The following is a 57671-nucleotide window of genomic DNA, read 5'->3' as shown; positions in this document are numbered from 1 at the left end:
GCGTCTAAATCTGCATCTTTGAGGACAATGGAGTGATTTTTTGCTCCTGCAAGTGCTTGGACACGTTTGCCATGCTCTGTGCCTTTTTTATAGACGTATTCTGCGACTGGTTGAGAGCCGACAAATGAAATGGCTTTGACCTTTTTATGTTCAAGCAGACCATTGACAACATCGTGAGCCCCATTGACAATGTTGAGAACACCTTTTGGAAGACCTGCTTCTTCAAATAGTTCGGCTAAACGTGCGGCAAGAATCGGCGTGCGCTCTGAAGGTTTTAAAACAAACGTATTTCCGCAGGCAATGGCAAGCGGAAACATCCAGCAAGGGACCATCATCGGAAAGTTAAATGGTGTAATCCCCCCGATGACGCCTATTGGATAGCGGTACATGCCAGATTCGAGTCCAGATGCGATATCTGGTAATTGTTTTCCCATCATTAAGGTTGGTGCACCAGCGGCAAATTCGACGCATTCAATTCCTCGCTGCACTTCTCCTTTTGCTTCTGTTATGCTTTTTCCGTTTTCAAGCGTTACGAGTTCAGCCAGCTCATCCCATTTTTCAACGAGTAACTGCTGATATTTAAATAAAATGCGCGCGCGGCGGGGAACGGGTGTTTTTGACCAAGTGGTAAATGCTTCTTGTGCTGCCTGTACCGCACGTTCGACATCTTTTTTTGTTGAAAGCGGCACTTCTGCGATGACCTCGCCAGTAGCTGGGTTATATACTGCCTCTGTTTGACTAGTTTCTGCCTCAATCCATTGTCCGCCAATATAATTTTTCAACATTTGTACATCTGTTTTGGTCATGTTCCCTCTCTCCTTTTTATGAAAAAATGTCATGCTTATAGGATGTGTTTGGTTGTCATTGTCTCATCTAATGGGCGCCCATCTGTATACACTCTTTGTCAAATATTATTGTCGTTTTGGTTTACGTTGTGATAAAAGCTTGCTCTAACGTGTGAAAGGTTGACGCCTATCCCTTTGTTTGTGAGATATGATTCCCGAATGCGATTCATTCATGGTGATTTTTTGGTTAACTTTTGATCAACTTTAGAAAAATCATAATATTAAAAACGCTTTCAGTCAATCCTCTTTTTGCAGCATAAAAAAACCTGATGCGCGTTGCATCAGGTAGAGGCTGGTTTATTTCTGTTAGTTGGTTGATGCGGTATATTGATTCGGTTCTGAAAAATGCGGGAGCATCTCACCATGTGCTTCAATGAGTTCATCGCATAATTTGATGATGTCATCAATCGATAGTTCAGCGCTTGTGTGTGGATCAAGTAATGCCGCTTGATAAATGTGCTCTTTTTTGCCGCTGATTGCTGCTTCAATTGTCATGAGCTGTGAGCTGATATTGGTTCGGTTGAGCCCAGCCAGTTGTTCAGGGATCTCTCCGACATAGCATGGCATGATGCCGCTCCGATCTGCAACACACGGCACTTCGACACACGCTTTTTCAGGCAGGTTGTGAATGAGACCGCCTGTGTTCAGCACATTCCCGGCAAATTTAAAGGGAACGTTCGTTTCAATCGCTTCAATGATACGAGAACCATATTCTTTTGAGCGAGTATGTGTGATCTGTGTATTGCCCACAAGGTCATGCTTCATGGTATTCCAGTTGTTGATTTGCTCCTCGCAGCGTCTCGGGTATTCATCAAGTGGAATATTAAATTGACCGATCAATTCTGGATAGCGCGATTTGATAAAATAAGGGTGGTATTCGGCGTTGTGTTCTGAGGATTCAGTGACATAGTAGCCGAATTTATCCATCAGCTCAAAACGTACCATATCATGATGCCGTGATTTCTGCTTTTCTTTCGCTCTTCTTTTGATGTCTGGGTACAAATCTTTTCCGTCCCGTTTCACTTCTAATAACCACGCCATATGATTGATGCCAGCAATTTTTTCTTCAATGCCTTCATGATCCATTTCAAGTGATTCAAATAGATCCTTTGTACACACTTGCACGCTATGACAAAGACCTACCGTTTGAACCGGTGTATAGCGCAGCATCGCACCTGTCAGTGTGGCCATTGGATTTGTGTAATTTAACAATAAAGCATTTGGGCAAACCTCTTCCATCTCCTTTGCAAAATCAAGCATCACAGGAATTGTTCGGAGGAAGCGGAAGATGCCGCCGATGCCAACCGTATCTGCAATCGTTTGTCTTAACCCATATTTTTTTGGAATCTCAAAATCAATCACGGTGCTTGGCCGGTAGCCTCCAACCTGGATGGCATTGATTACATATTTTGCATCCATTAAGGCTTCCTTTCGGTTGTGATAGGACTTAATGGTCACATGTGCACCGTAGTTCTCTTTTAAATGGCGGAGCATCGTTTCTGATTCTTTCAGCCGCTTATGGTCGATATCATATAAAGCGAATTCAAAACCGCTTAGTGCAGGGACGAACAAACAATCTCCTAATATATTTTTAGCAAATACGGTACTCCCTGCACCGATAAATGTAATTTTAGACATAGACGACTCTCCTTTTAACATCAAATATGTGGAACTACCCTTTGACAGAGCCTTGTGAAAGCCCTGCGATAAAATATTTTTGCAACAGTAAAAACATCGTCACCATTGGCAGCATCGCAATGAGCGCAGCGGCACCAACGAGCTGGAGCTGATGTTGATTTTGACCAAAAAAATGGGATAGGGCGACTGTGAGTGTATGCATCTCTTTATCTTGCAAAAAGAAGATGGCAAATTGATAGTCGTTCCAAATATACACACAGGCAATGATTAAAACAGAAGCGGTAATAGGTTTCAGAAGCGGAAAAACGACGGTGAAAAAAACTCTAAATGTCCCCGCTCCATCAATACGGGCTGCTTCTTCAAGCTCCTTTGGAATGGTCGACCGGATAAAGCCTGCGTATAAGAAAATGGTTAGCGGTAAAAAAGCAGCGACATTATTTAAAATAGCGATTTGATAGGTGTTCATCATCCCGATCTGAACGACCATTTTATAGAGCGGGACAAGGGCTGTGAGTGGTGGAATGACCATAATGGCGATGAATAAAACATAAACTGCTTTATTCAGTTTTGTGTTTCTTCTTGCGAGCGGATAGGCTGCAAGAGAGCCAAGAAAGATAAGGCATACAGCAGAGCTGAACGTAATGATCACGGTATTCAAAAAGGATTGGCCAAGCTGAGCCTCTGTCCATGCCGTGCGAAAGTTTTCAAGATGGAGCACTTTTGGAAACAGCCATTTTGAACTGAAATCTCCTATCCCCTTTAATGATGTCGTCACCAAGATATAAAATGGAATGAGATGAAGCAATGTCACCAAAAGGGCGAGGAAGGAGTACCATCTCTTCTTACGTTTAAAAGCATTTTCCATCACACCTCGGTCTCCTTTCGTTTGAAATACATCAGCGCTGCGACACTAATGACAAGGATGATGACCGCCATGAAAACCCCTTGCGTTGCTGCATAGCCTGCATCCTGACGTTTGAAATACAGATCATACATAAAGGTCGACATTGATTGTGAGGAATCTCCCGGTCCGCCGCCAGTAAGCGCCACAATGACATCAAAGAGCTTGAGCCCGCCAATGACATTCAGCACAACATTAATGGTAATAGACGGTATAAGGAGCGGCAATGTGATTCGCCTGAATTGCTGGAGGCTGGATGCGCCGTCTAATTGTGCGGCTTCATAATAATCCTTAGGAATGCTTTGCAGTCCTGCTAAATAAATGATCATCGCAATCCCGACGAATTGATAGGTGTTGACGAGCACAATGATCCATGTGTTTAATTGCGGATTGCCGAGCGCATTCATTTGATCAAATCCAAAAAGCGCCACCACATCGTTTAAGGCACCGCCTTGGTAAGCAAACACAAAATACCAAATATAGCCCATCGCAATCGGACTAATCATGACAGGTAAATAGACAACTGTTCTTGTGATCGCTCTCATCTTTAAGCTTTGATTTAATAAAAGAGCATATCCTAGTCCAATGATATTTTGTAAGATGGTGCTCCCGATTCCGTATAGAAGCGTATTTTTAACAACAAGCCATGTCGCTGGATCCTGAAGCAGACGTTTATATTGATCAAGCCCAATCCATTCATAAGTTTGTGAAAACCCATTCCAATTCGTAAAGGATAGCTGAATGCCGTTCAAAAAAGGATAAATGATAAAGGTACTGACAACGAGAACAGCAGGCAAGTACATCCACCAAAGGGATGAATTTTGGCTTTTTTTCATTTTCTGCTTCGGTAAAGAGGTGAATGCGGCTGGCTGCTGAGTTTTTGTGATGTCATTCATTGGCTTCACTCCTGTTTCAGCATGCGCCTGCTATTGTTTTTTCAGACGCTTATATTCCTCTTCCATCTTCTTCGATAATTGTTCTGGTGTGATGGAGCCTGCTAATAATTCTTGACCCGATGTTGCCATGACTGCCCACATGCCGCTTGGTAAGTATTTTCGATCGAAATACGGTTCAATCTTCACCTCTTCGTATTGATCGTAAAACGTAGAATAATAGTTTTTTGCTTTTACTTGCTTTAAGGCTGCTTCAGATGAGGTGCCTTCTGCGATTTTTTTCGCATTTTTAGGCTTTGCGAGAAAATCAATGAATTGTTTTGCTTCTTTTAGATGTTTGGAGTCTTTCCATGCAGCGACCGTAAACCGTTCTCCTCCAATCCAGCTTTGTTTATCTCCTTCATGAATAGATGGAACTGGCATCGTGCCGACTTTGATCGATGGATTGAGTTCAGATGCTTCAGGTCCTAAAGAGCCTCCGACAAAGGTGAAGGCTATTTTGTTTTGTGCCATCAGTTCAGGTGCTTGAGATAGTTTTGCTGTGAGGACATCTTTGTTTAAAAGATCTTGATCTTTCAAGTCCTTTATGAACTGTGCAAGCGGTGTATAGAGAGACCAATCAAATGATCCGTTCTCAAGTTCTTTTCCGTAGCGATGGTTTGGACCGGTGATCAATAAAGGTGTGGCGAGTTCATCAAAGACTTGGGCGATATTTGAGTTGTCTCCTCCTGGTATCCAGAGCGGCACAACCTCTCCTTTGCTCTTTTTCTTCACTGTCAGCAAAGCCGATTGGAATTCATCAAGTGTTCTAGGTACCTCAATGTCATAGTCCTTTAATAGATAGGCATTAAAGCTAATCCCGTCTTTTGCTTGATTCAGCGGATATGCGTATACTTTGCCATCTTGATCCTTTAAAATTTGATCGAGTGAAGGATCAAGTTGTTTCACCCAATTCATCTCTTTTAGATCAGCGACATACTCGCTATAGCGAAGTTTGGCCCAGCCGTGTGTGTCAAACAGATCCGGCATATCGTTTGCCCCCATTTTGACACGAATCGTATCTTCATAGCTGTTGCCTGGGAAGTTGGCATCGATTCGAAGATGTGGATGCTCCTTTTCAAACTCACGAATCACTTCTTCAAACGCTTTTCTCTCCCCGCTGTTGCTCATCGTCGAAAAGAGAGTTAAGGTGACCTTTCCGTTTGCTTCAGACGTACCGCTATTGCTGCAAGCAGACAAAAAAATGGTCAAGACAAAGGCCGCAGTGAGCAGCATGATTTTTTTATTCATGGTTTCCTCCTTTTGATCACTGAAAATTCAGACGATAATCGGTAGAATTCATGCAGTTGCGGAAACAAAAGAAGTCCATTATACTGGAATTCTATTCTTTTCAAAGAGATAAGAGAGCATCCAGGTAGGCTGCCTTGTTCTTCGCATGATCTGGCCATCATGCGAAGCAGCTTGCTTTCTGCTTTTTTGTCTCTTTTTTGTTTGCTGAAATCTCGGGTTCACCCCCTTTCATGGATGAGGCATGTGCTGCCTCTTTCGATGAGTTTGGTTGGCACGACGACTTTTAGAGGAAGCTTTCTGCCGTTTATTCTCTCAAGCAAAAGCTTCAAACCGACTTCCCCCATTTCTTCTGTATATACTTTGACGGTTGTAAGTGGCGGGCTTGAAAATGAAGCTGCTTCAATGTCATTAAACCCAACAATGGATACATCTAAAGGAACACGCAGACCGGCTTCATTGAGCGCGCGCATTGCGCCAATCGCCATTGAATCACTTCCGATAAAAAAGGCTTGTGGCAGGTTTCCATTTGTTATGGCTTGCTTCATGAGCGAATAGCCTTCTTGCATGGAGTATTCCCCAATATGGATGTCATCCAGATGAAGACCACCTGCTTCTTGCATTCTCTTCATAAACGTCGTTTGTCTTTCGTCCTCAATCACAGCATTCCCTTCGAAATAATGCTCACGCTCCTTTCCGCCAATATAGCCTAGATGTGTATAGCCAAGTGATTGCAAATGGCGAATTGCTCGATCTGCCGCTCTGACAAAATCAACATGTACACAATCATACAAATCCTCATCCGCATAATGATTGATAAAAACAATGTGTTCCATTCGATTAGTCATTTTTTCAACCGTATCAGGACTGATTCGTCCAATGACGATCAAACCGTCAATATCTTTTAGCATCGCACCTTTATCCATGCTTCTCAGGCGAAAGGTATGAAGGGTAGACAGCCCTTGTTTGGCATATTCTTTTTCAATTCCTTTTCGAATCGATGAAAAAAAGGGATCATTTAATTCTTCGTCAATGGATTGAGCGACTACGATACCGATGACTGGGGATTCAGATGGGCTTTTTTCCTCTGCTTGATCGGCTTTTCTTGCTCTCACGGGGGTATAGTTTAACTTCTTTGCAATGTCGAGGATGTTTTGTCTTGTTGCGTAAGAAACGGCAAGGGTTTGATCGCCATTTAACACACGGGATACAGTAGAAACGGACACTTTTGCATCATGAGCAATATCTTTGAGTGTGGTCATAGGCAAACTCCTCTTGGTTTTTGACTAAATATTTACTAAAGATATTTGAAGAATACCACGTTGATGAAGCGCTTTCAAGTGTGGATTTGTGATTTTTTATTTTATTTTTGAGCATGTTTTGGTTGGATGCAAAAGTTTAGTAAAATTGCGTAAAAAAAGAGGGTTGTTTCATCCTCTTTTACTCACGTGATTCAATTGAGGCTGTTTCTTTTGAAAACAATTGCTTCATTGTCTCCCAAGCCGTGTCGAGTTGCTGGTGAAGGCCGAATAAACCTGAGTTTCCGATAATATAGATCTCGTTTCCTGCCTCAGCAAGCTGCCGGAACGTGTGCTCATTACAAGAGCCGTCTACTTCAATTGAAAATGAGTATCCTCTCTTCTCTTTTACCGCTTTCACCTGTTTAATTTTCTGAAGCATTTCTTTAATAAAAGGCTGACCTGCAAAGCCTGGATCAATCGTCATGATCGTCACTCGGTCTATTAAATGTAGATAGGAATCTAATGCTTCAATTGGTGTGGCCGGATTTAAGACAAATCCGACCTCACAGTCTCTTTGATGAATATGCCGAATGATCCTAAAAACGTCTCTTTGCACAACCTCTGGGTGTAAGCAGATCATGCTTGCCCCTGCATCAATGCAGGCATCGATTAAAAATTCTTGGGGGGATTCTGCCATAAGATGCACATCAATGGGTCGATCTGTTAGTTTTCGAAGCTGTTCTATGAAAAAGGGTGATAAGGTGATATTTTTCACGTAATGACCATCCATGACATCGACATGATATCGATCTGCCCTTGTGTTGAGAATATGAATATGTTCGCGGAAGTGCGTTAAATCCATACACATCAGTGAAGGTGAAAAAATGGCTGTCATTCTCAGAAGCCTCCTTTTTACAGTTGAAATAAAAGCTTGATCAATCCAATTAAGATTCCGATGATACCAAAGTCTGTATCTCCAAAAGTTGTCCCTTCAAAACCAAGGGTTCCTAACACAGGTAATAAACAAGCGGGTAAAAAGGAAAGAAGTAATCCATTCACAAAGGCCCCAGCGACAGCCCCTCTCACGCCTCCAGTTGCATTACCATACACTCCTGCTGTAGCGCCGCAAAAAAAGTGCGGGACAAGACCAGGAACGATGACAGTTAAACCAAACAAAGGTAAAAGAAAAATAGATACAATGCCTCCTGCAAAACTGCATAAAAAACCGATAATGACTGCATTTGGAGCAAATGGAAAAACGGTTGGTGCATCAAGTGCCGGTTTTGCCCCTTTCACAAACCGATCGGCAATTCCTTTGAAAGCAGGCACAATTTCACCGATTGCCATCCGTACCCCGGCTAAAATAATGTACACACCAGCAGCAAAGGTTATCGCCTGAATGAGAATGAAGACAGCGAAGTTCGTGCCCCCACTCATTTGTTCTATAAAGGGAATCCCAGCAAACGGTGCAATCGCAAAGAACAGCAAAGCCATCGTGATTGAAATGGCCACAGATGTATCTCGTAGAAAGCCGAGTGATTTAGGCACTTGAATGGTTTCTGTTGATCTCTCTGAACGACCGATCCATTTTCCAATCATTCCCGCTGTAAAATAACCGAAGGTACTGAAGTGTCCAAGCGCAAGATCATCGCTTCCAGTGACTTTCCTTGTGAATGGCTGAAGAATAGCGGGTGCAATGACCATAGCGGTTCCTAATATAATCGAACCGGTGGTGACAAGAAACGCTCCTTTCATTCCACCTGTCGAGAGAACGACTGCGAGCATTGCAGCCATATACAAGGTATGGTGTCCTGTTAAAAAAACGTATTTAAAGGGCGTGAATTTTGCCAATAACAAATTGACCAGCATGCCAAAAATCATAATGAGAGCTGTCTGTGTTCCGAATTCCTTTTGAGCAATGGCTGCCATGGCATCTGTATTTGGCACAACTCCTTGAATGTGAAATGCTGCTTCAAACATTTTTCGGAAAACTCCAAGTGAATCAGACACGACCGTTGCGCCTGCTCCTAATATGACAAAACCCATGGTTGTTTTTAAGGTGCCTGACACGGTATCTGCGGCTGATTTTTTCTGCAAAAGTAAACCGGCCAGTGCAAACAAACCGATGAGAATTGCCGGTGTACCCAATATATCGTTCATGATCAGTTCCATCATGATATGAATCCCCCCTTTTTCGTGGCTTATATGTGTTTGCGAAGGACGTCTTTAATAGCTTCCTGGTCTAACAAGTTATTTAATCCAGCGACCGTTCTTGTGCCGTCATCCAGCTGATCAATAATGTCTGTTGCTCCGATATATAGATCAGCTTGTTCATTTTTACTTGTGCTGAGATCAGTATGGTCCACTTCAGCTGCAAGCCCTAACTCTTCTAATGCTTTTTTGACATTCATTTCCACGATGAAGCTGCTTCCTAATCCGTTTCCGCATACAACAAGAATTTTTTTCATTCTCTTTTTCCTCCTTTATCGTTGTGAAAATTGATCAATTAGTTTTTGCACCGATGTTAATTCCTTTGCTTCAACCAGTTGTTTCCTTCGCTTTTCATCACTTAACAGCATAGTCAGCTGTTTGAGTGCTTTTAGGTGGGTCATACTGTCAATGGCTGCTAGCACGATGATGAGACGAACCGGTTTTTTTTCATCCTTAGAGAAAAAAACGGGCCGTTCGAATGACATGAGTGACATACTTAATTCGTTCACGCCGTCCTCTGGTCTGGCATGTGGAATGGCTACTTGTGGTGCAATCACAATATAAGGTCCATTTTGGTCAACGGACTGAATCATGGCATCCACATAACCTTTCTGAATGGCATTTTGTTCGAGTAAAGGCTGCGCTGCTTTTGTGATGGCCTCTTGCCATGTTTCTGCTGTTTGTTGGAGATGAATGGTTTTTTCTGTTAATAAATCGTTTAACACTGGTTTCCACCCTTTCTGATGGGATACATATGCGGGATGAAGCAGCTCTTTAAGATCACGAAGCAGTGCTTTTTCATTTTGTACGATGGTATGCTCTTGAATGATGTTGAATAAAGCGTTCACATTGTTCTTATCAAACATGGTTTCGGCACTTTCTCCATATTGAAGCAAGGTTTTTTTCTCATAGGCAGTAAGGATGGGATGAACGAGATGAACTGGCTTTCCTTTAAACGAAATAGGTGTTGTTGACACAACAAAGTCGACATCAATCGATGACAGTTGTTCATATGAGCGCTTTGATAATAGATCACGTACTTCGATATAACCGATTAATTCGATAAGCTGTGTTTTCAGCATGTGACTTGTGCCAATTCCTTCGCCGCAAACAATGTATACAGAACGCCGCACAATTGGCGAAATCCCTTCTCTTCTCATCCAACCACCAAAATGCATCGCCACGTAAGCAATTTCATGCTCACTTATCTTGGAGCAGGTCGCCTTTTCTAAATGACATACGACCTTTTGAGTGATATCAAACACCTCTGGCTGTGTTTTTTTAATAGATTCTGTTAATTCATTGTTGATATCAATGTGATAGATGAGTCTGTAATAGGCAGGGATGAGATGCATGGTTAAGTTTTGCTCCAAGGCTTCGTACTCTTGAAAGGAGATACATGCATACCGCTGAAAATCAAAAATCATTTGTCTGGCAATGGTGCGAATGAGATGCTCTTCTGGCTTTTGACTTGATGGAAGCTTTTGTTTCTTAGCGCTGAGCCATAGAGTGCTAAGAAAATAGATTTCATCATCATGCACTTGAAGACCCGTTTCTTTTTGAATTCGTGCCATGAAACGAATAGCCGCCAAGCATTCCTCAGTTTCCTGCAATGTACGCTTTTCTTCGTTTGAAAGGTGTATAGCACGTCCTAGCTTCATCCGCTTAAAGTAGAAAAAGAGATCCAAAGACAGCTGATCCAGCATGTCATCAGCAAACTCGAGCTGAAGCTCTTGTTCTGACTGCTCGAGGAGATATTTTAACCTGTTATATGAAATAGGCCCCTTTAACCAAAGAGATGGAAAAGCTTTTTCATTTTTTATCATGGTGCGAATGGAATGAATATAAGGTTTCAGAGCCAATCGAATCGCTCTTTCTTCTCCTGAAATCAAATAGCCGAAGGCTGGCTGATAGTGAAGCGTGAGCTGCTGCTTTGAAAGTGCTTCTTTTAGCTGTTTCATATCTTCAAGCAATGTATTCCGGCTCACTTTGGTGAGCTTCATAAAATCATCAATTTTTAGACATTTCTCACTGCATGCAATAGATAAGAGCAGAATAGCTCTTCTTTCCATTACACATGGTTCATAATCATCACCAACGAGAATGCTGTTCGCTTTTTGAATAATGACTTCTTTTTCATGTGGGTGTAAGTAGTAGCCAAGTTGATCTTTTCGCTGAACGCCACTAAGCTGATGTGTGTCCAGCCAGCTATTCATGCGTTTGATTTCAGAGTAGACGGTTCGAGTAGAGACATTCAATCGATTCTGTAAATCTTCAATTGATAAATAAGATGTCGTGTGAATCAGCATTGATAGTAAAGTCGTGCCTCTTTTGGTTAAGTGCAGTTGGAATTCCTCCCTTCTTCTCTTTGGTTATAAGTCTAATCAACTCACATGCGTCAAAGAAGCCCAAATGTTTTCAGCAAATGCTGTGCAGGTTTTTGGGTGCTCTTTTGTTATAAGAAAAAGCACACTCTTATGAGTGTGCTTTGAGACTTGTATACAAGGAGTCATTTGTCTTCTGAAACGTGATAGAAAACCTTTGTAATGAGGTCATAGATGTACTGGGGAATTTTGAATGACCTTATAAGATATAAGAATAAGAAATACCCAATATTGCCTTGCTATGTGATCAGCTTCCGAATTTTTGCATACCTATAGATCTCCGAAAGCCAGTTGCTGCTTCTCTAATACTATCTATATTCTCCCTAGTTGTTAGAAGGATATATACACTAGAATCTAGAATGTTATTTAAAGCATTATTCAAGTGATTACGATTATTTTGATTTTCTAAATAATCTTTATTTCTCAACCAGACTTTTATATTATTTATATGTGTTCTCATATTGTTCAGATGGGCCTCTCTTAACAACATACTGTCAGAAGAATTAATACTATTATCAATGTAATCTATGACTAGCTTAACCCTGTTAACTAATTCTGTTCCCTCCTCATCGAGTTCTGCAATAAATTCTTCATCATTTAACAAACTATCTACTTCTACCTTGAGTTCAGATAATTCATTAAATAAGCTATGATTATCAATTTGTTCCAATATAGTCATAAACATTTTCTCCCTCAATTATTTTAAGTAAAATTATACATCATCTACTACAAAATGGAGAGATTACTTTAGAATTCTCATTGATTCTTTTTCCTCAGCTGACAATCCTAGAATAACAGGATCAACCACAGGACCAACCGCACAATGACAGTTTACTCGCTCTTTCGGAGACAGTTTTGTATCTCTAGGAAACATGCACCGCTCTCCGCTTCCTAGTATCTCGAATTCCTCATCCAAAGGAATGATGGTTCCGTCCAGCTGCACATGACTTTCTCTGGACTGATTCTTTTTCCCGACTTCAGTTACAGCTGTCACAAGTGCTAGCGTCCGCAGGTTCTTCCTTCTGGACAAAATATTCACGTTGGTTTTGCCTGTCTCTATCATACGATGATCCACTTAGGAAAAAAGGTCCCCTTTTTGTCGGCCTTTTCTCGTTTTTTCTCGGCTTGAAGTCCATTAACACCAAAAACCTTGAAAGGTATTAAGCCATTCAAGGTTTTTTTGTATAATCTCATTAAAAATCAACTAATTTGAATTCATTTTTGAAAGGAAATCTTGAAGAACTAATTTTACTGGTGAATTCGCAGTAGTAGTCAACACATGATTTGCACGTTCTAAAATTTGAGGATGCTCCAATATCAATTTTTTGCCTTCCTCAATTGGAAAACTTCTCAATGTATCGATACAGATCTCAAATAGTTCTTTATCATTAATATTCAACAAATCCATTAAAATATTTAACTCATATTCATTGCACTCATTATCTAGACAGTACGCAATTTTCCGCTGCCACTCTATTGGCTTATTGCGTACCTGATTTGATAATTCTTCCCAATCGTTCAAGCTAAAATCCGAGAGAATCTCACTAGCAATCAAACACCCGTCGTCATACCACGAATCTACCGTTGTATCAGCAGATAAAAGATTATCTAATTCCTTAAACACATCAATACCTCCATTTAAATTAAAATCCTGATGGGCGTAAAGCATTTTCTGTACCTGTCGGATACCCGCTAGTTACATCTTTCCCCACTTTAATCACATCAATTTCTACACCATCAATACGTGCTCTATGCCAAGTTGCTCTATCTCTTAATCTTGATGAAATAGCTGCTGTATCTCCCACGTCGGTAATACTTTTGAGAATTTTCTCATCCTTCCAAGAATCAGGAAAGAGCGTGCTTTTTTTAATTTTAGAGATATTTCCATCAGAAAACTGTTTTGTAAATACAACATTTTTTGTACCATCCGCATTTGTTGATAATACTTCAACTGCAAATTTTTCATTATCATTATTAATTCTAGACGAATGGCCACCTATTAACTGATTTTTGGGAACCTTCCGTTGTCCTTCTAGAATCTTAGCTTCAATTTCTGGACTAATTACAGTTCTTCTAGCAGAATCTCTACCTGCACCCTGAATTCCCATCTTTCCATGAAACCCTTTCGCTCCAAACGGCAAAAGCATTCCAAGCGCCGCATTCATACTCGCCTCCTGCTGTTCTTTCGAGATCTTATTCCCGAACATATCTCTACCAGTAATTGCTTCGCTGAAGCCGTTGGTGGCGGTGAGGCCATATAAACCTTTTTGCGATGTTTTTAAGGCGTCAAAAGACTTTTGTGACGTCTTGTAAATGTCCACTGCCCTGACTGCAGCTGATGTAGCTTGGGTCGTTTTATAGACAGCTTTTCCGCCTTTGAAAATGCGTCCTGCCCAGCCGACGATTGGAATATATCCTGCGGCTGCCATGCCGCCTGCGGCGACGCGCTGTCCTGCCGTAAGTTCTTCGCCTGTGATCGGGTCAACGCCCGTTGCGGCGCGTTTTGCATCGTTCACGCCAGTTAGTTCATTCACAATATTCCCGCCATAATCAAGTGCTTTTTCGTACCAAGGACGGTTGGCGAGTGCTTCTTGTTCCTTTGCGATTTCGCGGGCTTCTTCTTGTTCTTTTTTGATTTTCAGATATTCAGAAGTTTGCTTTTCAATATCGCTTTTTGCTTTGTAGATTTCGCTATTTTGATACGCTTTCTTGTCAAAATTCATTGGAGAAATCGCTTTTCCATCATTTGTGGCATTCATCATTTCTGTGTACAATGCCATTGTAGCTTGCTGCTCCGTTTCTGACAAAGCATATTCATTTTTTATATTTTGATCAAGCTCTCTTAGGTCTTTCACTGTCTTTTTTCGCTCGTCTTCCGCATCTGCAATCTTTTCATCAAAGGTTTGGCTATCAAATACTTCTAGAGAAATGAGGTCGTCGATGTCTTGAAAAATCGTTTTAAGTGCCTTTTTTTGATCCTTTACAATGCTTTTGGCATTTTTGATGCCCATATGTACAGCGTTATCTAAAAAGTGTTCTTCTACAAAGGTGTCGCCGCCAAAGTTTGTATCATCTAGTGTCCCAGAAACACCTTCATGGAACGCTTTTTGCTTATCAATAAAGCTAATAAACATGTCCACATTTCCGGCGAGTTCTTTGTAGAAACTTTTAATGTTATCGGCACCTTTTCCCGTGAAATCATCACCGAGGTTTGCCACGCCCTGAAGTGTCTTTTTTAAATTGACCATTTGTTCACGGAGTTCCTGGTAGTGTTTTGCTCTTGCATCCATGGCACTTGTTAGTGCTTTTGCATCAAGTATCTTCCCCAGCGGAATTCACTCCTTCCTATTCATTGACAAGGTCAATTTTACCAACACAAAGTTTGTCATTAAATAGGAATATAGATACAAAAACAGTTCTTAATATGTAAATGATCCGTGTTTTATTAGAGCGCTTTAGCCTCGCCATCGTCAGTAATCATTAAGACACGATTTTTAAAACATCTTTTAATTAAAATCATTTGAGATGTTCCATTGTAAACAAGAGTTATAGAGCACTTCCATGGTAAGGATGAGGGCACTAATTGCGCCAATTATAATCCGCACTACCTTTTTTTAAACAACTAATAGAAAAACACACCCTTCACATTGTGCTCTCTTACGACTTAGACTTAAGCAATTGCAGCTCTTGGTCCATAATATCTGCTGCTTCGGTAATAAATTGAATAATTAAGTCTAATTCTTCTCGTTTGTATTCGTTTGTGAGCTGTTTGGTTGATGCTGATAAGGATTGGAAAAGTTCTTTTACCTGTGATTTCCCTGCCGTTAATGGAACGATGATAACTCTTCGTTTGTCTTTTGGGTCCTTTTCTCTTTTTGCGTAGCCCGCTTTTTCAAGGCGGTCAATCAGAGCTGTGACTGCACCTGAGCTAAGACCTGTTTTTTCACTTAATTCTCCTGCTGTGAGAGGACCGAGTTCGTTTAACAAATCGGCTGATTTCAGGTCTGTTGGGAAAAGGCCAAGCGATTGTGCGGCCGCTTGGTGGAATAAAACCGTTCGTGTGGCGAGACGCCTCATTGTATGGATGATCAGGTCTGCTCTGTCTTCTGCGTCGTTCTTTATTGACAACTTGTTCTCCTCCCTTTAAAATAAACTATCTTGATCATCAAGATAAATGTTCTCTTACTTTATATTTAAGTTGATCATAGCAAAAATAAGGAGAGAACGTAAGCAGGAGGTAAATGAAATGAATCATGTGGATAAAGGCAAGGCATCCACTCGCTTTGTTGTCATCGGTTTGCTGTTAGGAATTTTTATGGCGGCGATGGACAATACCATTGTTGCAACAGCAATGGGAAGCATCGTAGCAGATTTGGGCAGTTTTGATAAATTTGCTTGGGTGACGGCTTCTTACATGGTGGCAGTAATGGCTGGAATGCCGATTTACGGAAAGCTTTCTGATATGTATGGTCGAAAGCGTTTTTTTCTGTTTGGACTTATTTTCTTTTTAATTGGATCAGCGCTGTGCGGTATCGCACAAACGATGGATCAGCTCATTATTTACCGAGCCATTCAAGGGCTTGGAGGCGGCGCCCTTCTTCCAATCGCGTTTACAATCATCTTTGATATCTTCCCGCCTGAAAAGCGTGGAAAAATGTCGGGTATGTTTGGTGCAGTGTTTGGTTTATCGAGTGTACTAGGACCGCTCTTAGGGGCTATTATCACAGATTCAATCGGCTGGCACTGGGTTTTCTATATTAACGTGCCAATTGGTATTGTTAGTGTGTTCTTGATTGCGAGATACTACCAGGAATCACTAGAACATCGCAAGCAAAAAATTGACTGGTCAGGTGCTATCACACTTGTCGTGGCGGTTGTGAGCTTGATGTTCGCACTTGAGCTTGGCGGTAAATCTTATGCGTGGGATTCAGTGCAAATCCTCACCCTTTTTGCCGTGTTTCTTGTGTTCGGTACCATCTTCTTTATTGTTGAGCGAAAAGCAGAGGAACCGATTATTTCATTTTGGATGTTTAAAAATCGTTTATTTGCGACATCTCAAATTTTGGCGTTTTTATATGGCGGAACATTTATTATTCTTGCTGTCTTCATTCCTATTTTCGTTCAGGCAGTGTACGGTGAATCAGCGACAAGTGCAGGGTTCATTTTAACACCGATGATGATAGGGTCTGTCATTGGCAGTATGATTGGCGGAACGATGCAGACGAAAGTGCCTTTCAGACGTCTTATGACGATCTCTGTTATTTCATTTTTCGCGGGGATGCTGCTTCTTGCCAATATGTCACCAGATACAGCTAGAATTTGGCTCACAATCTTTATGATGATATCAGGCTTTGGTGTCGGCTTCAGCTTCTCCCTTCTGCCGTCAGCTTCAATGAATGATCTAGCCCCTCGTTATCGAGGCAGTGCAAACTCGACCAATTCATTTATGAGATCACTTGGGATGACACTTGGTGTCACGATTTTTGGGACGATTCAAACCAATGTCCTATCGAATCGCTTAGCAGAAGCCTTTAGCGGAATGAAAGGAGCCTCTTCTCAAATAGGCGATCCGCAAGCCATTTTCCAAGAAGGTGCCCGTTCACAAATTCCGCCTGATATTTTAAATAAAGTCATTGATGCGATGTCACAAAGTATTACGTACGTATTTTTGATTGCGTTGTTTCCTATTGCCCTTGCAGCGATTACGGTCCTGTTCATGGGAAATGCACGTGTACGCACATCAAATGAAATGAAAGAAAACGAATAATGTGAAAAAGCAGAGCTTAAGCGGCTCTGCTTTTTTGTTTCACTGATATAGAGGATGGGCTTTGCCCTCACTGCCAACGATACGTATTTTCGATGTGACCATATCTTTTGCTGCTTGTTTCGCTTTTTGTAAATACATCCGTGGATCTAAGCTTTCCGGTTCGTTTGAGAAATGATCACGAATGGCTTCAGAGTACGCATTTTTTAATTCAGTTGAGACATTGACCTTTGCCATACCAAGTGCCACACATCGTCTGACGTCTTCATCCGGAACAGCGGAACCTCCGTGTAGCACAAGGGGAACATCGACCAGCGATGCAATTTGTTCAATGCGGTCAAAGTCAATATCCGGTACCCCTTTATAAATGCCGTGTGCGGTACCAATTGCAGGTGCTAAAGTTGGTACTCCAGTTTCTTCTACAAATTGACGGCATTCTGATGGAATGGCTTTTTCAGCATCCTTTTCATCAACAACGATATCATCCTCTACGCCGCCCACCTTGCCTAGTTCAGCTTCAACGTTCACCCCTACTTTTAATGCGAGGTCCACCACTTCTTTTGTACGGCGAACATTTTCTTCATATGAATGCATCGATGCATCGATCATGACGGATGTATATCCCGCACGAATACAGGTGAGAATCACATCAAAGTCCGTACAGTGATCGAGGTGCAGGCCGATCGGGATTTGATATTGATCAGCCGCCGCTTTGACTGTATCTGCAATCGCTTTTGCTCCTAGAGATTGAACGGTTCCAACCGTTGTTTGCAAAATGACAGGTGATTTTAATTCTGCTGCCGTTTCGAGCACCCAATAAATACTGTCAAAGGAATGTACATTGAATGCAACGATTCCGTATTTTTCTTTTTTCGCAGTCTCAAGCATTGGTGTTGTGGATAGTAAAGGCATGATCAAACATCCTCTCTCGTTAAAATATCTGTTTCTAATACAGTCAGCATGTCTTCATTTGTTCTTGTTTCCAGCAGCTTTTGTCGTTTCGCTTCATCCATTAATCCTCGTGAAAGGGCAGAAAGTGCCTTTAGATGAGTCGTCCCTGCTTCACTTTTGGGGATCAGTAAGGATAAGAAGAAAAAGCAAGGTTTCCCATCAAAAGCGTCCCATTCAATGCCTGTTTCTGTACGGACGATCACGAGTGCTGGTTTTGTGATGGCGTCTGTTTGTGTATGCGGAATGGCAAATCCATCTTGAAATCCAGTTGTGCTCAGCGCTTCTCTTTCAGCTAAGCCTTTTTTAACATCCTCTGGTGATGTACAAATACCTGCTTTGTAGGCAATATCAGCAATGGCTGCGAAAACGCCAGCCTGTGACGACGCGGTTTCATGAAGATTCATATAAATATGTTCCATTATTTCTCTTCCTCCCTATTAAACTGCGGGTTTGTCTATTTTTTTACGATACAGTCCGTATAGAATGGCACCTACAAGTGATCCGATCAGTATGGATAGTACCCACTGGAATGCGCCTGTGACGACTGGAAGGACAAGGAATCCGCCATGCGGAGCTGGAACCTGTACGCCAAAGAGATACGTCAATATAGCAGAGATGGCGGAGCCAAACATGATAATTGGCAGGACAACGACCGGGTTTTTAGCCGCAAATGGGATGGCCCCTTCTGTTATATGTGTCGCTCCTAGAATATAGTTGATGGCCCCTGCATTTCGTTCCTGCGGTGTGAAATGTTTTCGGAAAATCGTTGTGGCAATCGCAATGATAAGCGGTGGTGTGATACATGCTGCTGACACACCTGCCATGAAGTAAAGGTTACCTTCTGCAAGTAAAGCCGTTCCTGTGACATAGGCTGCTTTGTTAAAAGGTCCTCCCATATCAAATCCACACATCGCTCCAACAATTAAACCTAAGAGCAGCGGATTCGTGGATTGAACAGCTGAGAGAAAATCCATTAATGAATTATTTAGACCTGTGATTGGAACTAATAGTGGTGTCATCACAGCCCCAATTAAGAATATACCGATGACAGGATAGATGAAGATTGATTTTAATCCGTCAAGTGATGCAGGTAATTTTTGAAGCAGGAATTGAAGGAGTACGATGATATACCCTGCTGCAAAACCTGCGATAATACCACCTAAGAATCCAGCGCCTCCATCGTTTGCAAGCAGGCCGCCGATAAATCCGACAACCATCCCTGGGCGTTTCGCGATTGAGTCAGCGATAAATGCTGCTAAAATAGGCACCATTAAGCTAAAGCCGAGTCCGCCAATGTTTTTCAAGTAGGCAGCAAACGGATGATATGTTTCATGCTGAGGATCAGCTGAGTAAATACCGAATAGAAAAGATAAAGCAATTAAGACCCCGCCTCCAACAACAAATGGAAGCATGTGTGATACACCGTTCATTAAATGTTTGTAGATGGTGTGTATCCACTTATTCGCCGACTTTTGTTGAACTGGTGAAGGAGCAGATGTTTTTTCTGTTCCAGAAGTTCTTCCTTTCACTTGATGAACGGGTGCTTCTCCATTCAGAATGCCTTGAATCAGTTCATTTGGCGTGCGGATACCCTTCGCTACAGGCACTTCAATCAGTGGTTTGCCATGAAAACGATCTGTATTCACATCTTTGTCAGCTGCGACAATGACTCCGTCTGCCTCCAAAATGTCTTGATCGGTTAAAGCGTTTTCAATTCCTACTTGACCGTGCGTTTCAACTTTGATGTCGACCCCTAGTTGCTCAGCAGCTATTTTTAATGCCTCAGCTGCCATAAATGTATGTGCAATGCCTGTTGGACAGCCAGTTGCAGCGACAATTTTTTTACGGCTCATGTCTATTCCCCCTTATATCTTGTCAATGTGTACTTGATCAATTAATGAATGAATGTCATGTAAATCACTTAAGCCTTTAGAAAATGCAGTAGATGCGCCTGTTGCAATGCCGTAACGTAAGCATTCTTCAGGTGAATGACCTTCAAGCTGTTTACTAAGAAAGGCTGCGAGCATTGCATCTCCAGAGCAAGCTGTGTTTACCACAGTGCCAGTCGGTGCGTTTCCTTTTAAGACGGCGTCTTTTGTAATGAACAAAGCCCCTTCTCCCCCGCGGGAAATAAGCACTTGCTCTGCACCCATCTCAATGAGTTTTTCTCCTGATTGAATGAGTTCTTTTTCTGACATAGGATGTGTTTTGCCGAAAAAAGCAGCGATTTCTTCTTCATTCGGTTTTAATAAATACGGCTTATATTGAAGTGTCTCAAGAACTGCTGCGGAACTTGTGTCTAAAATAAACTTGACGTTGTTCTGATGACAAATAGCTGCTACTTCTGAAAAAATGCTGGCTGGTACGCCCTTTGGCAGGCTGCCTGACATGATCAGGATGTCCCCCTGCGGGATGGCCGCTATTTTTTCACGAAAGGCGTGAAGCGCTTTTTCTTCAATCGCAGGTCCCTGGTTCACGAGCTTGTATTCTTCAGTCGTATTAATAAAAACATTAATGCGTGTAATTCCTTCAACTGAGATAAAATCGGTTTGAATGGAAAGGTCCTTTAAGGATTGTTCAATATAAGAACCTGAAAACCCAGCAATAAATCCTAATGCAGTGCTGGTGAATCCATATTTCTTTAACATAATGGAGACATTGACTCCCTTGCCATTCGGCTGATAATCTTCATCTTCCGTGCGGTTGACTGCATTTGCCTTCATTTCTTTTAATGCAATATATAGGTCAATAGCAGGATTTAAGGTGCAGGTATAAATCAATTGGTTTCACCTTCTTTCTTTTCTCTAAAGAAAGTATCTCATACGCAGGAGTGAAAATGTTTTCAGATTGTGTAAAGGTTTTCATGATAAAAAGCCTTCTAGATCAAAGTCTCGAAGGCTTCTTTATTAATTATTTCATTCGAATCACATAGGCATCTAGTAAAATGCGGGCGATGACATGAAGAGACAAGCGCGATCTGACCTCATAATCTGGGAAGAAGGATTGTTCGCCTTTATATCCGACCAGAGTCATATCTGATATTTTACTTAATGTAGAATCTATTCTCGTTGTGACGGTAATCGTCGTGACTTGCTTCATGCTAAGATTTTGACACGCTTCAACGAGCTCTGCTGTTTCGCCATTCAATGAAACAAAGATTGCAAGTTCGTTTTTACCGATATCCCGCGACTTCAGCCGAATGATATTCGGGTCGTCATGTACTTCACATGTTTTTCCGATGAGCTGTAATTTGATGGTCATTTCTTTGGCAATCATCTCTGAGAAGCCTCTGCCGAAAATATAAATTTTGTCCGCATTATGTATTTTTTGAACGGCATCTTCAATTTGCCCAATACTTTGCAGCTGGATCGTCTTTAAAACCTCTTCTTCGTTTTTCCGAATCGCTAGTTTGATGTCTTCATCAATGTTTTTGAGCTGATCACTTGCATCGGTCATTTTCTTTTCTTGTTTCAATCGATATTTAAAGGATGTATAGCCGTTGTAGCCGATTTTTTTCATCAGCCTGACAATTGTGGCTGTCGACACATTGGCTCTTTCACTTAATGTGACGATGGATAAGGTGGAGATATCCTCTAAATGCTGGTGAATATAGTTGAGTAAATAACGTTCTGTTTCACTTAACGTTTGATACACTTCGGTTGGAATGTTAAATAGTGGTTCATTCAATTTGATTCCCCCTTACTCATTTCATACTATAATTAAATGCCCAATAAAAACAAGCTGATTCTTTTGTCATATATTTTGTTGAAAGCCAACATGAGTGAAATTTCATTTTTGACATACACTAAGGAAAAGTTGTGTCTGTGTGAAAGGAGCTGATCATAATGCTTCATCTATTGTTTTATTTCATCCTTGTTTATGTCGTCTATGTATTTTTGACCGCATTTGTTTTGTTTTATTTACCTGTTCGAAAAACATGCAAAGAACATTGCATTTATAAAGCCTCTTCTATCTCAGGAGACGATCAGGGGACAAATCAAGTCATGCTTCTTGACGACGGCTTTGAATCTGGTCAGGTGAGGATCCAAATGATTCGTGAGGCAAAGAAGATGATCCGTCTCAGTTACTATTCCATTCAAAAGGGAAAAACAGCCGAATGGATACTAGGTGCTTTAATTGAAGCAGCTGATCGGGGTGTGAAAGTGCAGCTGTTGTTAGATGGCATCTGTCACAGTTTGCGCGGGCCGCTAAAGCATTTGCGCTATGCGGTAGCAAATCATCCGAACATGTCGATTCGTTTTTATGAGCCCTTTCGTTTGTTCAAGCCTTGGACGTGGCATAATCGGCTACACGATAAGCTGCTACTAGCAGATGGCCGAGTGGCTGTGATGGGCGGAAGAAATATCGGTGATAAATACTTTGCAGATCAGCCGCCGAAAGACTTTGCTTTTGACCGTGATGTGCTGCTCTATAACCCCAAAAAGGGAAAAGTATTAGATGAAATGGAGCAATATTTCGTTTATCTGTGGAATCATGATTTCACAAAAAGAACAAAAGCTGTGTTCTCTAAGCCAAAAGCGAAAAAAGGGTTAAAGCTAAGAAAACAGCTGCTCAGATCCTATCATGATGCAGTGCGCACGAAAGAACCTTTTGTGATGTCCTCATTTGATTGGGCAGCAGATTCCACTTCTGTGAAACAGGTTGCCTTTTTCACAAATCCTGTGGAACGCTTTAATAAGCGGCCACTTGTGCTGAAAAAACTGAACGATCTTGCGCACCGGGCAAAGCGTTCTGTGCTTATACAGACGCCTTATGTCATTCCAACACGCCCAATGAAATCCGGACTCACCCCCTTACCTAGTGAGATTCAGACGACAGTGGTGACGAATTCTCTTACGGCGACGCCAAATCCATTAGCCTTTGCTGGATATTTAAGTACAAAAAAGGAATTGATGAAAACAGGCGTTCATTTGTATGAATACGAAGGTCCATATTCGATTCATGCGAAATCAATGGTGATTGATGATTACCTGAGTATTATTGGGACATATAACTTAGATGCGAGGTCTAGTTTTTTAAACACAGAGTCCATTTTGGTCATTGACAGTGCCCCGTTTGCGTTATCACTTACGCAAGCAATTGAACGAAAAATCGCCTACAGTTATCTCGTTGCTAAAGATCGAACTGTCTACCAGACGAGCGCTTATGGACAGAAAAAAAAGCCTTTGATGAAAAGGCTCCTTTTAAATGGATTATCCGCGATAACAGTTTTATGGCGTCGATTGATATAAAGTAGGGCAGCTACTCTTGTGGCAGCCCTTTTTCTTGCGATTGATCTTTTTCTGCAGACTCCAATTTGGTCAATTTAAACACCAAGATCCCTGCAACAATCACAATAACACCTAAAAGTTTTGTCAAAGAGAATTCTACTTTTTCTAAGCCAAGCCAGCCAAGCGAATCAAACAAAAGAGCGCAGCCAAGCTGTGACGTGAGGACAATCGAAATGCCATAAGTCGGTCCAAGCCGTTTGATACTTTGAACGAGACAAATGACCACTCCTACACCAATAACCCCGCTGATCCAGTACCACGCTTCCATATGTCTTAATCGAAACATGCCAGTTCCCTCTAGTAAGAGCCCCATCAGGAGTGAAGCAATAAAGCCCATTCCAAGAACGAGGGTGGTAGTTGACCAAGAGCCTGTCTGCTCATTGACCTTACTGTTAAAAATGGTTTGTAAGCTGACGAGTGCGCCAGCCGTGATGGCTAATACTATTCCTATGATCATATATAAATCCCTTCATTTCCTCTATTCATAAATGTTGTGCTCTGCTATTTCTAGGAGCCCTTTGCGGTCACAAATCGTAATCTTTCCTCTCTGCCTTTCTATCAGTCCTTTTTCACAGAATTGCTGAATGACTCGGTTAATATGACGGTAGCTTGTACCGATTAAGCTTGCCGCATCAGTGAGACGAAGGGCGCTTGCGCTGTCATCATCTGTGACAACAGACAATAAGTAGCTTGCAAGCCTGACCTCTACAGGATATAACAGGTGGAAACTCAAATCGTTTGATTTTGTATAAAATTTGTTTGTGATCCCTTTTAGCAGAAAGGATAACATGCGTGGGTCATCCTTCGCATGGCGCATGAGTGCTTGATGAGAAACCCTTAACATATGTACTTCTGTGACTGCTTCGACTGTATTGACCATATCCGTCTGCTGAACGTATTCGATATCTCCAATCGCTTCAAGGGGATGTTTAAAGCTAAGAATAAAGGTTTTCCCTTCCTTTGTGGTCGTGAAAATCTTTAATTTTCCTTTCACTAACAAGTACAGGTACTCCCTCTTATCCCCTTTTGAACAAACGAGCTCCCCTTGCTCATAGCGCCACAAACTCACGTGTGATATGAGCTTTTGATGAAAGACACTTTCTAATTGATGTGCCTTCATATATGAGGTAAAAAGAGATTCATCATGAAGCTCCTCCATCTGACGCCCTCCTTTATAGTTTTAAAATGATCACCCCTGTGACCATCAATAAAATTCCTGCGTAATGAGGCCATTTCATTTTCTTTTTCTGAACACCAAACCATCCTTTTGCATCGATTGCAAAGGTAAAAGCAAGCTGTGCAATCAGTAACGCTGCGATAGTGAGTGTCACACCGATGATTTGGATCGCGGTGACTTCATTAAAAATAATAATCGCTGCAAATGCGCCGCCAATTAAATAAAGCGGCTGCACCTTTTGATATTCCCTGAAGTGTCCGTCTCGTACGACGAGTAAAATGACGAGCGAGATGATAAAGCCGGTCAGCTGCGTGATGGTGGCTGCCTGCCATGTACCAATATCCTGGCTGATTCTTGCATTGGCTACGCCTTGTAGTGTAATACAAGCGCCTCCTAATAAAGCGAAAATAACACCTTTCATTCGTTCAAAAGCTCCTTCTTTTTTCAGTCTAGTTCCATTAAATGATACATGCCCGCAGGTTGAAAAGGACATATGTCCCACTTTGCGTATTATATCAGAAACTTTTTCTTTTGCAGTTTGTTCGTTTTAGATTTTTCACAGTGGGTACAGTTTTATATCAGCTGAAAACAGAATATTGAATGAATCACATATAAAAAGGAGACATGTCAGAATGAGAAATCAAGAGAAACATTTTATTAACGGAGAATGGGTTGCATCAACAGGAAGCGAAACGACAGAGGTCATCAACCCTGCGACAGAGGAAGTCATTGGCACCATTAGCTTAGGAACAAAAGAAGATTTAGATAAGGCAGTGAAAGCAGCTCGTGCTGCCTTCCCTTCTTTCTCTAAAACATCTCGAAATGAACGAGTAAAGATGCTGGAAAACATTGTGCGCGGCTACGAAAAACGCAAAGATGAACTTGTAGAAGTGATGACACAAGAGCTCGGTGCACCGCTGAAAGTATCCGAAGAAGTTCATTACAAAATGGGCTATGAACATTTTTCTAAAGCAGCGGAAGCCCTTAAATCTTATACATTTACAGAGGACCGCGGCGGACATACCATTATAAAAGAAGCAATTGGCGTCAGCGGATTGATAACACCGTGGAACTTCCCAACGAATCAAACATCTCTTAAAATCGCAGGTGCCATTGCGGCAGGCTCACCAGTTGTCTTAAAGCCAGCGGAAATTACACCATTTGCTGCGATGATTCTTGCAGAAATTATTGATGAAGCAGGCGTACCGAAAGGAGTTTTCAACTTAGTAAACGGAACGGGTGACGTGATTGGTGACGGCATTAGCTCACATCCTGATATTGACTTTGTTTCATTTACTGGATCAGGTGCTGTTGGCTCTAAAATTATGGAAAACGCAGCGGACAATGTGAAGAAAGTCGCTCTTGAGCTTGGCGGGAAATCCCCTCTTATCGTCTTGGATGATGCAGATGTGGATGTGGCTGCTGAAACTGCCATTCAGCATATTGCGATGAATACAGGGCAAGTGTGTTCTGCAGCTACGCGTGTGCTTGTACCAGAATCAATGAAAGACAAGTTTGAAAAAGCGCTGCTGAATGCCCTGCCGAAGTTTACAGTTGGTGATCCAAGAGAAGATCATGCTACAGGGCCGCTTGTATCTAAAAAGCAGTGGGATACCGTGCAATCTTATATTGAAAAAGGAATCGAAGAAGGTGCTACCCTTCTTGCTGGGGGAGCTGGAAAGCCGGACGGAATCGATAAAGGATATTTCGCCAAACATACCATTTTCACTAATGTGAAAAATGACATGACCATTGCACAAGAAGAAATCTTTGGACCGGTCATGAGTGTCATTACGTATCAGAATCTTGATCATGCCCTTGAGATCGCCAATGATACAGTGTATGGCCTTGCCGGGTATGTTGTTGGAAAAGATGAAAAAACATTAAAATATGTCGCTGAGCATATTCGCGCTGGTCAAATCACCATTAACAATGCCGAAACAGATTATTTTGCCCCATTTGGCGGCTTTAAGCAATCAGGTATCGGAAGAGAATGGGGAGACTTCGGCATCGAGGAATATTTAGAAGTGAAAGCTGTGATGGGACTTCCAACGGCGTAAATTAGATAGATAAGAGGAAAACGGATGACCGTTTTCCTTTTTTTATGTCTTTTCCCCTATTCGCATATGCTTTGTCATTAGAAATCTTAATCATGACAATCAATATTATATATTTTACTTAATGGCAAACTTTCGGTAAAGTTCAAATTGAACCTATATATATAATTCCTATCGAATTAATCTATGTTTATATTCCTTGTGAGGTGGATATCGTTGCAACTTCATGTATTGAACAGTCCTTTTAGTCAGCAGCAGGCAGAGCTACTCAATCAGCTGCTTCCGACTTTAACAGATCAACAAAAAATTTGGCTTACCGGTTATTTATCAGCACAAGCTGCTCTAGCCGGATCAGAAACAGCTACTCAAGCCCTATCTCCTTCTGCCGCAGCACCTGCGCAGCCTGTCAGTAAAGATGTGACCGTGCTTTACGGGTCGCAAACAGGCAATTCCGAAGGGTTAGCGAAAAAGACAGCACAGCATCTTGAAGAGAAAGGCTTTCAAGTGACGCTCTCTTCTATGTCAGATTTTAAACCAAATAATCTGAAAAAAATACACAATTTACTGTTGATCGTCAGCACACATGGCGAGGGAGATCCGCCTGACAATGCCCTTTCTTTCCATGAATATGTCCATGGTAGACGTGCGCCAAAGCTCGATCATTTAAGCTTTTCTGTTCTATCGCTTGGTGACAGCTCCTATGAATTCTTCTGTCAGACTGGAAAAGAATTTGATGAGCGCTTCAAAGAACTTGGCGGAACGCGCCTGACAGATCGAGTGGATTGTGACCTTGATTATGATGAGCCGTTTTCTGAATGGCTTCAAGGGGTGACATCGTCACTTAGCGAAGGTGAAGCCGCAGCATTCACGCAAGAATCAGCAGGAGCAAACAGCCAAACAGCAGCTACTGAATATTCAAGAACGAATCCTTTTTATGCGGAAGTTCTTGAAAATATCAATCTAAACGGCCGTGGCTCTAACAAAGAAACCCGCCATTTGGAGCTTTCACTTGAAGGGTCAGGACTTGTTTATGAACCGGGTGACAGCCTTGGAATTTATCCAACAAATGATCCTGCGCTTGTTGATGAACTGATTACGACATGCGGATGGAATGCAGAAGAAGCCGTAACTGTTCATAAAAACGGTGAGACTCTTCCTTTAAAAGAAGCACTTACCTCACATTTTGAAATTACAGTTTTAACAAAACCCCTTCTTCAAAAGTTGGCGGACTTGACGAAAAATGAAGCCCTCCATGCCCTTTTAAAAGAAGGAAATGAAGAAAAATTAAAAGCGTATATAGCAGGAAGAGATTTAGTCGATGCTGTGCGCGATTTCGGTCCTTTTGAAGGAACAGCCGCAGACTTCACTGCGATTTTAAGAAAAATTCCGGCTCGCCTTTATTCGATTGCAAGCAGCCTGAAAGCGAATGAAGAAGAAGTTCACTTGACGATCGGTGCTGTGAGATATGATGCGCACGGGAGAGAACGTCAAGGTGTCTGCTCCATACTATGTGCAGAGCGCTTACAACCAGGTGATACGCTGCCTGTTTATATTCAGCACAATCAAAATTTTAAGCTTCCTGAAAACCCTGATGCACCGATCATTATGGTGGGACCAGGCACAGGTATCGCCCCTTTCCGTTCGTTTATGCAGGAACGAGAAGAAATCGGTGCAAGCGGAAAATCGTGGTTATTCTTCGGTGACCAGCACTTTGTGACGGATTTCTTATATCAAACCGAATGGCAAAAGTGGCTAAAAGATAGCGTCTTAACGAAAATGGATGTAGCTTTTTCAAGAGATTCAGAGGAAAAAGTATATGTTCAGCATCAAATGAAGAAGCAAAGTAAAGAATTATTCGAATGGCTGGAGCAAGGTGCCTATGTATATGTTTGCGGAGATGAAAAGCATATGGCGCATGATGTTCATCATACCCTTCTATCGATTATCCAAGAAGAAGGTGCGATGAGCAAAGAGAAAGCAGAAAGCTATCTAGCTAACTTGCAGCAGCAAAAACGCTATCAGCGCGACGTATATTAATGGACTTGATGCTTGAAAGAAAGGAGCTTTTACTTACATGGTGAAGACAGCATTAACAGCGCCGGATGGACCTCCGAGCGACGTAGAAGAAATCAAAGAAAAAAGTGATTATTTACGGGGTACGTTAAAAGAAGTAATGCTTGATCCGATTTCAGCGGGAATTCCTGATGATGACAACCGTCTGATGAAACATCACGGCAGTTATTTACAAGATGATCGAGACCTCAGAAATGAACGGCAGAAACAAAAACTTGAGCCAGCCTATCAATTTATGCTGCGCGTACGCCTGCCTGGCGGAATCGCCACATCTAAGCAGTGGCTTGTGATGGATGAGCTTGCTCACAAATACGGAAACGGTACGTTAAAGCTGACTACTCGTGAAACCTTTCAGCTTCACGGTATTTTAAAATGGAATATGAAAAAAACCATTCAAGACATTCATTCTACTATGCTTGATACAATTGCTGCTTGCGGCGACGTGAACCGGAATGTCATGTGTACATCAAACCCCTATCAATCAGAAGTGCACCATGATGTATACGAGCTGGCGAAAAAATTAAGTGATGACCTGCTCCCACAAACTAGAGCTTATCACGAAATTTGGCTTGATGAGGAAAAGGTTGCGGCAACGCCAGATACGGAAGTTGAACCGATGTATGGTCCGCTTTATTTGCCAAGGAAATTCAAAATTGGTGTGGCAGTCCCTCCTGCTAACGATATTGATGTCTTTTCGCAGGATTTAGGCTTTATTGCCATCATCGAAAATGAGCAATTGATCGGCTTTAATGTCGCAATTGGCGGCGGAATGGGTATGACTCATGGTGATACAGCGACCTATCCTCAGCTTGCAAAAGTGATTGGCTTTTGTACACCGGAACAGGTTGTAGAGATTGCGAAACAAGTGATTACCATTCAGCGTGACTACGGAAACCGTTCCGTGCGAAAAAATGCCCGCTTTAAATATACGGTGGACCGCCTTGGTCTTGAAAATGTAAAAGAAGAGCTTGAGCGCCGCCTTGGGTTTACTCTGTTAGAGGCAAAGAATTATCACTTTGATCATAACGGTGACCGTTATGGCTGGGTAAAAGGCATTAATGGCAGATGGCATTATACGATGTTTGTGGAAGGCGGACGCATCACAGATTATGATGATTATCCACTGATGACAGGCATCCGTGAAATTGCCAAGGTGCATACGGGTGACTTCCGTTTAACCGCCAATCAGAATTTAATCATTGGGAATGTCACAACTCATAAAAAGAAACAAATCGAACAGCTGATTCAGAAGTTTGGTTTATCAGACGGCCAGCAACACTCCGCGCTGCGCCGCAGCTCAATGGCTTGTGTTTCTTTGCCAACATGCGGCTTAGCGATGGCAGAAGCAGAGCGCTACCTTCCACGCTTGATTGACAAAATTGAAGAGATTGTCGAAGAAAACGGCTTAAGTGATAAAGAAATCACGATTCGTATGACTGGTTGTCCAAATGGATGTGCCCGTCATGCGCTAGGTGAAATTGGCTTTATCGGGAAATCACCTGGCAAATACAACATGTATCTTGGCGCTGCGTTTGATGGCAGCAGATTAAGTAAGCTATACCGTGAAAATGTTGGTGAGGAAGACATTTTAAACGAACTTGGCTCTCTTCTCCCCCGCTATGCAAAAGAACGAGAAAACGAAGAACATTTCGGTGATTTTGTCGTTCGAGCAGGTATTGTCAAAGAAACAACAGATGGCACGAATTTTCATGTGCAATAAAAAAGACAGGAGCCTTCCTGTCTTTTTTACTTTTTCCGTTTCTTATTTAAGTATTCGGTCAGGCTTTTATACACATCTGGGTTGTCTAATGAAGAAAGGTCTGGTGAAGTCTGCTCTTCATACGCCGCTTTTAGTAAACGGCGAACAATTTTTCCATTCCTTGTTTTTGGTAAAGCTGAAATGAGATGAACTTCTTTTGGCTTGAGCGCTTTTCCGGCATGTGAACCAACATGTGCTGAAAGCTCTTGAATGAGGGCTGCTTCTTCAAAAGCATGCGGACTGGTCACGATGAAACATACGAGCGCCTCCCCTTTCACCTCATCCTTTACCCCAATGACAGCAGCCTCATGCACGGCAGGATGTCTAACAAGGATGGATTCAATTTCAGCTGGCCCGATGCGTTTCCCTGCTGTATTAATGACATCATCCGATCTGCCTGTGATGTGGAATTCACCGTCCTCTGTTTGCATAACCCAATCTCCGTGTGTCCATACGCCTTTAAATCGTTTGAAATACGTGTCTTCATAACGCTCCGGTTCGTTCCAAAAACCACATGTCATGCCGACCCATGGCTTTTTCACCACAAGCTCCCCTACTTCATTCATCACGCTTTGCCCGGCTTCATTGTATACATCTGCTGCCATTCCTAAGATCGCCGCATTAAAGAGAATCGGTTTGATTGGTCGAAGCAGCGTACTGCCTACAATGCCCCCAGAAACCTCAGTTCCTCCTGAATAATTTAAGATCGGAATGTTTCTTTGACCAATGGTGTTAAATAACCATTGCCACGGCGTTTCATTCCACGGCTCTCCAGTAGAAATAATGGCTTTGACATGCGGCAGTTCGACCCCATCAATCGTTTGCTGCATCGCAGAACGAATAAATGTGGGTGAAAGTCCAAAATGAGTGACTTTCTGCTGATGAATAAACGACCAGAGCTGCTGTTCATCTGGATAATCGGGAGCGCCGTCATATAAAACGATGGCAGCTCCATTGATTAAGCCGCCAAAGACGAGGAATGGCCCCATCATCCAGCCCATATCAGTCAGCCAAAAAAGCCGGTCTCCTTTTGCAACATCCATACATAGACCCGCATCAAAAGCCGCTTTTATCGGAAAGCCCGCGTGTGTATGAACGGCTCCCTTTGGCGTACCAGTTGTGCCTGATGTATACAAGATCATAAGCGGGTCTTCATTATTCACATAGGTCGTGCCGGCTATCGGCTGTTCTTTTAACAACTCATTCAACCGGACATCGTCTTGATATCCGGTATTAGCGGAAGTGTGCACAATCACTTTTTGTACTGTTGTTGTTTTGTTGATGGCATCAGCGACACATTCTCGCATGTTGATCGTCTTCCCTCGGCGCATCATTTCGTTCCCTGTGACGACAATGGATGCGCCTGACGCGCGAATGCGTACAGCAAGAGGCTCACTTCCATAGCCTGAGAAGACTGGGCTAAAAATGACACCAATCTTTGCAAAGGCAAGCATGACAGCGACCGTTTCTGGAAGCATCGGCATATATACGATCGCTACATCCCCTTTTCGAAGCCCTTCTTTCAAAAAGCCAGCTGCAAGACGGCACACTTTCTCTTGAAGTTCAAGAAATGACCATTTCTTTTCTTCACCGGCTTCATTGCTCCAAATGATGGCGGGTCGATGCTTCGTCTCTTCTTTTTCTGCCCATTTGTCCACGGCCGTTTCGGTGATGTTTAATGTGCCGCCCTGATACCATTTCGGCCACATGAATGAGTGCTGACCTAATGCTGCTTCATATGGCTTTTTCCATTGAATGCCGACCGCCTTTTCGGCTTCTCTCCAAAACCAGTCAGTGCGATCAATACTGGCTTGATAGAATGAGTGGTACGTAGAAAAACCAAGAGATTTCATCCACTGATGCAAACGTGTTTTTTGAATCTGCTTTTCTTCCGGTATCCATTCTGGTTTCAGGTTGATCATAAAGACGCCCCCTTTAGACCGGATAGACCGGATGTTTTCGTTTAGTAAATATCATTTCTTTCGATGTATAAGCTAGTAATCGATGACAAAGTTCCGTTCTTAGACGGTCAAACGGGATGACGCCATCGACAATCATTTCAGAGGCAAGCTCATAGATATTCATATCTTCTTGGTATTCCTTCCGTTTCTCTTGTATAAATGCCGCTCTCTCTTCGGGTGGGAGTTCTGCAATTTTATTTGCGTAGACGGCATTTACAGCGGCTTCTGGACCCATCACAGCTATTTGCGCCGATGGAAGAGCAAGGCAGCAGTCCGGCTCAAATGCTGGGCCTGCCATTGCATATAGTCCTGCCCCGTATGCTTTACGGACGATGACGGATATTTTCGGAACGGTCGCTTCTGACATAGCTGAGATCATTTTCGCTCCATGACGAATAATGCCGGCTTGTTCTACTTTTGTCCCAATCATAAACCCCGGTATGTCCGCAAGAAAGAGCAGCGGGATATGAAAGGCATCACATAACTGAATAAACTTGGCGGCTTTATCAGCTGAGTCGTGGAATAAGACGCCGCCTTTTACCCTTGGTTGATTGGCAATCAGACCGACAGGCTGCCCGTTCATTCTGCCAAAGCCGGTAATTAACTCTGCGGCAAACAGCTTTTTGATTTCAAAAAATGACCCTTCATCAATGAGTAAATCAATGAGTTGATACATATCAAATGGGGTATTCTGGCCTTTTGGGATTAAGTCTTGGATGGTGGTTTCAGATGGTTTAGGTGCTTTTGCTGCTGTCGTTTTTGGTTTTTCTGTATAGTTGGCAGGCATATAGGTTAAATAATCACGTGCAATTTGAATAGCCTCTTCCTCCGTTTTGGCTAAAATATCTCCGCATCCAGACGTGCTGCAATGCATTTTCGCACCGCCCATTTCCTCAAGTGATACTTTTTCACCGATCACCATTTCAGCCATTCGTGGTGAACCTAGATACATGGAAGCATTTCCTTCGACCATGACGACAATGTCACAAAAAGCAGGAATATATGCACCGCCGGCTGCAGATGGACCGAAGAGTAAACAAATTTGCGGGATACGTCCAGACAGCTTGACTTGGTTATAAAAAATGCGCCCTGCTCCTCTTCTGCCTGGGAACATTGCGATCTGATCGGTGATTCTTGCACCCGCAGAATCGACTAGATACAGCATCGGACAATTGAGCTTCTCGGCCGTTTCTTGAATTCGAATGATTTTTTCTACTGTTTTGACGCCCCACGATCCTGCTTTAACCGTAGAGTCATTTGCCATGACGCAAACAGTCATGCCATTCATACGCCCGGTTCCTGTGACGACACCATCTGCTGGTAAGTGTTCATCTTTGCACTCTGCAAACATGGCATCTTCAATGAAAGAATCCTCATCTAAGAGCAAATGAAGCCGATCACGGACAAATAATTTTCCTTTTTCTTTGTTTTTTTGATGATAGCGTTCTGCCCCGCCCTTTTCAATTCGATGTTTCTTTAATTCATATTCCTCGATCATAACCATTCCCCTTTCTTGCTACTTCCCTCTGTAATGAGGCATTCGTTTGTCTTGAAAAGCCTTGAGACCTTCCAGTCGATCTTCTGTATGAATAAGCCTCATATAGGCTTCATATTCTTTCATCAGACCAGTTTGCAAATTGTGATCAAGGCTGGATTGAATGGCTTGTTTTGCTTCTTTTAAAGCAATCGGCCCATTCTTGGTGATTTGTTTTGCGAGTGAGATGGCATCATTCATCAGTGAATCGGCTGTAGAGATGCGTTCAATCAGCCCAATTTGAACGGCTTCTTCTGCTCGTAAAGAGCTGCCTGTAAAGATCATTTCTTTTGCTTTCCCGGGTCCGATCAGGCGCGGGAGTCTTTGTGTGCCCCCTGCTCCTGGCAGGATAGCTAGTCCTGTTTCCGGCAGGCCGAGCGCTGCACCCGCTCTTGCGATGCGGAGATCACAGGCGAGCGCGAGCTCAAGACCTCCGCCAAGTGCGTGTCCGTTTATCACGGCAATGACAGGGACAGGCAAGGATTCAATGTCTGTAAAGGTTTGCTGAATGATGAAGAAGGCTGCTTTGGCTTCTTGTTCTGTCATCAATCGCCGTTCTTTTAAGTCTGCTCCTGCGCAAAAAACTTTAGCGCCAGCTCCTGTAATGAGCAAACAGCGGATATTTTCATCATGTTTAATTTCTTGAATCGTTTGATTGATTTCCTCTAGCATAGCAGCTGATAGAGCATTGGCTTGTGCTGGTCTGTTTAAGGTCATGATGCCAATGTGATCATCTTGTATTGAAAAATTGACCAATGATGTCATGTGATTCACCCTTTATCAAGTAGTGTGAGACTGAAAAGCGCGTAAACAGTGACTTGGCAGGGTTCGATCCACTTTTGCTTCAATCCATTCAGCCGCTTTAATCAAGCGAGGGAGGTCGACATTTGTTTCGATCCCAAGTTTGTGAAGCATGTGCACCACGTCTTCTGTCGCCACGTTTCCGCTGGAGCCAGGTGCATAAGGACAGCCCCCAAGCCCCCCGCTAGAGGCATCAAAAATGGTGATGCCTGCTTTTAATGCCGTATAAATATTGGCAAGGCCCATTCCTTTTGTATCATGAAAATGAAGAGCGATTTTATCAGCAGGAAAGCGTTCAAGTAAAAGGTCTAACCGCCTTTCTACTTGCAGCGGATGGGCTTCTCCAATGGTATCTCCGAGTGATATTTCATCAATGCCGTAGGACAGCAGGTGCTCTGTTAATCGCAGCACTTGATCCATCGGCACTTGTTTTTCATAAGGACAGCCAAACACGGTAGAAATATATGCCCGAGTTTGCCGTCCTTCTGCTTTTAAATCGGCTGTCATTTGTTTCATCACAGGCAGTGTTTCTTGTATAGTTCGATTCATATTCTTTTTGTTGTGTGTCTCACTCGCTGAGATAAACATAGCCCCTACCTCAAGGTTTGCTTCGAAAAAATGAGCTAATCCTTTTTCATTTGGGATGAGTGCGGCATAGGTGATATCATCTTTTTTGTTTAATGATTGAGCTAATTCTTTGGCGTCTTTTAAGGATGGTACCCATTTCGGATGGACAAATGAGGTGACCTCAATATAGGGAAGACGGGCTTCTTCGAGTAAATGGATCCATGTTCGCTTCTCCATTGTGTCCAGCCAAACAGATTCGTTTTGCAGGCCATCGCGCGGGCCGACCTCTCTAATGAGCACGTTTTTTGGTAAAGCCATGCTGCTTCCCCCCTATTCTGTCAGCTCCAAGAGCACCTCACCCTCGTCAACAAATTCACCTTCCGCTTTATACACTTTACTGATTACACCTCTTTCTTCTGCGACAATGGGAATCTCCATTTTCATTGATTCTAAGATGGCGACTTCCTGTCCTTTTTGCACTTCATCGCCCTGTTTCACAAGAAGCTTCCATAAGTTTCCGGCCATTTGTATCGTGACGGTTCTCATGAACGGTTTTCCTCCCTTTTTTTCATCAGATAATCGGTCGTAATGCTCCCCTGTAAAAAGGCAGTAGATCCGGCCATTTCTTTTAAAAGCGGCAGATTGGTTTTGATCCCTTCTATTTCATATGCGTGTAATGCCGTTTTTAATCGTTCTATTGCAAGGTTCCGTGTATCACCGTACACAATCATTTTCGCAATCATCGGATCGTAAAATGGGGTAATGACACTGCCGCTCGTTACGCTTGACTCATGCCGGATATATGGGGCGTCAGGTGTAGAAAGTTGAGTGATCGTACCTGGTGACGGATAAAATGTCACAGGGTCTTCAGCGTATATTCGGACTTCAATGGCATGCCCGATTTGATGAATGTCCTCCTGACTGAAGGACAGGGGCTCTAATGCTGCAACTTTCAGCTGCTCCTCGACAAGATCAATACCTGTAATTTCTTCTGTGACAGGGTGTTCTACTTGCAATCTCGTGTTCATTTCTAAGAAATAAAATTGCTGGTTTTGATCGACTAAACATTCAATTGTGCCCGCATTTTCATACCCAATCGCTTTGGCAGCTTTGATGGCCATTTGCCCCATTTGCTGTCTCACGGTGTCATCAAGACAGACGGCAGGTGCTTCTTCAATAATTTTCTGATGTCTTCTTTGGAGTGAACAATCTCTTTCAAATAAGTGAACGCCGTGACCGAACGAATCAAAAAGAACTTGAATTTCTATGTGCCGTGCGTGTTCAATCACCTTTTCCATGTATAAAGTACCGTCATGAAAGAAGCTTTGTGCCCTTTTTTGATTTCCTTCAAATGCTCTATACAGCTCTTCATCGTTGCGGACGAGCTGCATACCAATCCCGCCGCCGCCGCTCGATGCCTTTAGCATAACGGGATAGCCGAGTGACTGTGCTTTACTAACCCCTTCGTCTGCATCATGAAGCGGAGCTGAAACACCTGGAACGATTGGAATGCCCGCTTGTTCCATCGTTTTTCTCGCTTCAATTTTATTCCCCATCTGCTGAATGACTTGTGCAGATGGTCCAATAAAGACAATGCCCTCGCTTTGGCAGCGCTTAGCAAATGCTGCATTCTCTGATAAAAGACCATAACCTGGGTGGATGGCATCTGTATTTGTTTGTTTGGCAATGGTGATGATTGCTTCCATGTTTAAATAGCTTTCAGATACTCTAGCGCCACCGATATAATAGGCACTGTCTGCTTCTTGCACATGAAGTGCATGCTGATCAGCCTCTGAATAAACAGCAACAGTTTTTATTCCGAGTCGTTTACATGTCCGAATAATTCTACGGGCAATTTCGCCTCGATTGGCGACCAATACTTGTTCAAACATCGCTGCCTTCACTCCTTTATTAGATCAAGCGCCTGCTCTTTCAAGCGAAATTTCTGAATTTTGCCTGAGGCGGTCATTGGGTACTCATCTGTAATGAAAAAATATTTCGGGATTTTGTAGCGTGCCATTTGCGACTGACAATAGTTCGTTAAGGTCTCAATTGAGATCGACTTCCCTTGTTTCAGCCGAATGAATGCGGCTGCTTCCTCGCCATATGTCTCGTCAGGAATACCAACGACCTGTGCGTCAAGAATGGCAGGGTGAGTGTATAGGACATCCTCAATCTCTTTTGGGTATACATTCTCTCCGCCTCTGATGATCATATCTTTGAGCCGGCCTGTGATTTTTACATAGCCGTCGTGATCCATCTCAGCTAAATCCCCTGTATGAAGCCATCCGTCCTCATCAATGACTTCATTTGTTGCTTCTTCGTTTTTATAATAGCCTTTCATGACATGGTAACCTCTTGTGCAAAGCTCCCCTTGCTGTCCTCTTGGCACTTCTTTTGACGTTCCTGGCAAGGTGATTTTTACTTCAATGTGAGGAAGCGCACGTCCGACCGTTTGAACTCGTCGTTCAAACGAATCATCGGTTCTTGTTTGGGTAATGACAGGTGAGCTTTCGGTCTGACCATAGGCAATTGTAAGTTCTCTAAGCCCCATTTTTTCAATCACTGCTTTCATGACATGGGACGGGCAGAGTGAACCGGCCATAATTCCCGTTCGTAATGTAGACAGATCATAAGAGTGGAAATTTGGATGATCGAGCTCTGCGATGAACATGGTCGGCACACCGTGAAGGACAGTGCATTTTTCTGTTTCAACTGTTTGCAGGACTCGTTCTGGATGAAAAGATTCAAGTGGAATGATCGTTCCCCCTTTTGTGAGACAAGCAAGTACACCAAGAACGGAGCCGAAGCAATGAAAGAATGGCACAGGGATACACATACGGTCTTGCTCTGTTAATTTCATACAATCTGCGATTTGACCGGCATTACAGACAATATTCGTATGACTGAGCATCACTCCTTTTGGATAGCCTGTTGTGCCTGAGGTATATTGCATATTAATGACGTCATCAGGCGTGAGCTCATCCATTCGCTTCTCCCACTCTTGATCCTCGGTTCTTTTCGCAGCCATTTGTATACTATCCCAGCTGCGCATACCGGTTGGAACATGCTGACCAATATAGACGCAGCTTTTCAAATAAGGGAATGATGAGGAGGTGATCACATCTTGATTAGCGGTTTGAAGCTCTGGAATCAGCTCTTCAAGCATGTTGACATAGGACGTTTCTTTAAATCCGTCTACAATAAACAACATTTTACTGTCAGAATGCTTGAGTAAATACGCGAGTTCCTGTGATTGAAAATTGGTATTCACGGTGACAAGAACAGCACCAATGGAGGCGCAGGCGAATTGCAGAATGAGCCATTCAGGTACATTTGGTGCCATGATGGCGATATGATCTCCCTTTTGAATCCCTAATGCCATGAGACCTTTACCTGTTTCCTTGACCTCGTGATAAAACGCTTCATATGAATAACGTAAAGAACGTTCTGGGTAAACAATGGCTTCATGTGCTGGATGCTGTTCTTTTTTCTCTTTTAACAGGGAGCCGATCGTTTGCGGGTAAATCGACATCATTGCTTTCCTCCCTCATGAATAGTAAGCGTTTTCATTAAGGTATTACGCTAACAGCTGTCTTGCGATCACGAGACGCTGAATTTCAGAGGTTCCTTCTCCGATTTCCATCAGCTTGGCATCTCTCACCAGCCGTTCAACTCCGCATTCTTTCATATAGCCTGTTCCGCCATGAATTTGGACCGCATCAAGACTTGCTTTAGTCGCCATTTCTGAAGCAAAAAGTTTGGCATAGGCCGCTTCTTTTGTAAATGGTTTGCCTTGATCTTTCAGCCAAGCAGCTTTCCAGACCATTTGTCTTGCAAGCTCTATTTGCATCGCCATATCCGCCAGCTTAAACTGAATGGCCTGGAAGGATGAGAGCGTCTGCCCAAATTGCTTTCTTTCTTTTGCATAGGAAAGTGAAGCATCAAGTGCAGCTTGCGCAATTCCGACAGATAAGGCAGCAATGGAAATTCGTCCGCCGTCCAATGTATATAAAAATTGCTTGAATCCTTTCGACTTATCTCCTAATATGTGATGAGCCGGTACACGCACTTCGTCTAAAATGATCTCAGCCGTATCTGAACCGCGAACCCCCATTTTGTCATATGGGTTTGTAATTGAAAGTCCCTTTTGCCCTTTCTCTACAATAAAAGCGGAGATGATCGGACGTCCGTTTTCATCATGATCCGTCACAGCGGTGACAATAATTGTTCTGGCAAAATTGGCATTTGTGATCCAGCACTTCTCTCCGCTGATCACATATTCTTGTCCGTCTTTGATGGCTTTTGTTTTTGTTCCTTTTGCATCTGATCCGGCGTTTGGCTCTGTTAATCCGAAGGAACCGAGTGCTGTTCCAGAGGCTAACGGAACAAGATGGTCCATCTTTTGCTCTTCCGTACCGAAGTAATAAAGGGGACTTGCGCCTAAGGAAACTGCTGCGGCATAACTAAGCCCTGTACTCGCACACTGCTTTCCAATTTCCTCGACTGCTAGTGCATACGAGATCGTATCTCCTCCCGACCCTCCATATTTCTCTGGAAAGGGTATACCCATAAAACCGAGCTCCCCCATTTTCTGAAATGTTTTCTCTGGAAAAATCGCCTGTTCATCAATCGTTTGAGCGTGTGGTGCAATTTCTGTTTTTGCAAATTCTTTGACCATCTGACGGATCATTTGCTGCTCTTTCGTTAATTCAAAATCCATTGTGCTTCCCCCTTTGGCGCTTTTCTATCATATTTATTAATCAAGTAGCTGCTTCATGCCAAGCTTGATTGAATTCAGAAAATTAAAATAAGAATAGTAGAAAAATAGAGAAAGCAAAAAAGCATAAATGGAGGAAACCCCTCATTTATGCTGTCTTTGTTATTTTACTGTTTTTGTAGAAGGTTTACTTTCATGATGAAGGCGATTGAGTGCCGTCACTTTATAGGTATAGCTCTTCTTTTGATTTGCTAAAATGTCTTTCGTTTGTGTGAAGGAACCTGTTTCTTTTCTGACCGTTCGCACAAATTCGTATGTCCCTTTATTCGACAATCGATAGACTGCATAATAGGATGCACTAGAGCGTGGATCATTTTGTATCTGTAAAACTGCGCCATCCTCTGTCTTTTTCACAGATTGGATGATTGGTTTTTTAGGAGCCTTTTGATGAAGCCATGGCATCTCTGGAATGAGGGCTGGTTTGATATAGGTTTCTTCTATTAATCGTTTCTTTACATTCAAGGGGTTTCGATTGATATCCTTCAGACTAAAATGCATGCTTCCCTGGATGAGCTGTGACTGCCTGTTCAGCTTGATCTGGCGGAAATACTCTTCAGGATCAGACCAAGTAGGATCACTGTTTTGATTGATTTTATAAGTCGCTTGACCAATGTATAAGTGAACAGGCTGCCCCTTCACCTCATTTGACCACCATTTCGTCAGTACATCATAGGCAGCGGGCTGAAAGCCGATGCTCCAATAAATTTGCGGGGTGATATAATCAATATGGTGCTGCTGTATCCACTCTCTTGTATCAGCATATAAATCATCATAATTGGTCATCCCTGCTGTTGTACTCGAGCCAGTCGGGTCGTCTTTGATATTACGCCATACCCCGAATGGACTAATACCAAATTTCACATATGGCTTTTCTTTCTTAATGGTGTCATTAATCTGCTTCACTAATTGATTCACATTATCTCTTCGCCAATCTTCTATATGTGTAAATGCTTTTTTCCCATATGTTTCATACGTTTCTTGATCTGGAAATGGCACACCCGCTATTTTATTTGGGTAAAAATAATCATCCATATGCACCGCATCAATATCGTAGTTTTTCACCACTTCCTCAATGCCGTCAACAATGAAATCCTGAGCATCAGGAATGCCTGGATTAAAGTACAGCTGATTTCCGTAGGCGATCGTCCAATCTGGGTGCGCTCTTGCAGGATGATCGGCTGATAATCGGTTGAGATCGGTATGATTCATTGTGATTCGATAAGGGTTAAACCAAGCATGAAATTCAAGGCCTCGTTTATGTGCTTCTTCTACCATAAATTCAAGCGGGTCATACCCAGGGTCTTTCCCTTGCGTACCAGTCAAATATTCAGACCAAGGCCCGAATTTCGACGGATAAAAGGCATCTGCTGTTGGTTTAATTTGCATGATGATGGCATTCATATTCATCGCCTTGATCTCGTCTAACAGTTGAATGAACTCTTGCTTCTGCTCTTCGGCGGACAGCCCTTTCTTTGAAGGCCAATCTAGGTTATACACTGATGCGACCCACACGGCACGCATCTCTCTTGTGCTCTCAAGCTTCCCTTTTGGCATTGAACGAGCTAGACTGCTAGAAGGAATCAATAAGAATACACACATAAAAACCAATGTCAGAATCGTCATACTCATCTTTTTCAGCATGTTTTGCACCACCTCATATCAAGTTTATTCTGCGTTTTGTGATGGAATGCCAGCAGATGGTGTAAGCAAGATGTTTTTCATTTCTATCAGCTGAGCTTTGGGAACCCCGCAGGCTTCTAGTAAATACTGCTCTGCACTTCCGTATGTATCTATCATCTCTTTTAGTACATCCTCAAGATAATCTTGCTGCACACCAAGCAGCGGTTGAACTTGTTCTTTTGACACCCGGTATAAACTCATCATGCGAACAAATCGTTCTTGCCTTTTCACTAGTATTCGCACGCCTTCGTTGGAACGCATGTATTCATTTAAAACGGTATACACTGGCACACCTGCTGCTAATTGTATAAGAGCAGATAAAAAGCCTGTGCGGTCCTTTCCGCTTGTACAGTGAAGCATAAGCGGATAATTTTTTTCATCAGACAGTAATGTAAACAATTGCTGAATTTCTTCTTTTCGCTCATTGAGCATGCTTTGATATAAATCTTTCATGATCGGCGTAAAGGATAGAGACTTTCCTTCTGCTACCAGCATTCGAAACATGGCCCATTTGCTAGGCATCATGCTGTCAGGCTGCATAGGGATATGAACAATTTTATCGTGTTCCATGATCTTTGGTGGGTGTGATTTTCTTTCTGAGCTAGTACGCAGGTCACAAATCGTTTGAATTCCAAGTGTCGAGAAGGTCAATATGTCTTGTTTAGTGAGACGGGATAAATCGGCAGATCGATACAACATTCCTTGTTTAATCACCATCTGATCGGTTGTTTGAAGGCCCCCTATCTCTCTAAAATTTGCAAGCTTTGAAAACTGTATGTTGTGCTGATTCATAGAAGTGAAAATCCTTTCTGTCCTCTTTTCTCTATCATACGCTCTTATGAAAAATGAGAAAAGATAAGAGAAAAAGATCATTCGATTCTCCCATGTTGATCCGTGACATCTTTTACGTGGAATTATTGTTATAATAAAATCAGCATATTCGTATTGATTGGAGATTATAGCATGATAAAAACAAAACGTATTCAGCAAATAAAAGAGTATGTATTTGACCGGGAATCTGCCTCTCTTGATGAGCTTGTGGCGCATTTTGGCGTCTCAAAAAACACAATACGCCGAGATGTACAATCATTGGTAGAATCCGGCGTGCTAAAGAAAGTCTATGGCGGTGTGGCTGTGAATCACTCCACATTAGTCGTGTATCAGGAGCGAAAGACTCGTCAGCTGAGTAAAAAACAACTCATCGGACAGACTGCCGCCGCATTTGTTGAACATGGTGATATGATTTTTGTTGATTCTGGTACAACGACGCTGGAGATGCTTCCTTATTTGACGGAGAAACAGATCACCGTTGTGACAAATAACGTGGATTTCATTACACAGGCTATGCCGTATGAACACCTCACCATCTTTTCGACCGGCGGTATGCTAGAGCGAAAAACAAATTCTTTCGTTGGTTATCAAAGTGTTGAGCGTCTAAAAGCATACAATGTCAATAAAGCATTTATTGCGTCAACGGGTTTATCCATTGATCACGGCGTGACGAATTCCTCCCCGCTTGAGACTGATATTAAAAAGACACTCGTTGAAAAAAACGCCAAAACCTTCTTATTAGTTGATGATAGTAAGTTTGATCATTATGCCTTGACCACGTTTTGTGACTTAAAAGATATCGACATCGTGGTGACCAACGAGCAGCCAAATGAAGATTACCTTCAATATGGAAAAGAGCATGATGTAAAGTTTGTCACGCCTTAGTCCAAAGCGAAAAAGCCAAACGTCAGTGTTTTGGCTTTTTTCTTATGCACAAATCGCAGAACGTGTAGAAAAAGAATGCGGGGTTGCCAAAACGGATGTGATGATCTCCATTGTGGAAAATGGAGACGCCGATTGGAGCTTCGGGATGGGTGAGGCTCAATTCATAAAAGGATTGCTCTAAAAAACGGCTCAGGAATTTGAGCCGTTTTTTGATTCATTCTTTTCAAGCTGCATCAGCAATCGGAATAAAAAGCGGTACATTGACGTGATGACACCAATAAGAGGCGTATCTTCCTCGATGTCATCAAGCTCAAGAAGGGGCAGATTCACATCAAATAAGCCGTCTTGACCATTAAATTGGAGCTGAGCACCATGTAAGGCAGAGAATATGTCTTTTAGCTGTCCTGTCTCTTTTTTCTGACGTTTGAATCCGAATAATACTGTATACGTTTGGAATACTTCATCCCATTCAATGGCCAGTCCATCGACTTCCACCACTTCAAACCACTTCGACTCAATATAAATGAATTCTTTTTGTTGTTTTTTTACATATGTAAGAGGGGTATTCAAAAAGGACGCTTTTTCAGTTTGAATCATTTCCTCCGATTCCTTGTCCACTCGTTCTATATAAACATCAGCAAAGCGTGCTTCTTCTGTCATTTTTGCCCCTTCTAGCTGCCAATTTTGACGTGCGGCTTCGTTATATTCAAAGTCTGTGAGCGCCTGCCCTTCTTTCAATAAATCTTGTAAGCGATTTTGCAGTGACATGACTGTGTCTCCTTTCATCTACTTCCTATGCGTTGTTTATTTTAGCATAACATATGAAAAGAAAGATATGCCTGAGCATATGATGGTATGATAGTGTAAAAAGAAACATCTCGGAGGGGACCGTTTTGCTCACAATGACACTGGCAGAAAAAATCGTAGATGAGGTCAAAAAGGTACTGACGGAAGAAATCATCATCACACAAACTAACGGTACCATTATTGCTGCAACAGATCCAGCACGCATTGGTCAATTTCATGAAGGCGCATATGTCACGTCCTTAGAAGGGCAGAAACGAATTCTTACAAAGGATGATGTGCTGCATATGAAAGGCGTTAAAGCCGGTATCAATCTGCCTATTTATTTTAAGCAAGAAGTCATTGGTGTGATTGGAATGACAGGCGATCCAAGGCATGTGTCCCCTTTTGGCGACATTTTACGAAAAATGACGGAGCTGCTCATTCAAGAGCATGAATTTTTTCAAGAAACGGAAACAGATGAACGGCAGCTTGAAGCCTTTGTATTCGACTGGCTCCATCTGCCAGAGACATCTGTTGATATGACCGAGAAGGCAAAGCGGCTTGGTCTTGATGTCAACAAGCAGCGTGTGGTTGTACTCATTGATTGCCAAGATGAATCGTTTATGAAGCAGGATCAATACAAACTGATGAAGGACAAATTGCACCTGACCAATCAGGAAATTATTGTGCGCTGGGGGCATGCCCGTTTTTTGCTCATGCTGCAAACCACACCAGATGGTCGTGCTACATGGCACAAGCGCCTGTTCCATATCCATGCTGCGCTCGCAGCGCTTTCACCATCGAGGGTTTTCATTGGCGCGGGAAAACCAGCAGCTTCTCATGTCATGAAGCAGTCTTTTCATCAAGCTTTTCGCGCTTTAAAATTGGCGCATGCTGAAACACCGATTGTGTTTGATGAAGATTTGACACTTGAACTTTTTATGGAGGAAATCAGTCAGGAAACAAAAGATGCGTTTCTTGATCGAACGATTACATCCCTTTTCCCCTATCCTGAACTAGTGAAAACATTGCGGGTACTCATAGCTTCAGATTACTCTTTGAAACATACAGCGGAAGCCATGCATGTCCATATTAATACACTTCATTACAGATTAAAACGGATTCAGGATTTAACGACACTTGATCCAAAGCGCATGCAAGATGCGATGCTTTTTTATTTGGCCTTGCTCCTTTTAGATCATGATACAAAAAAAACTATAAAACAGCCTGATATTTTGTAGAATCGTCCATAGGCATGTGACGGTTCTTTTTTTATACTGGTAGAAACGAGACGTTAAATGAGCGGGAGTGATTGTATATGCTGGATTCAGAATTTTCAAATCAATTAAAAGAGATTGTTGGGGCGTCGTATGTCCAAGACAGCAAGGCAGATCGTCTTGCCTACTCTTATGATGCGACACCAAATTTTCAGCAGATGCCAGATGCCATCGTGTCACCTCGCACGGCGGAGGAAGTGCAGCAAATTGTTAAACTCTGCGCCACTCACAAGGTGCCGATCGTCCCAAGAGGTTCAGGGACGAATCTTTGTGCAGGAACATGTCCTACCCAAGGCGGGTTGGTGATTCTCTTTACTAGAATGAACCAACTTTTAGAAATAGACGAAGAAAATCTAACCGCAACGGTGCAGCCGGGCTTGATTACGCAGGAGTTCATTCATCAAGTAGAGGAAAAAGGTCTCTTCTACCCGCCTGACCCAAGCTCTATGAAAATTTCCACATTAGGCGGCAATATTAACGAAAACTCAGGGGGCCTGCGGGGGTTAAAGTATGGAGTGACAAGAGATTATGTCCTTGGGCTTGAAGTGGTTCTGCCAAATGGTGACATTATCAAAACAGGCGGAAAGCTTGCAAAGGATGTCGCTGGATATGATATGACTCGATTGTTCGTTGGTTCAGAAGGAACGCTCGGGATTGTCACAGAAGCGGTGCTGAAGCTCCTGCCGCTTCCAGAAACGAAACAAACGATGCTTTGTTTATACGAAAGCCTGGAAGAAGCTGCGACTTCTGTCTCGGCCATCATTGCTGAGCGTATCATTCCTGCCACATTAGAATTTATGGATCAGCCGACCCTTGAAGTCGTTGAAGATTTTGCAAACATTGGCCTGCCTACTGACGTTCAAGCCGTGTTATTAATTGAACAGGACGGCAACCCCGAAGCTGTTTCTCGTGATATCCAAAAAATCGCAGAAGTCTGTGAGCAGCACGGGGCTAAAAGCGTGAAAATCGCACATTCAGAAGATGAGGCAAGTGCGCTTTTAACATCGAGACGCTCTGCTTTATCTGCTCTCGCTCGATTAAGCCCTACAACGATTTTAGAAGATGCGACCGTTCCCCGGTCTGAAATTGCCCATATGGTTCGTGCAATTGAAGACATTGCCCGAGAATACGAGGTGAACATTTGTACCTTTGGTCATGCAGGTGATGGGAATTTACACCCCACTTGTGCTACAGATGCAAGAAATGAAGAAGAAATGACACGTGTAGAAGCTGCCTTTCAGGCCATTTTTGAAAAAGCCGTTGCACTTGGCGGCACCATCACAGGCGAACATGGCGTTGGTCTCATGAAAGCCCCCTATTTGGAGCTGAAGGTCAAAAAAGAAGGAATCGCTGCAATGAAAGCGATCAAACAGGCGCTTGACCCGGCAAATATCATGAACCCAGATAAAGTGTTTGGAAAATCCTCAAGAAAGCGGGTGGTGGTCTCATGAGTTCTTCTTCTAAGCAAAAAGAGATCCAGCAGCAGTTTCAGGAGCAAATGGATGAAAAGGAGCTGCTTAATTGCATGCGCTGCGGCTTCTGCCTCCCTTCCTGCCCTACCTATATTGAATCTGGACAACAAGAAACGCACTCTCCCCGGGGCCGAATTGCATTAATGAAAGCTGTAAGAGATGGCGTCATTGAACCAGATGAAGATGTTGAACATTCACTTAATCTTTGTCTCGGCTGCCGTGCATGTGAACCTGTTTGTCCTTCTGGCGTCAAGTATGGACAGCTGCTAGAAGATGCAAGAGACATTATTCAACAGCACAAAAAACAATCGCTTCCTGTCAAATTGATGAGACGAGTTGTGTTTAAAGGTCTCTTCCCTTCACAAAGTCGTATGCGGCAAGCTGCTAGCTTTCTTCGATTTTATCAAACATCTGGTCTTCAAACGGCTGCCCGCAAGACGCGCATACTGAAGGTGCTTCCCTCCCATTTACAGCTGATGGAACAGGCGCTTCCAAAGGTGCCGCCTCAAAATAAAAAACGTTTGAATGAATATAAAGCCATTGGTAAGACAAAAAAACGGGTGGCGTTTTTTACTGGCTGTTTAATGGATACGGTATTCTCAAGCACAAACGAAGCGACCATTCATCTTTTGCAGCTGGCAGGCTGTGATGTCGTCGTTCCTGCTATACAAACATGCTGCGGAGCGCTTCACGGTCATAGCGGAGAAAAAGACCAAGCAAAACAGTTAGCCAAGCGGAATATTGAAGCATTCGAGGAAACAGATGCCGCTGCCATTATCATGAATGCGGGCGGCTGCGGTGCCTTTTTAACTGATTACGGTCATTTGCTTCAGGATGATCTAGATTTCCAAAAAAGAAGTAAAGCCTTCTCACAGAAAATAACCGATATATCAAGCATTCTTGTGGAGCTAGAGTTTCACCGCAGCATGCCACTTGCGCTGCCAGCGCAAGTGATCACCTATCAAGATTCCTGTCATTTACGAAATGGTATGAATGTACAACAAGCGCCGAGGGTGCTCATGAAAGCCATTCAAGGAGTAACGTTTAAGGAAATGAAAGATGCCGGCCGCTGCTGTGGATCAGCAGGAATCTACAATATCTTGCAGCCCGATATGTCGATGCAGATTTTAGATCATAAAATGGCAGAAGCCAACCACACAGCAGCGGCTGCCATTGTTACGTCGAATCCAGGTTGTCAATTACAAATGGCAGCAGGCGTCAAAAAGGCAGGACATACGCCCAGCATGAGAGCGATTCATCTGGCTGATTTTTTATTAGAAGCCGTTCAATATGGAAAAAAAGCGTCTAGCTCATGAAGCTGAACGCTTTTTTTATGCATATCTTCAGACGATTGGTTGGATAATAGAGGCAAATCGCGAAAGGAGATGTTCAAGTGCTGAAGAAAAATAAACCTCATCAGAAAGACCCGAATTCAGTATTTGAAGCATTATCTCGTTCCTCTGATTTTATTAATGAATTATCAAGCTCCGGAGGTTTTCTTTATCGAATTTCTTTTTTTCGACCTTTAATTAATGGCAATTTACTTCATGAACAAATCTTGCCTTTTATTCAACAATTGCATTTGACACCCACTCTTGAAGAGCTGAAAGAACACATCCCAATTGAACAAGCTGTGATTACAAGTGACCTTCAAAAAGTGGAAGAAGCTCTTCATCGTGGCAGTATTGCTGTTCGAATTGAGACAGACTGGGGCAAAACGCTCCTTTTACCGATTGAAGAAAAGAAAGGCAGACAAGTGAGTCAACCTGAGATTGAATTCGGGATTATCAGTGCGCAGGAAGCCTTTGTGGAAGGGCTGGATACAAACTTAAACTTGCTCAGACGCAGACTGCCAACCCCTGCTCTTAAAGTAGTTGAACACACAGTGGGAACCCTTTCTCAAACGAAAGTAGCCGTTGTATACATAGAGGATATCGCCAACCCGCAGAACATTGAAACCGTTCTTCAGCGGATTAAAGATGTTGATTATGACCAAATTCTAGATTCAAATTATCTTGCGCAAATGCTTTATGATGTGTCCAATACAATCTTTCCATTATTTTTAAATACAGAAAGGCCAGACAGGGTTTCTTCAGGTTTAACAGAAGGAAAAATAGCCATTATGGTTGACGGTTCGCCTCATACCCTGCTTGCACCTACAATATTACTCGAGTATTTTTCTACAATGGAAGACTATAACATGTCTTGGATCGCAGCATCCTCCTTTCGGCTGTTACGCATTTTTGCTGTGATATTTTCTATTTTCGCAACTCCCTTTTATGTTGCCATTTTAACGTTTCATTATGAACTGATTCCAAAGGACTTATTAGAAACGATTGTAGCATCACGCTATCTCGTACCCTTTCCGCCAATTATAGAAGCATTATTTTTAGAGGTATCCATCGAGCTGCTTAGGGAAGCCGGGTCTCGCCTTCCAGCAAAAGTCGGACAGACACTCGGGATTGTTGGAGGTATTGTGATCGGGCAGGCAGCAGTTGCAGCAGGATTAACAAGTAATATTCTGCTTATTATTGTCGCATTATCAGCTCTTGCCTCTTTTGTCACACCGATTTATAAAATGGGGACGACCATTCGGCTCTTACGCTTCCCATTTCTTTTTGCCGCACAAGCGTGGGGAGCGCTCGGAATTGCGCTCATGGGAGCTTTCCTTCTTACCCACTTAATGAAATTAACGTCTATTGGCCGTCCTTACTTAGAACCTATCTTTCCACTTCGATTGGCCGATTTAAAGGGCAGTTTGATTCGACCTCAGCTCCGATTTTTGAATAAACGCCCAGAGAACTTACGCCCGCCAAATGAAACGATACACCACCAAAAGCCGAAGCAAGGCCGCAAGGGGAAAAATGATTTTTATGAATAAGGAAGTGAAGGCATGAGCTCTTCTTCTGTAAAAGAAAAATTTCAAGTATCCCCTTTTTTTGTATTTTTTCTTGTCAATGCCAATCAAGTAGGAGTTGGTATTTTAAATTTCCAGACGAATCTTGTCCGGACGATTAATAATGATGGATGGATCGCCATTTTAATTGCTGGTGCAAGTGTCAATTTAATGATTTTCCTTATTTACTTTTTGTTTAAAAAAGCACCTGCTGACGAATTTAGTGACATTACGCAATCTGTGTTTGGTAAATGGCTCGGACAATTCATCAACATTCTCTACATTTTGTATTTTACTTCATTGTCTTTGATTGTGCTTGTTCATTATATTGATGTGATCCATGTTTGGCTGTTTAAAGAAATTCCCGGCCTCTTATTTGCATCAGTGCTTCTCATCCTTGTCTATTACATTCATACAGGCGGATTTAGAACAATCGCTGGTTGGGCATTCTTTAGCATTATCCTAACGTACTGGATGACCTTTATCTGCTTTTATGTCATGAAATATAGTCACATCCGGTTTATGTTCCCAATGTTTGATCATTCATTTTCACAACTCATGGTGGGGGTTAAAGATGCTTCTTTATCCATGTTTGGTTTTGGAACACTGCTTGTCTATTATCCCTTTATTAAAAAAGCACAAACGTCGCAAAAATTTGCACATATGGGGGCATTGCTGACCACATGCCTCAATTTGCTTGTATTTCTCGTCTCTATAGCGTACTACTCAAGTACTCAGCTCAAACTCACGAAATGGCCGACATTGACATTTACCAGCATTGTCAAACTTCCGTTTATCCAGCGCTTTGAATTTATTGAAGTGTCGCTATGGCTTTTGCTCATCGTTCCAAATATCGCCATTCCATTATGGGCCGCCAGCAGAATGGCAAAACAAGTGTTTCACACGAGCCAGCGCATCACGTTAATTGTTCTCAGCCTTCTCATTCTCGGCATGTTTTCATTTTTTATCGGAGCTACCTCTTTTGAGACATTTAATAAATGGGTGGAATATAGCGGATACATCCTCATCTATGGATTGATTGGATGTATGATCATTGGGCTGCTGCTGAAAAAAAGGTGGGTGAAAAAACGAGCATGAAACATTCTATTCTGATGTGTCTCATGTTATTTAGTCTGTTCTTAACGAGCTGCGCACAGCCTCGTCTCTTAGATGAATTAAGTATCTCGCAGGCGGCGGGATTTGACTTATTGGAAGATGGAGAAATGAAGGGCTTCTTTGTTTTCCCTGTTTTTAAAAGCGAAGAACAAGGAAGCTATCAAATTGTAAGTGCTAAGTCAAATACCATTAGTAATATTCAGTTTCTTGTTTCAGAAAAATCGCCTTTCCCCGTTGTCATGGGACAAGTACTCGTGATTTTAATAAGTGAAAAGCTGGCGAAAGAAGTGGGTATGATTGATTTGATGAATTACATCTATCGTGATCCGATCATTGGGTCAAGGCAAGTATTTGCCATAGTAGACGGAGAAGTTGAAGATTTATTGCATACAAAAATGAATCAAACCAACTTAAATATAGGTGTATATCTTTCAGATTTGCTCGCCCAAAACATGCGAAACGGCAATCAACCTGTCACCAATCAGCATATTTTTATGAATCAGATGATGGCAAAAGGCGTTGATGCTTACCTCCCTTACATTAAAAATACAAGCAACTCTATTAAAGTGTCAGGTGTCGCCCTTTTTGATCAAGAAAAAATGGTTGGGCATATTCCAGGGGAAGATACGTTTACGTTTAAAGCGATGATTGAAAATCACAAAAACGGGATTTATGAGTTTCGATTTAATGACAAAAAGAAAACACATGTCGTCATTGAAAATATTAAATCACATGTGTCTTATCATATAAAACCAACAGAAAACCTTACAAAAAAGCCTCATATCACCATTGATATCAAACTGAAAGGTGAATTAAAAGAATTCATGAAATCGAAAAAAATCGATACGCCTTCTATTTTAAAGCATGTCGAAAAAGAAGTTGAGGAGCGTGTAGCTCAGCAAGGAAGAGAACTTGTTCAATCCTTTAAAAATCAAAAAATTGATCCGCTTGGACTTGGTTTGAGATATCGCTCTAAAGATAAAGCCATGACACCAGAAAAATGGCAAAAACTCTACCCTGATGCAGATGTTCAAGTGAATTGTCATATGAACATTGTCCAAACTGGTGTCAGCCAATAAAAAAGACTGTACGAAAAGGCTCTCCCTTCTCATACAGTCTTTTTTTAATCTTCATCTTTTACGTCCGGGTCCTCAGGAATCGGTTCATTTAAGATGTCTTGAATGAGCTCTTTATATTGTTCTAGCTGTTTCATATGGGTTTGAAACTGCCCTTGATAAATGAGATATGATTCCCCGTCAAATACGTAGCGAATCTTTTTTTGCTGAATTAATTTTTCAACATATGCTTCAGATACTTCTAGGTATTCAGCTGTTTCTCCAATTGTTAAATACATGAATGTGCACCACCGTTCGTTTCATCTTACAAATTATATCACGAGGTGATGATCCTTCACATGACAAAGAGAAACTTTCGGTCCTATACTGCATTTTTCGTTGTAGGCTCAAGCAATATGCTGATTGACTTTCTGTTCTTCTTTTTTTAACTGCCTGCTTTGTCCCCTCTTTTCTCGCACAGTGCGAAATTGGACGTTCCAAGTAAAAAAGGAATGGGCCGCAGTCAACGGAGCAGCGTCTCTTCTCACCTATATTGTCTTATATGTCATGCAGCTAGCAGGTTTCTCATTATTCTTAAGTAAAGCGATTGGCACCTTTCTTGGCATGATGATCACTTTGAAGACAAACAAAGAGAGGTCATTGGCGTCCAGCAAGTGATCGTCTAGATGTCAGCAAGTATGGTATGATAAGACCAGCTAGAATAGACGGTCTAGTGTTTGAAGTCACAGACTTAGTGGAAAAGCCAGCTATTCATGATGCTCCTTCCGATTTAGCCATAATGGGCAGGGACCTTTTAACACCTATGTTACTAGGAATCGAGAGAGGTGCCGGAAACGAAATCCAGCTGACAAATGCGCTGAAAATCATTGCACAGGAATCACCCATTTATGCAAAACAATTAGATGGGATGAGATTTGACGTTGGTGATAAGCTCGGTTCATTTAAGGCAGCGGCTGAAATCGGATTGATACGTCATGATATGCGGCCAGCCATGCTAGCATATATGCAAAGCATACTCATGAGAGAAGCAAAACAAGCATAGGCTCTTATAAGGATGCTTGAAGAAAATTCGTATTTAAAGGCAGAGTGAAATGAATGGGAACCTTGTTTAATGAAATTTTAACCTGGCTGACAAGCCTTGGTTACGCAGGTGTTGCACTTGGACTGATGATTGAAATTATTCCGAGTGAAATTGTACTTGCCTACGGCGGATATATGGTGTCAACAGGAAGCATTGGTTTTGTTGGAGCCGTCATCGCTGGGGTCATTGGAGGAACGCTGGCCCAGTGCTTTATTTACTGGATCGGCCTTTACGGCGGCAGACCTTTTTTAACAAAGTATGGGAAGTATTTATTCATCCATGAGCATCATATTGCCACGGCAGAACGCTGGTTTGACCGATATGGAACAGGCGTCGTATTTACAGCCCGGTTTATCCCAGTCGTGCGCCATGCGATCTCGATTCCATCTGGTATTGCAAAGATGCCATTTCTCAAATTTGTTCTCCTGACCGGATTAGCCGCCATCCCTTGGTCTATCCTTTTTATTTACCTCGGTATGCAGCTTGGAACAAAATGGGACCACATTCAAAGTGTCGCTCACACGTATACAACACCAATTATGGCGATTGCCATTGTCCTGATTGTGCTATATTTCGTTTTGAAAAAAATTCGCACGAATCGAAAACGGACAATCTAACGAAAACGCCTTTCACTCATCATGTGAAAGGCGTTTTTTCTATGAGTGTGTCGATTGTTTTTTCATATACTGAGATAATTCTATAATCATTGCACCCATTCTCTCAAGTGCAGGGGCAAGAATTCGACTGACTCCCTCTTCTTTTAAAGCATCAGCTGTGACTTTTCCGACAGCAACAGCTAATACATGCTGCTCGAATAGATGTTGCAGCTCTTCTTTTTTGCCCCATTCTTCTGCTAATTTGAAAAAGGCATGGACCTGAACAGCGGTTGTAAAACAGACGGCATGCACCTTCCCTTCTTTCATTTCATGAAACAAAGTGTCAGCTGCCTCTGGTTCAGGAGGCGTGTGCTGATACGGCATGAGCTGCAAAACGTCTGCCCCCTTCTTATGTAAAAAGTCGATGAGAGCTGGTGCATTTTCGCCGTGAAGCTGCACCATAACACGTTTACCTTGAAGCTCTTTATCTTCTAACTTAGAAATGAGGTCACGAACGGTTCCGTCTTCATCAGACACATCGGGCTGAATTCCGTGTTTTTTTAGAGCCGCGAACGTTTTGTATCCTCTTGAAGCAATATGAGCATTTGATAAAATGTTCATAAATGCTTCTCCAAGTTGCAATTCTTCTGCACTTTCAATTAATGTATCTGTACCAATACCCGTTGTTAAAATCACCCAGTCAGCTCCCTTCTTTACAAAGGTTTCTATGCCTGGCTTTAACTCCTCTTTGGCTAAAAATACAGTGCCCTGAAGAGAACGAATAACAGCTTGTCCTCCTTGCTTTTCAACAAGTGTACTCATTTCTTCTGTTTTTCTTGTGCCGCATATGGCAATGGTTTTTCCAGCTAAGCCTTTACTCATTCTAATCCCTCTTTTTCTATCACATGTATTATGTATTAAATATAGATTTATTTGGAAGACGTTGCAAGTGTCTACTAAAAAAGAGCTTGACGTTTCTATCGAATTCGAGTATCTTTTGTAAGTGCAAATTGTAGGAGGTCATTATGGAAAAACAAAATGTTCAAGCAATTCGATTATCAATTGCAGACCCAACACCACTTGGTTTGTTTGGTTTAGCAATGGTGACGCTTGTTGCGTCTTCACAAAAACTAGGAATCACAGATGGCACATCCCTTATTTTACCTTGGGCTATCTTCCTTGGAGGAATCGCGCAACTCATCGCGTCCATACAAGATTCAAAGCATCATAATATTTTTGGAGCCACTGCCTTCGGCGCATTCGGTCTTTTTTGGATGGGCGTTGGAACGACTTGGCTCATTCAAGCTGGCGTTTTTGGGAAAACGCTTGCGGAAGCTGCGGACCCAAAACAACTAGGTTTTGCTTTTATTGGTTATTTGATTTTCAGCTTATTTATGACGATCGGTGCAATGGAAACACATAAAGTATTGTTTTTGATTTTCGTCTTTATTGATTTCTTATTCATCGGCCTTTCCCTTAGCTCGTTTGGTGTGATGTATGATGTAACTCATACGATTGCTGGTATTGCAGAATTAATTATTTCTCTTCTTTCATTTTATGGTTCTGCAGCTGTTGTACTCAATACACATTTCGGTCGTACAGTACTGCCAGTAGGACAACCATTTCGCGTGTTTACTAAAGCATAAATAAAAAAGAACTGCTCTTTGCAGTTCTTTTTTAAATTCTTATTTTTCTTGTTCCTCCTGAAATATCTCTGCAATGATTTCATAAGAACGCATTCTTTCTTGATGGTCAAACATATCAGAATTAATCATGACTTCATCTGCTTGAGTCGCCTCAATAAAGGCTTCTAACTCTTTTTTCACCTTTTGTTTATCCCCGATCATCGTCGAACTTAATTGTTCGTCCACCATTGCCTTCTCATATGGACTCCACAGCCCATCCATATTTTCAACAGGGGCTTTGAGTTTTCCTGGTGTATTACGAATGAGGCTCAAAAATCGCTGATAATGAGACGTCGCCAAATACTCAGCTCTCTCTGTTTGATCAGCAGCAAAAACCGTCACACCAACCATCGCATAAGGCTCTTTTAACACATCAGAAGGTCGAAATGACTGTCTGTATAATTCTAAAGCAGGAATGGTATTTTTAGGTGAAAAATGTGCTGCAAAGGCAAATGGCAGCCCTAGTTCTCCTGCAAGTCTTGCGCTAAAACCACTTGAACCAAGAAGCCAAATCGGAATATCCAGCCCTTCTCCCGGAACGGCTCTTACATGTTTTTTGACCTGGCCGGTCGGTTTGAAATATTGCCGAAGTTCTTCAAGCTGCTCAGGGAAGTCCTCTCCATTATGAAGATTACGTCTAAGTGCCCTTGCTGTTAACTGATCTGTTCCTGGTGCCCTGCCTAGACCTAAATCAATTCTCCCTGGATACAAAGTCTCCAGTGTTCCAAATTGTTCTGCAATGACGAGTGAAGAATGGTTTGGAAGCATAATCCCCCCAGAACCAACCCGGATCTTTTCAGTCCCTCCAGCAATATGTCCAATTAAGACAGACGTTGCTGAGCTCGCAACCCCTTCCATATTATGGTGCTCCGCAAGCCAATATCTATGGTAGCCCCACTTCTCAGCTTTTTTTGCTAAATCCATACTATGTTCAAATGACTCTTTGATTGTGCCACCTTCTGTTACAGAGGATAAATTTAACACGGAATATGCTGCGTGTTGTAAAACTGATTGACTCATAAATGATGTCCCCATTTCTGTCAAAAATCATACTAGTTTCATACTTTCAACACCATAACATAAAACGATTTAATTTTTAAATCATTTGATTCGATGAACTTCGAACTAAAAAATATCATTTAGCTCAATTCCGCTTTTTAAATTTCTACATAGAATAAAATATTAACTTTTAGGAGATGGGGAATTTGTATAATCAGTACGATAACAAATGTCCCTTTTGCGGAAAAAAGCATGATTGGCAACCTCACTACAGAAAATCTCGTCACGATAGACCTCTATTTGATGATTGCCCTCTTCTTAAACGAGAATGTAAAAAGAAAAAAGTTGTTAAACATCACAGCACTTGTGCTAAAGCAAAAGGACGGAAAAAAACAAATAATAAGATTGTAAAAAGAGGTCCTACCGGAGCTACTGGCGCAACTGGTGTAACTGGTGATACAGGTCCTACTGGAGATACCGGTTCTACTGGGGCAACTGGTGTAACCGGAGATACTGGTCCAACGGGACCTACTGGTGCCACTGGTGCAGGATTAACAGGAATTGAAACGTTTGATCCGGTAGTCAGTCCTACTTACCAAGTAGGGCAAGTAGTGACCTTTAATGGAAGTACGTATGTAGTAAATACTGCACCACCGTCAGGTACACCAGATACTTCCCCAGACTACACATTACTGGCTGCAGAAGGATCAACTGGCGCAACTGGTGATACTGGTCCTACTGGAACCACTGGTGTAACTGGAGATACTGGTCCAACAGGAGCCACTGGTGCAACTGGAGATACCGGACCAACAGGAGCCACCGGCGTAGGCTTAACGGGTGTCATCGCATTTGATCCAGCAGTGGCTCCAACGTATCCAGTAGGGCAAGTAGTGACGTATCCAGTAGGCCAAGTGGTGATGGATGAAAGAGGAACGATACTCGTCGATACGGGACTGCCAACAGCAACGTATCTCGTTAACACGGCACCACCAACCGGCACGCCAGATACGTCTCCAGATTATACGTTGTTGGCAGCAGCAGGTGAAACAGGAGCTACTGGTGTAACTGGTGATACAGGTCCAATGGGACCTACTGGTGTAACTGGAGATACCGGTCCTACTGGAGCCACTGGTGTAACCGGAGATACCGGTCCTACTGGAACCACTGGTGTAACTG

51 protein-coding genes and 3 pseudogenes (1 of these 54 running past the window's edge) are annotated in these 57671 nt (G+C 42.4%); 17 read left to right on the top strand and 37 right to left on the bottom strand.

Annotated elements, in window-relative coordinates; genetic code table 11:
* The 15 genes and pseudogenes from SB660_RS16320 to SB660_RS16250 all read right to left on the bottom strand — a co-directional run.
* Positions 1-806, bottom strand: the 5' portion of a protein-coding gene (locus tag SB660_RS16320) for a CoA-acylating methylmalonate-semialdehyde dehydrogenase (protein WP_339165766.1). 655 nt of this gene lie to the left of the window's left edge; 806 of the gene's 1461 nt are visible here — the first part of the coding sequence; it begins with the start codon at positions 804-806; its stop codon lies beyond the left edge, outside the window.
* Positions 807-1151: 345 nt separating this feature from the next.
* Positions 1152-2483 (bottom strand): alpha-glucosidase/alpha-galactosidase, encoded by a 1332-nt coding sequence (melA, locus tag SB660_RS16315; protein WP_169056611.1) that lies wholly within the window; start codon positions 2481-2483, stop codon positions 1152-1154.
* Positions 2484-2517: 34 nt separating this feature from the next.
* Positions 2518-3348: a carbohydrate ABC transporter permease gene (locus SB660_RS16310; protein ID WP_268498350.1), complete on the bottom strand. Its 831-nt coding sequence runs from the start codon at positions 3346-3348 to the stop codon at positions 2518-2520.
* Positions 3348-4280: a carbohydrate ABC transporter permease gene (locus SB660_RS16305; RefSeq protein WP_061408030.1), complete on the bottom strand. Its 933-nt coding sequence runs from the start codon at positions 4278-4280 to the stop codon at positions 3348-3350. Before SB660_RS16305 ends, SB660_RS16310 begins: the two co-directional genes overlap by 1 nt.
* Before the next feature lie 30 nt (positions 4281-4310).
* Entirely contained in the window at positions 4311-5567 is a 1257-nt protein-coding gene (locus SB660_RS16300) for an ABC transporter substrate-binding protein (protein ID WP_339165767.1), read from the bottom strand.
* 218 nt (positions 5568-5785) lie between these two features.
* Positions 5786-6826: a LacI family DNA-binding transcriptional regulator gene (locus tag SB660_RS16295; RefSeq protein ID WP_410583332.1), complete on the bottom strand. Its 1041-nt coding sequence runs from the start codon at positions 6824-6826 to the stop codon at positions 5786-5788.
* A 178-nt stretch (positions 6827-7004) separates the two neighbouring features.
* Positions 7005-7700: a D-allulose 6-phosphate 3-epimerase gene (gene alsE / locus SB660_RS16290; RefSeq protein WP_306012208.1), complete on the bottom strand. Its 696-nt coding sequence runs from the start codon at positions 7698-7700 to the stop codon at positions 7005-7007.
* A gap of 17 nt (positions 7701-7717) precedes the next feature.
* The gene (gene ulaA / locus SB660_RS16285) at positions 7718-8980 is read right to left on the bottom strand and encodes a PTS ascorbate transporter subunit IIC (protein WP_339165769.1); all 1263 of its coding nucleotides are present in this window, start codon (positions 8978-8980) and stop codon (positions 7718-7720) included.
* 26 nt (positions 8981-9006) lie between these two features.
* Positions 9007-9273 carry a PTS sugar transporter subunit IIB gene (locus tag SB660_RS16280; RefSeq protein ID WP_061408048.1) on the bottom strand — a complete coding sequence of 89 codons (267 nt, stop codon included), beginning with the start codon at positions 9271-9273 and terminating at the stop codon, positions 9007-9009.
* Between the two features lie 15 nt (positions 9274-9288).
* Positions 9289-11361: a BglG family transcription antiterminator gene (locus SB660_RS16275; RefSeq protein ID WP_410583442.1), complete on the bottom strand. Its 2073-nt coding sequence runs from the start codon at positions 11359-11361 to the stop codon at positions 9289-9291.
* A gap of 286 nt (positions 11362-11647) precedes the next feature.
* Positions 11648-12079: a hypothetical protein gene (locus SB660_RS16270; RefSeq protein WP_339165770.1), complete on the bottom strand. Its 432-nt coding sequence runs from the start codon at positions 12077-12079 to the stop codon at positions 11648-11650.
* A 63-nt stretch (positions 12080-12142) separates the two neighbouring features.
* Positions 12143-12373, bottom strand: a pseudogene (locus SB660_RS16265) (structural protein); the annotation flags it as partial.
* Positions 12374-12604: 231 nt separating this feature from the next.
* Positions 12605-13024: a hypothetical protein gene (locus SB660_RS16260; protein ID WP_058015611.1), complete on the bottom strand. Its 420-nt coding sequence runs from the start codon at positions 13022-13024 to the stop codon at positions 12605-12607.
* Positions 13025-13043: 19 nt separating this feature from the next.
* Complete coding sequence (locus tag SB660_RS16255; protein WP_410583328.1) at positions 13044-14690, bottom strand: T7SS effector LXG polymorphic toxin; 1647 nt, start codon at positions 14688-14690, stop codon at positions 13044-13046.
* A 367-nt stretch (positions 14691-15057) separates the two neighbouring features.
* Positions 15058-15477 (bottom strand): MarR family winged helix-turn-helix transcriptional regulator, encoded by a 420-nt coding sequence (locus tag SB660_RS16250; RefSeq protein WP_058015696.1) that lies wholly within the window; start codon positions 15475-15477, stop codon positions 15058-15060.
* Between the two features lie 169 nt (positions 15478-15646).
* On the opposite strand from SB660_RS16250, the gene SB660_RS16245 reads away from it, so the two are divergent.
* Complete coding sequence (locus SB660_RS16245) at positions 15647-17167, top strand: MDR family MFS transporter (RefSeq protein ID WP_058015610.1); 1521 nt, start codon at positions 15647-15649, stop codon at positions 17165-17167.
* Between the two features lie 39 nt (positions 17168-17206).
* Here the strand turns inward: SB660_RS16245 and SB660_RS16240 are convergent, their stop codons facing one another.
* The 5 genes from SB660_RS16240 to SB660_RS16220 form a co-directional block, all read right to left on the bottom strand.
* Positions 17207-18076 (bottom strand): class II fructose-bisphosphate aldolase, encoded by an 870-nt coding sequence (locus tag SB660_RS16240; protein WP_003210866.1) that lies wholly within the window; start codon positions 18074-18076, stop codon positions 17207-17209.
* A 2-nt stretch (positions 18077-18078) separates the two neighbouring features.
* Positions 18079-18537 carry a PTS sugar transporter subunit IIA gene (locus SB660_RS16235; RefSeq protein ID WP_012010167.1) on the bottom strand — a complete coding sequence of 153 codons (459 nt, stop codon included), beginning with the start codon at positions 18535-18537 and terminating at the stop codon, positions 18079-18081.
* A 15-nt stretch (positions 18538-18552) separates the two neighbouring features.
* A complete protein-coding gene (locus SB660_RS16230; RefSeq protein ID WP_339165771.1) occupies positions 18553-19968 on the bottom strand; it encodes a PTS fructose transporter subunit IIC in 1416 nt (471 codons plus the stop codon).
* 12 nt (positions 19969-19980) lie between these two features.
* The gene (pfkB, locus tag SB660_RS16225) at positions 19981-20895 is read right to left on the bottom strand and encodes a 1-phosphofructokinase (protein WP_058015607.1); all 915 of its coding nucleotides are present in this window, start codon (positions 20893-20895) and stop codon (positions 19981-19983) included.
* Positions 20896-21025: 130 nt separating this feature from the next.
* Positions 21026-21802, bottom strand: coding sequence for a MurR/RpiR family transcriptional regulator (locus SB660_RS16220; RefSeq protein ID WP_061408067.1), 777 nt, complete (start codon positions 21800-21802; stop codon positions 21026-21028).
* A 158-nt stretch (positions 21803-21960) separates the two neighbouring features.
* Between SB660_RS16220 and SB660_RS16215 the strand changes: the two genes are divergently transcribed.
* Entirely contained in the window at positions 21961-23367 is a 1407-nt protein-coding gene (locus tag SB660_RS16215) for a phospholipase D-like domain-containing protein (RefSeq protein ID WP_169056622.1), read from the top strand.
* A 10-nt stretch (positions 23368-23377) separates the two neighbouring features.
* On the opposite strand, the gene SB660_RS16210 is transcribed toward SB660_RS16215, so the two are convergent.
* From SB660_RS16210 to SB660_RS16200, 3 genes are read right to left on the bottom strand one after another with little or no spacing between them, the layout of a single operon-like run.
* Entirely contained in the window at positions 23378-23863 is a 486-nt protein-coding gene (locus SB660_RS16210; protein ID WP_339165772.1) for a DMT family transporter, read from the bottom strand.
* Positions 23864-23884: 21 nt separating this feature from the next.
* Complete coding sequence (locus SB660_RS16205) at positions 23885-24565, bottom strand: Crp/Fnr family transcriptional regulator (RefSeq protein ID WP_410583324.1); 681 nt, start codon at positions 24563-24565, stop codon at positions 23885-23887.
* Positions 24566-24578: 13 nt separating this feature from the next.
* Positions 24579-25004 (bottom strand): DMT family transporter, encoded by a 426-nt coding sequence (locus tag SB660_RS16200; protein WP_410583322.1) that lies wholly within the window; start codon positions 25002-25004, stop codon positions 24579-24581.
* A 211-nt stretch (positions 25005-25215) separates the two neighbouring features.
* On the opposite strand from SB660_RS16200, the gene SB660_RS16195 reads away from it, so the two are divergent.
* The 3 genes from SB660_RS16195 (at position 25216) to cysI (ending at position 30433) form a co-directional block, all read left to right on the top strand.
* Entirely contained in the window at positions 25216-26643 is a 1428-nt protein-coding gene (locus SB660_RS16195; protein WP_169056625.1) for an aldehyde dehydrogenase family protein, read from the top strand.
* Between the two features lie 213 nt (positions 26644-26856).
* A complete protein-coding gene (locus tag SB660_RS16190) occupies positions 26857-28677 on the top strand; it encodes an assimilatory sulfite reductase (NADPH) flavoprotein subunit (protein ID WP_410583320.1) in 1821 nt (606 codons plus the stop codon).
* Positions 28678-28714: 37 nt separating this feature from the next.
* A complete protein-coding gene (gene cysI, locus SB660_RS16185) occupies positions 28715-30433 on the top strand; it encodes an assimilatory sulfite reductase (NADPH) hemoprotein subunit (protein WP_410583318.1) in 1719 nt (572 codons plus the stop codon).
* 26 nt (positions 30434-30459) lie between these two features.
* Here cysI and SB660_RS16180 read toward each other — a convergent pair whose 3' ends face one another.
* The 10 genes from SB660_RS16180 to SB660_RS16135 all read right to left on the bottom strand — a co-directional run bounded on the left by SB660_RS16180 (position 30460) and on the right by SB660_RS16135 (position 42668).
* A complete protein-coding gene (locus SB660_RS16180) occupies positions 30460-32394 on the bottom strand; it encodes an AMP-binding protein (protein ID WP_410583316.1) in 1935 nt (644 codons plus the stop codon).
* 13 nt (positions 32395-32407) lie between these two features.
* Complete coding sequence (locus tag SB660_RS16175) at positions 32408-33931, bottom strand: acyl-CoA carboxylase subunit beta (protein WP_410583314.1); 1524 nt, start codon at positions 33929-33931, stop codon at positions 32408-32410.
* A gap of 18 nt (positions 33932-33949) precedes the next feature.
* The gene (locus SB660_RS16170) at positions 33950-34732 is read right to left on the bottom strand and encodes an enoyl-CoA hydratase (RefSeq protein ID WP_410583312.1); all 783 of its coding nucleotides are present in this window, start codon (positions 34730-34732) and stop codon (positions 33950-33952) included.
* 15 nt (positions 34733-34747) lie between these two features.
* Positions 34748-35653, bottom strand: a complete 906-nt coding sequence (locus SB660_RS16165) for a hydroxymethylglutaryl-CoA lyase (protein WP_306012219.1) — start codon at positions 35651-35653, stop codon at positions 34748-34750.
* A gap of 12 nt (positions 35654-35665) precedes the next feature.
* Positions 35666-35881, bottom strand: coding sequence for an acetyl-CoA carboxylase biotin carboxyl carrier protein subunit (locus SB660_RS16160; RefSeq protein ID WP_410583310.1), 216 nt, complete (start codon positions 35879-35881; stop codon positions 35666-35668).
* Positions 35878-37227 carry an acetyl-CoA carboxylase biotin carboxylase subunit gene (locus SB660_RS16155; protein WP_323641839.1) on the bottom strand — a complete coding sequence of 450 codons (1350 nt, stop codon included), beginning with the start codon at positions 37225-37227 and terminating at the stop codon, positions 35878-35880. Before SB660_RS16155 ends, SB660_RS16160 begins: the two co-directional genes overlap by 4 nt.
* Before the next feature lie 8 nt (positions 37228-37235).
* On the bottom strand, positions 37236-38873 hold the full coding sequence (locus SB660_RS16150) for an AMP-binding protein (protein ID WP_410583308.1): 1638 nt from the start codon (positions 38871-38873) through the stop codon (positions 37236-37238).
* A gap of 42 nt (positions 38874-38915) precedes the next feature.
* Positions 38916-40058, bottom strand: a complete 1143-nt coding sequence (locus tag SB660_RS16145) for an acyl-CoA dehydrogenase family protein (protein ID WP_058015592.1) — start codon at positions 40056-40058, stop codon at positions 38916-38918.
* Between the two features lie 159 nt (positions 40059-40217).
* On the bottom strand, positions 40218-41756 hold the full coding sequence (locus SB660_RS16140) for a glycoside hydrolase family 10-like protein (protein WP_410583306.1): 1539 nt from the start codon (positions 41754-41756) through the stop codon (positions 40218-40220).
* A gap of 24 nt (positions 41757-41780) precedes the next feature.
* Positions 41781-42668, bottom strand: coding sequence for a tyrosine-protein phosphatase (locus tag SB660_RS16135; protein WP_323641843.1), 888 nt, complete (start codon positions 42666-42668; stop codon positions 41781-41783).
* Positions 42669-42758: 90 nt separating this feature from the next.
* Between SB660_RS16135 and SB660_RS16130 the strand changes: the two genes are divergently transcribed.
* Both SB660_RS16130 and SB660_RS16125 read left to right on the top strand, forming a co-directional pair.
* Positions 42759-43511: a DeoR/GlpR family DNA-binding transcription regulator gene (locus SB660_RS16130; RefSeq protein ID WP_169056639.1), complete on the top strand. Its 753-nt coding sequence runs from the start codon at positions 42759-42761 to the stop codon at positions 43509-43511.
* Between the two features lie 43 nt (positions 43512-43554).
* Positions 43555-43692 (top strand): annotated as a pseudogene (locus SB660_RS16125) (tautomerase family protein); the annotation flags it as partial.
* Between the two features lie 8 nt (positions 43693-43700).
* Here SB660_RS16125 and SB660_RS16120 read toward each other — a convergent pair.
* Positions 43701-44279 (bottom strand): branched-chain amino acid aminotransferase, encoded by a 579-nt coding sequence (locus SB660_RS16120; protein ID WP_410583304.1) that lies wholly within the window; start codon positions 44277-44279, stop codon positions 43701-43703.
* 125 nt (positions 44280-44404) lie between these two features.
* On the opposite strand from SB660_RS16120, the gene SB660_RS16115 reads away from it, so the two are divergent.
* The 6 genes from SB660_RS16115 to SB660_RS16090 all read left to right on the top strand — a co-directional run bounded on the left by SB660_RS16115 (position 44405) and on the right by SB660_RS16090 (position 52137).
* Entirely contained in the window at positions 44405-45538 is a 1134-nt protein-coding gene (locus SB660_RS16115; protein WP_410583302.1) for a CdaR family transcriptional regulator, read from the top strand.
* Positions 45539-45615: 77 nt separating this feature from the next.
* A complete protein-coding gene (gene glcD / locus SB660_RS16110; RefSeq protein WP_410583300.1) occupies positions 45616-47025 on the top strand; it encodes a glycolate oxidase subunit GlcD in 1410 nt (469 codons plus the stop codon).
* Positions 47022-48362 (top strand): (Fe-S)-binding protein, encoded by a 1341-nt coding sequence (locus tag SB660_RS16105; RefSeq protein WP_410583297.1) that lies wholly within the window; start codon positions 47022-47024, stop codon positions 48360-48362. The genes glcD and SB660_RS16105 overlap by 4 nt, the downstream gene beginning before the upstream one ends.
* Positions 48363-48439: 77 nt before the next feature.
* Positions 48440-49927, top strand: coding sequence for a spore germination protein (locus tag SB660_RS16100; RefSeq protein ID WP_410583295.1), 1488 nt, complete (start codon positions 48440-48442; stop codon positions 49925-49927).
* 12 nt (positions 49928-49939) lie between these two features.
* Entirely contained in the window at positions 49940-51040 is a 1101-nt protein-coding gene (locus tag SB660_RS16095; protein WP_180310687.1) for a GerAB/ArcD/ProY family transporter, read from the top strand.
* Positions 51037-52137: a Ger(x)C family spore germination protein gene (locus SB660_RS16090; protein WP_410583293.1), complete on the top strand. Its 1101-nt coding sequence runs from the start codon at positions 51037-51039 to the stop codon at positions 52135-52137. The genes SB660_RS16095 and SB660_RS16090 overlap by 4 nt, the downstream gene beginning before the upstream one ends.
* 44 nt (positions 52138-52181) lie before the next feature.
* On the opposite strand, the gene SB660_RS16085 is transcribed toward SB660_RS16090, so the two are convergent.
* Positions 52182-52412 carry an excisionase family DNA-binding protein gene (locus SB660_RS16085; RefSeq protein WP_008346618.1) on the bottom strand — a complete coding sequence of 77 codons (231 nt, stop codon included), beginning with the start codon at positions 52410-52412 and terminating at the stop codon, positions 52182-52184.
* Between the two features lie 404 nt (positions 52413-52816).
* Here SB660_RS16085 and SB660_RS16080 point away from each other — a divergent pair, with 404 nt between their 5' ends.
* Both SB660_RS16080 and uptA read left to right on the top strand, forming a co-directional pair.
* Positions 52817-53176: a hypothetical protein gene (locus tag SB660_RS16080; protein ID WP_339162744.1), complete on the top strand. Its 360-nt coding sequence runs from the start codon at positions 52817-52819 to the stop codon at positions 53174-53176.
* Positions 53177-53229: 53 nt separating this feature from the next.
* Positions 53230-53832, top strand: coding sequence for an undecaprenyl phosphate transporter UptA (uptA, locus tag SB660_RS16075; protein WP_410583290.1), 603 nt, complete (start codon positions 53230-53232; stop codon positions 53830-53832).
* A 39-nt stretch (positions 53833-53871) separates the two neighbouring features.
* Here the strand turns inward: uptA and SB660_RS16070 are convergent, their stop codons facing one another.
* Positions 53872-54693: a uroporphyrinogen-III synthase gene (locus SB660_RS16070; protein WP_180310685.1), complete on the bottom strand. Its 822-nt coding sequence runs from the start codon at positions 54691-54693 to the stop codon at positions 53872-53874.
* 143 nt (positions 54694-54836) lie between these two features.
* Here SB660_RS16070 and SB660_RS16065 point away from each other — a divergent pair, with 143 nt between their 5' ends.
* On the top strand, positions 54837-55457 hold the full coding sequence (locus SB660_RS16065; RefSeq protein WP_410583288.1) for an acetate uptake transporter: 621 nt from the start codon (positions 54837-54839) through the stop codon (positions 55455-55457).
* 39 nt (positions 55458-55496) lie between these two features.
* On the opposite strand, the gene SB660_RS16060 is transcribed toward SB660_RS16065, so the two are convergent.
* On the bottom strand, positions 55497-56516 hold the full coding sequence (locus SB660_RS16060; protein WP_058015580.1) for an LLM class flavin-dependent oxidoreductase: 1020 nt from the start codon (positions 56514-56516) through the stop codon (positions 55497-55499).
* Positions 56517-56692: 176 nt separating this feature from the next.
* Here SB660_RS16060 and SB660_RS16055 point away from each other — a divergent pair.
* Positions 56693-57671: pseudogene (locus SB660_RS16055) on the top strand (BclA C-terminal domain-containing protein); the annotation flags it as partial.

This window comes from Bacillus sp. SIMBA_005, assembly GCF_046535585.1.
GTDB lineage: Bacteria > Bacillota > Bacilli > Bacillales > Bacillaceae > Bacillus > Bacillus pumilus.
The sequence above is the reverse complement of the archived record's forward strand: the minus strand, read 5'-3'. Positions and strand labels throughout refer to the sequence as shown.

Coding starts and splice junctions, on each gene's coding strand:
- SB660_RS16060 (WP_058015580.1), bottom strand. CDS start 56,516: ATGAGTCAATCAGTTTTACAACACGCAGCATATTCCGTGTTAAATTTA.
- SB660_RS16080 (WP_339162744.1), top strand. CDS start 52,817: ATGATAAGACCAGCTAGAATAGACGGTCTAGTGTTTGAAGTCACAGAC.
- SB660_RS16175 (WP_410583314.1), bottom strand. CDS start 33,931: ATGATCGAGGAATATGAATTAAAGAAACATCGAATTGAAAAGGGCGGG.
- SB660_RS16095 (WP_180310687.1), top strand. CDS start 49,940: ATGAGCTCTTCTTCTGTAAAAGAAAAATTTCAAGTATCCCCTTTTTTT.
- SB660_RS16250 (WP_058015696.1), bottom strand. CDS start 15,477: ATGAGGCGTCTCGCCACACGAACGGTTTTATTCCACCAAGCGGCCGCA.
- SB660_RS16200 (WP_410583322.1), bottom strand. CDS start 25,004: ATGAAAGGTGTTATTTTCGCTTTATTAGGAGGCGCTTGTATTACACTA.
- SB660_RS16085 (WP_008346618.1), bottom strand. CDS start 52,412: ATGTATTTAACAATTGGAGAAACAGCTGAATACCTAGAAGTATCTGAA.
- SB660_RS16155 (WP_323641839.1), bottom strand. CDS start 37,227: ATGTTTGAACAAGTATTGGTCGCCAATCGAGGCGAAATTGCCCGTAGA.
- SB660_RS16140 (WP_410583306.1), bottom strand. CDS start 41,756: ATGCTGAAAAAGATGAGTATGACGATTCTGACATTGGTTTTTATGTGT.
- SB660_RS16245 (WP_058015610.1), top strand. CDS start 15,647: ATGAATCATGTGGATAAAGGCAAGGCATCCACTCGCTTTGTTGTCATC.
- SB660_RS16310 (WP_268498350.1), bottom strand. CDS start 3,348: ATGGAAAATGCTTTTAAACGTAAGAAGAGATGGTACTCCTTCCTCGCC.
- SB660_RS16170 (WP_410583312.1), bottom strand. CDS start 34,732: ATGACATCATTGGTCAATTTTTCAATACAAGATGATCACATTGGCATC.
- melA (WP_169056611.1), bottom strand. CDS start 2,483: ATGTCTAAAATTACATTTATCGGTGCAGGGAGTACCGTATTTGCTAAA.
- SB660_RS16195 (WP_169056625.1), top strand. CDS start 25,216: ATGAGAAATCAAGAGAAACATTTTATTAACGGAGAATGGGTTGCATCA.
- SB660_RS16300 (WP_339165767.1), bottom strand. CDS start 5,567: ATGAATAAAAAAATCATGCTGCTCACTGCGGCCTTTGTCTTGACCATT.
- ulaA (WP_339165769.1), bottom strand. CDS start 8,980: ATGATGGAACTGATCATGAACGATATATTGGGTACACCGGCAATTCTC.
- SB660_RS16120 (WP_410583304.1), bottom strand. CDS start 44,279: ATGTCACTGCAAAATCGCTTACAAGATTTATTGAAAGAAGGGCAGGCG.
- SB660_RS16150 (WP_410583308.1), bottom strand. CDS start 38,873: ATGATGTCGATTTACCCGCAAACGATCGGCTCCCTGTTAAAAGAGAAA.
- SB660_RS16070 (WP_180310685.1), bottom strand. CDS start 54,693: ATGAGTAAAGGCTTAGCTGGAAAAACCATTGCCATATGCGGCACAAGA.
- SB660_RS16105 (WP_410583297.1), top strand. CDS start 47,022: ATGAGTTCTTCTTCTAAGCAAAAAGAGATCCAGCAGCAGTTTCAGGAG.
- SB660_RS16210 (WP_339165772.1), bottom strand. CDS start 23,863: ATGATCATAGGAATAGTATTAGCCATCACGGCTGGCGCACTCGTCAGC.
- SB660_RS16305 (WP_061408030.1), bottom strand. CDS start 4,280: ATGAATGACATCACAAAAACTCAGCAGCCAGCCGCATTCACCTCTTTA.
- uptA (WP_410583290.1), top strand. CDS start 53,230: ATGGGAACCTTGTTTAATGAAATTTTAACCTGGCTGACAAGCCTTGGT.
- cysI (WP_410583318.1), top strand. CDS start 28,715: ATGGTGAAGACAGCATTAACAGCGCCGGATGGACCTCCGAGCGACGTA.
- glcD (WP_410583300.1), top strand. CDS start 45,616: ATGCTGGATTCAGAATTTTCAAATCAATTAAAAGAGATTGTTGGGGCG.
- SB660_RS16240 (WP_003210866.1), bottom strand. CDS start 18,076: ATGCCTTTACTATCCACAACACCAATGCTTGAGACTGCGAAAAAAGAA.
- SB660_RS16280 (WP_061408048.1), bottom strand. CDS start 9,273: ATGAAAAAAATTCTTGTTGTATGCGGAAACGGATTAGGAAGCAGCTTC.
- SB660_RS16145 (WP_058015592.1), bottom strand. CDS start 40,058: ATGGATTTTGAATTAACGAAAGAGCAGCAAATGATCCGTCAGATGGTC.
- SB660_RS16230 (WP_339165771.1), bottom strand. CDS start 19,968: ATGAGCCGTAAAAAAATTGTCGCTGCAACTGGCTGTCCAACAGGCATT.
- SB660_RS16295 (WP_410583332.1), bottom strand. CDS start 6,826: ATGACCACACTCAAAGATATTGCTCATGATGCAAAAGTGTCCGTTTCT.
- SB660_RS16135 (WP_323641843.1), bottom strand. CDS start 42,668: ATGATCTTTTTCTCTTATCTTTTCTCATTTTTCATAAGAGCGTATGAT.
- SB660_RS16090 (WP_410583293.1), top strand. CDS start 51,037: ATGAAACATTCTATTCTGATGTGTCTCATGTTATTTAGTCTGTTCTTA.
- SB660_RS16215 (WP_169056622.1), top strand. CDS start 21,961: ATGCTTCATCTATTGTTTTATTTCATCCTTGTTTATGTCGTCTATGTA.
- alsE (WP_306012208.1), bottom strand. CDS start 7,700: ATGACAGCCATTTTTTCACCTTCACTGATGTGTATGGATTTAACGCAC.
- SB660_RS16255 (WP_410583328.1), bottom strand. CDS start 14,690: ATGGATGCAAGAGCAAAACACTACCAGGAACTCCGTGAACAAATGGTC.
- SB660_RS16165 (WP_306012219.1), bottom strand. CDS start 35,653: ATGGCTTTACCAAAAAACGTGCTCATTAGAGAGGTCGGCCCGCGCGAT.
- SB660_RS16180 (WP_410583316.1), bottom strand. CDS start 32,394: ATGATCAACCTGAAACCAGAATGGATACCGGAAGAAAAGCAGATTCAA.
- SB660_RS16065 (WP_410583288.1), top strand. CDS start 54,837: ATGGAAAAACAAAATGTTCAAGCAATTCGATTATCAATTGCAGACCCA.
- SB660_RS16205 (WP_410583324.1), bottom strand. CDS start 24,565: ATGGAGGAGCTTCATGATGAATCTCTTTTTACCTCATATATGAAGGCA.
- SB660_RS16160 (WP_410583310.1), bottom strand. CDS start 35,881: ATGAGAACCGTCACGATACAAATGGCCGGAAACTTATGGAAGCTTCTT.
- SB660_RS16270 (WP_339165770.1), bottom strand. CDS start 12,079: ATGACTATATTGGAACAAATTGATAATCATAGCTTATTTAATGAATTA.
- SB660_RS16130 (WP_169056639.1), top strand. CDS start 42,759: ATGATAAAAACAAAACGTATTCAGCAAATAAAAGAGTATGTATTTGAC.